At 61.0% G+C, this 52133-nt stretch carries 45 protein-coding genes and 1 tRNA gene; 26 read left to right on the forward strand and 20 right to left on the reverse strand.

What is annotated here, in order from left to right; all coding sequences use genetic code 11:
* Nucleotides 1-466 precede the first annotated feature (466 nt).
* Nucleotides 467-542, reverse strand: a tRNA-Arg gene (locus tag GJA_RS23915).
* Nucleotides 543-754: 212 nt separating this feature from the next.
* On the opposite strand from GJA_RS23915, the gene GJA_RS23920 reads away from it, so the two are divergent.
* A complete protein-coding gene (locus GJA_RS23920; protein WP_038497466.1) occupies nt 755-1360 on the forward strand; it encodes a c-type cytochrome in 606 nt (201 codons plus the stop codon).
* Between the two features lie 174 nt (nt 1361-1534).
* Here the strand turns inward: GJA_RS23920 and GJA_RS23925 are convergent, their stop codons facing one another.
* The 4 genes from GJA_RS23925 to GJA_RS23940 all read right to left on the reverse strand — a co-directional run bounded on the left by GJA_RS23925 (nt 1535) and on the right by GJA_RS23940 (nt 8954).
* A complete protein-coding gene (locus GJA_RS23925; protein ID WP_038497469.1) occupies nt 1535-3610 on the reverse strand; it encodes a M13 family metallopeptidase in 2076 nt (691 codons plus the stop codon).
* A 174-nt stretch (nt 3611-3784) separates the two neighbouring features.
* The gene (locus tag GJA_RS23930; protein WP_038497472.1) at nt 3785-5839 is read right to left on the reverse strand and encodes a M13 family metallopeptidase; all 2055 of its coding nucleotides are present in this window, start codon (nt 5837-5839) and stop codon (nt 3785-3787) included.
* Between the two features lie 118 nt (nt 5840-5957).
* Nucleotides 5958-8183 (reverse strand): TonB-dependent receptor plug domain-containing protein, encoded by a 2226-nt coding sequence (locus tag GJA_RS23935; RefSeq protein WP_038497475.1) that lies wholly within the window; start codon nt 8181-8183, stop codon nt 5958-5960.
* 174 nt (nt 8184-8357) lie between these two features.
* Complete coding sequence (locus GJA_RS23940) at nt 8358-8954, reverse strand: hypothetical protein (protein ID WP_038497478.1); 597 nt, start codon at nt 8952-8954, stop codon at nt 8358-8360.
* Between the two features lie 323 nt (nt 8955-9277).
* On the opposite strand from GJA_RS23940, the gene GJA_RS23945 reads away from it, so the two are divergent.
* The 3 genes from GJA_RS23945 to GJA_RS23955 all read left to right on the forward strand — a co-directional run bounded on the left by GJA_RS23945 (nt 9278) and on the right by GJA_RS23955 (nt 14159).
* Nucleotides 9278-10741 carry a S41 family peptidase gene (locus GJA_RS23945; RefSeq protein WP_038497480.1) on the forward strand — a complete coding sequence of 488 codons (1464 nt, stop codon included), beginning with the start codon at nt 9278-9280 and terminating at the stop codon, nt 10739-10741.
* A gap of 194 nt (nt 10742-10935) precedes the next feature.
* On the forward strand, nt 10936-12057 hold the full coding sequence (locus tag GJA_RS23950) for a beta-ketoacyl-ACP synthase III (protein WP_038497483.1): 1122 nt from the start codon (nt 10936-10938) through the stop codon (nt 12055-12057).
* 392 nt (nt 12058-12449) lie between these two features.
* Entirely contained in the window at nt 12450-14159 is a 1710-nt protein-coding gene (locus tag GJA_RS23955) for a cation:proton antiporter domain-containing protein (RefSeq protein WP_038497486.1), read from the forward strand.
* Between the two features lie 99 nt (nt 14160-14258).
* On the opposite strand, the gene GJA_RS26925 is transcribed toward GJA_RS23955, so the two are convergent.
* Nucleotides 14259-14843, reverse strand: coding sequence for an oxidoreductase (locus GJA_RS26925; RefSeq protein WP_439951408.1), 585 nt, complete (start codon nt 14841-14843; stop codon nt 14259-14261).
* Nucleotides 14771-15064: a beta/alpha barrel domain-containing protein gene (locus GJA_RS28795; RefSeq protein WP_038497492.1), complete on the reverse strand. Its 294-nt coding sequence runs from the start codon at nt 15062-15064 to the stop codon at nt 14771-14773. Before GJA_RS28795 ends, GJA_RS26925 begins: the two co-directional genes overlap by 73 nt.
* Nucleotides 15065-15363: 299 nt before the next feature.
* Between GJA_RS28795 and GJA_RS23970 the strand changes: the two genes are divergently transcribed.
* Together GJA_RS23970 and GJA_RS23975 are read left to right on the forward strand one after the other, a co-directional pair.
* Nucleotides 15364-15861, forward strand: a complete 498-nt coding sequence (locus GJA_RS23970; RefSeq protein ID WP_081905677.1) for an SRPBCC family protein — start codon at nt 15364-15366, stop codon at nt 15859-15861.
* A gap of 49 nt (nt 15862-15910) precedes the next feature.
* A complete protein-coding gene (locus GJA_RS23975) occupies nt 15911-16912 on the forward strand; it encodes a 2-hydroxyacid dehydrogenase (RefSeq protein WP_038497498.1) in 1002 nt (333 codons plus the stop codon).
* 21 nt (nt 16913-16933) lie between these two features.
* On the opposite strand, the gene GJA_RS23980 is transcribed toward GJA_RS23975, so the two are convergent.
* The 3 genes from GJA_RS23980 to GJA_RS23990 all read right to left on the reverse strand — a co-directional run bounded on the left by GJA_RS23980 (nt 16934) and on the right by GJA_RS23990 (nt 18948).
* Nucleotides 16934-17389 (reverse strand): hypothetical protein, encoded by a 456-nt coding sequence (locus tag GJA_RS23980; protein WP_038497500.1) that lies wholly within the window; start codon nt 17387-17389, stop codon nt 16934-16936.
* Between the two features lie 51 nt (nt 17390-17440).
* Nucleotides 17441-18397 carry a prolyl aminopeptidase gene (gene pip / locus GJA_RS23985; protein ID WP_038497503.1) on the reverse strand — a complete coding sequence of 319 codons (957 nt, stop codon included), beginning with the start codon at nt 18395-18397 and terminating at the stop codon, nt 17441-17443.
* Nucleotides 18398-18471: 74 nt separating this feature from the next.
* On the reverse strand, nt 18472-18948 hold the full coding sequence (locus GJA_RS23990) for an Lrp/AsnC family transcriptional regulator (RefSeq protein WP_038497505.1): 477 nt from the start codon (nt 18946-18948) through the stop codon (nt 18472-18474).
* A gap of 126 nt (nt 18949-19074) precedes the next feature.
* Here GJA_RS23990 and GJA_RS23995 point away from each other — a divergent pair, with 126 nt between their 5' ends.
* Nucleotides 19075-19695, forward strand: coding sequence for a LysE family translocator (locus GJA_RS23995; protein ID WP_038497507.1), 621 nt, complete (start codon nt 19075-19077; stop codon nt 19693-19695).
* An 80-nt stretch (nt 19696-19775) separates the two neighbouring features.
* Here the strand turns inward: GJA_RS23995 and phbB are convergent, their stop codons facing one another.
* From phbB to GJA_RS24020, 5 genes are all read right to left on the reverse strand, one after another.
* Nucleotides 19776-20516, reverse strand: coding sequence for an acetoacetyl-CoA reductase (gene phbB / locus GJA_RS24000; protein ID WP_038497509.1), 741 nt, complete (start codon nt 20514-20516; stop codon nt 19776-19778).
* Between the two features lie 89 nt (nt 20517-20605).
* Complete coding sequence (locus GJA_RS24005; protein ID WP_038497512.1) at nt 20606-21784, reverse strand: acetyl-CoA C-acetyltransferase; 1179 nt, start codon at nt 21782-21784, stop codon at nt 20606-20608.
* A 167-nt stretch (nt 21785-21951) separates the two neighbouring features.
* Entirely contained in the window at nt 21952-22425 is a 474-nt protein-coding gene (locus GJA_RS24010) for a phasin family protein (protein ID WP_038497514.1), read from the reverse strand.
* Nucleotides 22426-22556: 131 nt separating this feature from the next.
* Nucleotides 22557-23465: a LysR family transcriptional regulator gene (locus tag GJA_RS24015; RefSeq protein ID WP_038497516.1), complete on the reverse strand. Its 909-nt coding sequence runs from the start codon at nt 23463-23465 to the stop codon at nt 22557-22559.
* Between the two features lie 395 nt (nt 23466-23860).
* Nucleotides 23861-25153 (reverse strand): epoxide hydrolase family protein, encoded by a 1293-nt coding sequence (locus GJA_RS24020; RefSeq protein WP_051781292.1) that lies wholly within the window; start codon nt 25151-25153, stop codon nt 23861-23863.
* Nucleotides 25154-25491: 338 nt separating this feature from the next.
* Between GJA_RS24020 and minC the strand changes: the two genes are divergently transcribed.
* The 3 genes from minC to minE are packed head-to-tail and all read left to right on the forward strand — an operon-like array spanning nt 25492 to nt 27339.
* The gene (gene minC / locus GJA_RS24025; protein ID WP_038497517.1) at nt 25492-26244 is read left to right on the forward strand and encodes a septum site-determining protein MinC; all 753 of its coding nucleotides are present in this window, start codon (nt 25492-25494) and stop codon (nt 26242-26244) included.
* Between the two features lie 26 nt (nt 26245-26270).
* Nucleotides 26271-27086, forward strand: coding sequence for a septum site-determining protein MinD (minD, locus tag GJA_RS24030; RefSeq protein WP_038497520.1), 816 nt, complete (start codon nt 26271-26273; stop codon nt 27084-27086).
* A 1-nt stretch (nt 27087) separates the two neighbouring features.
* Nucleotides 27088-27339, forward strand: coding sequence for a cell division topological specificity factor MinE (minE, locus tag GJA_RS24035; RefSeq protein ID WP_038497522.1), 252 nt, complete (start codon nt 27088-27090; stop codon nt 27337-27339).
* Between the two features lie 51 nt (nt 27340-27390).
* On the opposite strand, the gene GJA_RS24040 is transcribed toward minE, so the two are convergent.
* Nucleotides 27391-27894, reverse strand: coding sequence for a hypothetical protein (locus GJA_RS24040; RefSeq protein WP_038497525.1), 504 nt, complete (start codon nt 27892-27894; stop codon nt 27391-27393).
* A 280-nt stretch (nt 27895-28174) separates the two neighbouring features.
* Between GJA_RS24040 and GJA_RS24045 the strand changes: the two genes are divergently transcribed.
* From GJA_RS24045 to GJA_RS24075, 7 genes are all read left to right on the forward strand, one after another.
* On the forward strand, nt 28175-28867 hold the full coding sequence (locus GJA_RS24045) for a response regulator transcription factor (RefSeq protein ID WP_038497527.1): 693 nt from the start codon (nt 28175-28177) through the stop codon (nt 28865-28867).
* A gap of 100 nt (nt 28868-28967) precedes the next feature.
* The gene (gene hemA / locus GJA_RS24050; RefSeq protein WP_038497529.1) at nt 28968-30242 is read left to right on the forward strand and encodes a glutamyl-tRNA reductase; all 1275 of its coding nucleotides are present in this window, start codon (nt 28968-28970) and stop codon (nt 30240-30242) included.
* Nucleotides 30243-30320: 78 nt separating this feature from the next.
* Nucleotides 30321-31397: a peptide chain release factor 1 gene (gene prfA, locus GJA_RS24055; protein WP_038497531.1), complete on the forward strand. Its 1077-nt coding sequence runs from the start codon at nt 30321-30323 to the stop codon at nt 31395-31397.
* Between the two features lie 115 nt (nt 31398-31512).
* Nucleotides 31513-31980, forward strand: a complete 468-nt coding sequence (locus GJA_RS24060; RefSeq protein ID WP_038497533.1) for a disulfide bond formation protein B — start codon at nt 31513-31515, stop codon at nt 31978-31980.
* Nucleotides 31980-32819: a peptide chain release factor N(5)-glutamine methyltransferase gene (gene prmC / locus GJA_RS24065; protein ID WP_038497535.1), complete on the forward strand. Its 840-nt coding sequence runs from the start codon at nt 31980-31982 to the stop codon at nt 32817-32819. The genes GJA_RS24060 and prmC overlap by 1 nt, the downstream gene beginning before the upstream one ends.
* A 194-nt stretch (nt 32820-33013) precedes the next feature.
* The gene (gshA, locus tag GJA_RS24070; protein WP_038497537.1) at nt 33014-34618 is read left to right on the forward strand and encodes a glutamate--cysteine ligase; all 1605 of its coding nucleotides are present in this window, start codon (nt 33014-33016) and stop codon (nt 34616-34618) included.
* Between the two features lie 48 nt (nt 34619-34666).
* Nucleotides 34667-35710, forward strand: coding sequence for a histone deacetylase family protein (locus GJA_RS24075; RefSeq protein ID WP_038497539.1), 1044 nt, complete (start codon nt 34667-34669; stop codon nt 35708-35710).
* Between the two features lie 6 nt (nt 35711-35716).
* Here GJA_RS24075 and GJA_RS24080 read toward each other — a convergent pair whose 3' ends face one another.
* Entirely contained in the window at nt 35717-39235 is a 3519-nt protein-coding gene (locus tag GJA_RS24080) for a Dyp-type peroxidase (RefSeq protein ID WP_038497542.1), read from the reverse strand.
* Nucleotides 39236-39585: 350 nt separating this feature from the next.
* Here GJA_RS24080 and GJA_RS24085 point away from each other — a divergent pair, with 350 nt between their 5' ends.
* The 4 genes from GJA_RS24085 (at nt 39586) to GJA_RS24100 (ending at nt 43502) form a co-directional block, all read left to right on the forward strand.
* On the forward strand, nt 39586-40011 hold the full coding sequence (locus GJA_RS24085) for an organic hydroperoxide resistance protein (protein WP_038497544.1): 426 nt from the start codon (nt 39586-39588) through the stop codon (nt 40009-40011).
* A gap of 108 nt (nt 40012-40119) precedes the next feature.
* Nucleotides 40120-40572 (forward strand): GNAT family N-acetyltransferase, encoded by a 453-nt coding sequence (locus GJA_RS24090; RefSeq protein WP_038497546.1) that lies wholly within the window; start codon nt 40120-40122, stop codon nt 40570-40572.
* A 148-nt stretch (nt 40573-40720) separates the two neighbouring features.
* A complete protein-coding gene (locus tag GJA_RS26365; RefSeq protein WP_081905553.1) occupies nt 40721-42964 on the forward strand; it encodes a serine/threonine-protein kinase in 2244 nt (747 codons plus the stop codon).
* Nucleotides 42951-43502 (forward strand): hypothetical protein, encoded by a 552-nt coding sequence (locus tag GJA_RS24100; protein ID WP_038497548.1) that lies wholly within the window; start codon nt 42951-42953, stop codon nt 43500-43502. Before GJA_RS26365 ends, GJA_RS24100 begins: the two co-directional genes overlap by 14 nt.
* Nucleotides 43503-43509: 7 nt before the next feature.
* Here GJA_RS24100 and GJA_RS24105 read toward each other — a convergent pair whose 3' ends face one another.
* Together GJA_RS24105 and GJA_RS24110 are read right to left on the reverse strand one after the other, a co-directional pair.
* Nucleotides 43510-44856, reverse strand: a complete 1347-nt coding sequence (locus GJA_RS24105; protein WP_197539811.1) for a M20 family metallopeptidase — start codon at nt 44854-44856, stop codon at nt 43510-43512.
* A 348-nt stretch (nt 44857-45204) separates the two neighbouring features.
* Nucleotides 45205-45651 carry a winged helix-turn-helix transcriptional regulator gene (locus tag GJA_RS24110; RefSeq protein ID WP_038497552.1) on the reverse strand — a complete coding sequence of 149 codons (447 nt, stop codon included), beginning with the start codon at nt 45649-45651 and terminating at the stop codon, nt 45205-45207.
* A 259-nt stretch (nt 45652-45910) separates the two neighbouring features.
* Between GJA_RS24110 and GJA_RS24115 the strand changes: the two genes are divergently transcribed.
* The 4 genes from GJA_RS24115 to GJA_RS24130 all read left to right on the forward strand — a co-directional run bounded on the left by GJA_RS24115 (nt 45911) and on the right by GJA_RS24130 (nt 49665).
* On the forward strand, nt 45911-46690 hold the full coding sequence (locus GJA_RS24115) for an SDR family NAD(P)-dependent oxidoreductase (protein ID WP_422567922.1): 780 nt from the start codon (nt 45911-45913) through the stop codon (nt 46688-46690).
* Nucleotides 46691-46805: 115 nt separating this feature from the next.
* The gene (locus GJA_RS24120; RefSeq protein ID WP_038497554.1) at nt 46806-47948 is read left to right on the forward strand and encodes an NAD(P) transhydrogenase subunit alpha; all 1143 of its coding nucleotides are present in this window, start codon (nt 46806-46808) and stop codon (nt 47946-47948) included.
* Nucleotides 47945-48283: an NAD(P) transhydrogenase subunit alpha part 2 gene (locus tag GJA_RS24125; RefSeq protein WP_038497556.1), complete on the forward strand. Its 339-nt coding sequence runs from the start codon at nt 47945-47947 to the stop codon at nt 48281-48283. Before GJA_RS24120 ends, GJA_RS24125 begins: the two co-directional genes overlap by 4 nt.
* A complete protein-coding gene (locus GJA_RS24130) occupies nt 48280-49665 on the forward strand; it encodes an NAD(P)(+) transhydrogenase (Re/Si-specific) subunit beta (protein ID WP_038497559.1) in 1386 nt (461 codons plus the stop codon). The genes GJA_RS24125 and GJA_RS24130 overlap by 4 nt, the downstream gene beginning before the upstream one ends.
* A gap of 116 nt (nt 49666-49781) precedes the next feature.
* Here the strand turns inward: GJA_RS24130 and GJA_RS24135 are convergent, their stop codons facing one another.
* Nucleotides 49782-50714, reverse strand: a complete 933-nt coding sequence (locus GJA_RS24135; protein ID WP_038497561.1) for a LysR family transcriptional regulator — start codon at nt 50712-50714, stop codon at nt 49782-49784.
* A 106-nt stretch (nt 50715-50820) separates the two neighbouring features.
* On the opposite strand from GJA_RS24135, the gene GJA_RS24140 reads away from it, so the two are divergent.
* Nucleotides 50821-51543, forward strand: a complete 723-nt coding sequence (locus tag GJA_RS24140; protein ID WP_061301658.1) for a type 1 glutamine amidotransferase domain-containing protein — start codon at nt 50821-50823, stop codon at nt 51541-51543.
* Nucleotides 51544-52133: the final 590 nt, after the last annotated feature.

Raw genomic sequence — 52133 nt, forward strand, 5'->3', positions numbered from 1 at the left:
CAAACACGTCCACTAGCTTTACAGCAGGTGGGGCATGATAGGTGAATGGATAAGCATAAATAGGCCCTACTTGGGCCGGTACCGCTAAGGGCGCCGGTACCGGCGCCCCTTGGTTGGCATCTTGGCTATCCAAGAACGCCTGCCGACGCTGGCGAGCCCAGCGCATACTCTCATCCCAAGTGGAGAAAGTATTCGAATCCTTTTGATGCGAAACAGTGACCTTGGCACGGTAAGCGCCGTTGCGCTCTTCAATGTGAATGTACTTCTCAGAACGATGTTGTCGTTTTTTTGGCACGGGTAACTCCATAGTGTTGGAATTACCGTATAGGGATAAGTGCACCAATTCTGACGCTGGTCGGGACACAATTCAGAAAATATTTTTGGGAATATTTTCCCAAAAACTTTCCCAAAACTTGACCAAGCGATCTTCATATTCCCAAAACTGCCTGATAACCTGCAGTTTTACTGGTGCGGCTGACTGGGATCGAACCAGTGACCCTTGGCTTCGGAGGCCAATACTCTATCCACTGAGCTACAGCCGCACGGGGGGAGATACTTGAAGTGATGCGTAGGATACCGTTTTTCTTGAATCCCGTCCATGGAAAGTGTCGTATCTGGGGGGGATTTGATTCCAAAGAGGATTTTTTGAGTCTATAATCGCAAATTCGGCGAACGTTTACATCCTGACATGCAAAAAAGATACGCCGCACAGCCAGAAGCCTTCAGCCACCAGCTAGATAATTGTAAGGAAATCATGAGCGACGCACACAACGAGCACGAATCCGCAATCAGAACGCCGAAGCAGCTGGTTGCTGCGGTTGTAGGCTTTTTCTTAGTCACCGTGATCGGGATTATCCTGCTGGTGCAGTTTGTGACGACGCAAAAATTGACGGGCCGCGGCTCCGACAGCCAGGCTCCCGAAGTCATCGCCGAACGCCTGAAACCGGTGGCCGATGTCGGTTTCACGCTGAAAGACGCCAACGCGCCCAAAGTATTCCAGACCGGTGAAGCGATTTATAACAGTACCTGCGTCGCCTGCCATGGTGCCGGCGTTGCCGGTGCGCCGAAATTCGGCGATGCCGGCGCGTGGGCGGCGCGCATCGCCCATGGTTACGATACCGTCCTCAAGCATGCTTTGCTGGGCTTGAACGCGATGCCGGCCAAAGGCGGCAATCCCGACCTCGACGATTTTGAAATAGCCCGCGCGGTGGTCTACATCGCCAATGCGAGCGGCGCCAAGTTCAAGGAACCGGAAGCGCCTGCGCCAGCAGCAGCGGCCGCGCCTGCCGATGGCGCCGCGCCTGCCGCCGCGCCGGATGCGGCAGCCGCTTCCGCCCCCGCTGCGGACGCCAGGAAGTAATCGCCTGGCTGTTGAGAAGCCTGATGTCCGCATCAGATTTCTGAGGTTGGAAAACCGCTCCATGATGGGCGGTTTTTTTACGCCTGCGTCATCTGTGATGCCGGCCGCCCCCATGAAAAATGCCGCCAGGCTTGCGCCGGGCGGCATCGTCTTTTCAACGCCAGTTGAAACTGGTTACCACATGATCACGCGGTCTTTTGGCGCCAGGTACATCTGGTCGCCCGGTTTCACGCCGAAGGCGTCGTAAAAGCCAGGCTGATTGCGCACGGTGCCGTTGACGCGGAATGGGGCTGGCGAATGCGGGTCCGATTTCAGATACACCAACTGCTGCGCTTCACGCATTTTCATGCGCCAGACTTGTGCCCAGCCGCTGTAGAAACGTTGCTCGCCGGTCAGGCCATCGATCAGCGGCGCTTTTTTACCGTTCAGCGACAATTTGTACGCTTTATACGCAATCGCCAGGCCGGAGTTGTCGGCGATGTTTTCGCCGAGCGTCAGTTCACCGTTGACGAAATACCCCTTGACCGGGCTGAAGCCATTGTATTGGGCAACCAGTTGCTTGGTCTTGGCGGTAAAGTTCTTATGGTCGGCCTTGCTCCACCAGTCGCGCAGATTGCCGTCGCCGTCATATTGCGCACCCTGGTCGTCGAAGCCATGGCTGATTTCGTGGCCGATCACCGCGCCGATGGCGCCGTAGTTGACCGCGTCGTCAGCGTTGGCGTCAAAGAACGGCGCTTGCAGTATCGAGGCCGGGAACACGATTTCATTGAGTTCCTGGCTATAGTAAGCATTCACTGTCTGCGGCGTCATGCCCCATTCATCACGGTCGATCGGCTTGCCCAGCTTGTTCAGTTCACGCTCATGCGCGACCGCGTTGGCGCGCTGCACGTTACCGAGCAAGTCGTCTTTCGACACCGTCAGCGCCGAATAATCGCGCCATTTGTTCGGATAGCCGATCTTGGTGGTGAACTTGGCCAGTTTGATTTGCGCCTGCTTCTTGGTCGCAGGGCTCATCCAGTCGAGCTTGTCGATGCTTTGCTTGTAGGCGGTCAGCAAGTTCTTGACCAGCGCTTCCATGCGTGCTTTGCGGTCAGCCGGAAAATATTGCTCGACGTACAGTTTACCGAGCGCTTCGCCTATCGCGCCTTCCACCGTGCCGACGCCGCGTTTCCAGCGTGGCCGCATTTCGGTGACGCCGGTCAGCGTGCTGCCGTAGAAGGCGAAGTTTTCATCGACAAAGGCTTTTGACAGGTAGGCCGCATGGGCGTGCAGCACATGCCATTGGCAATAGGCTTGCCAGCTCGACAGCGGGGTTTTGTCGAGTACCGCGCTCAAGCCCTTCAGGTAGCTCGGCTGGCTGACGATGACGTAGCTGACCTTGCCGGCGATGCCGGTTTCCGCCAGGTAGGCATTCCAGTCGTAGCCCGGGATCAATGCGGCCAGTTTGGCGATCTCGACCTTGTTATAGGTTTTGACCGGGTCGCGGTTTTCGACCTTGCTCCACTGTACCTTGGCCAGTGCGGTTTCCACTTCCAGCACGGCCTTGGCATTGGCCGCGGCATTGCCGTCGCCGGACAAGGCCAGCATTTTTTCGACATGGGCCAGGTATTTGGCGCGGATGTCGGCTTTGCTCGCTTCCAGGTAATAATCGCGGTCGGGCAAGCCGAGGCCGCGCTGGACAAAATCGACCACGTACTTGGTCGAATCCCTGGCGTCCTGGCTGACGCCGAAGTCATATGGCGCGTTGACGCCCAGCCTGCTGTAATGGCCGAACAAGGCAGGCAATTCTTTTTTGTCCTTCAATGCGGCAATCCTGGCCAGTTCCGCATTCAGCGGGGTCAGGCCGAGTTCTTCCAGCTTTTTCTCGTCCATGAAGCTATTGTAGAAATCGCCGATCTTTTGCTGGTCCGACCCGGCGACCCGGCTGGCATTGCTGGCGGCCGCTTCGATGATGCCGCGCAATTGCAGCTGGGTATCGTCGTCCAGCTTGGCGAAACTGCCCCAGCTCGATTTATCGGCCGGAATTTCGGTGCTTTGCAACCATTTACCATTCAAGTGAGTAAAGAAATCGTCCTGGACGCGCACGGCCGGGTCGATGTACTGGATATCGATGCCGGACACCAGTCCGGCCGGCGCGGCGGCTGTAGCCGCCACTGGCGCGGTTGTTTTAGCGGCATCGGCCGCTCCAGCCGTTCCGGCGACGCCGGCCAGCAAGCTCAAGGTGAGTGCGCTTAGCAAATATCGTTTCACTTGTATCCTTTATTGATGTGTTGAATAAAGGGGTCGGAACGCTCTAGGCTTCCGGCCCGGATTTTGACTGTAGCACAGCGCCGGCGCTACCGATAGTTTTTCCATATTAATACAAAAAAGGCCATGTCCAATGGCCTTCTTTTATTCATTATTGACAAAATACTTGCCGAGAAATCACCAGATAATCACGCGCTGATCGGGCGCCAGGTACATCTTGTCGCCCTCCTTGATGCCAAACGCATCATAAAAGGCAGGCTGGTTCACCATGACGCCATTGACGCGGAACTGGGCCGGCGCATGCGGATCGCTCTTGATTTGCACGATTTGCTGTTCTTCACGCATCTTGCTGCGCCATACCTGGGCCCAGCCGGCATAAAAACGCTGGTCGCCGGTCAAGCCGTCGATCACCGGCGCAGGCTTGCCGCCCAGCGACAGCTGGTACGCCTTGTAGGCGATCGCCAGGCCGGAATTGTCGGCGATGTTTTCGCCCAGCGTCAGCGCGCCGTTGACGTGGTAGCCCGGCAGCGGGCTGTAGCCGTCGTATTGTTTGCTCAGCGCATCGGCCTTGGCGCCGAAGTTCTTGCGGTCTTCCTTGGTCCACCAGTCGCGCAAATTGCCGTCGCCGTCGGACTGGCTGCCCTTGTCGTCGAAGCCGTGACTGATTTCATGGCCGATCACGGCGCCGATCGCGCCATAGTTGACCGCATCGTCGGCATTGGCGTCGAAGAATGGCGCTTGCAAGATCGCCGCCGGGAACACGATTTCATTCTTCGTCGAGTTGTAAAAAGCGTTGACGGTTTGCGGCGTCGTGCTCCACTCTTCGCGGTCGATCGGCTTGCCCAGCTTGCTGAGCTGGCGCTTGGCCGAAAAATCGGCGGCGCGTATCATATTGCCGACCAGGTCGCTGGCGGCGATGCTCAGCGTCGAATAATCGCGCCATTTGTTCGGGTAGGCGATTTTCGGCGTGAACTTGGCCAGCTTGGCTTGCGCTTCCTTCCTGGTTTCAGGCCCCATCCAGTCGAGCGTATCGATACTTTGCTGGTAAGCGGCCAGCAAGTTCTTGACCAGTTGTTCCATGCGGACCTTGCGTTCGGCCGGGAAGTATTGCTCAACATACAGTTTGCCGACCGCTTCGCCCAGCGCGCTTTCGACCGTGCCGACGCCGCGTTTCCAGCGCGGCTGGTTTTCCTTGACGCCGCTGATGGTGGTGCCATAGAAGTCGAAGCTGGCGTCGACGAAATCTTTCGACAAGTAATTCGCGTAACTGCGCACCAATTGCCATTCAAAATAAGCTTTCCAGGTATCCAGGCCGGTTTTTTCAACGATCTGGTCGAAGCCGGTGAAGTAGCTCGGCTGGCTGACGATGACGTAATCGACCTTGGTCGCGATGCCGGACGCGGCCAGGCCCGATTTCAAGTCGTAGCCCGGGGTCAGCTCGCCCAGCCTGGCGATCTCGGTCTTGTTGTAGCGCTTGACCGGATCGCGGTTTTCGACCTTGCTCCATTGTATCCGGGCCAGCGCGGTTTCCAGCGCCACCACGGCCCTGGCGCTGGCGGCCGGGTCCTTGGCGCCCGCCATGTTCAGCATTTTTTCAACGTGCAATTGGTACTTCGCCTTGACCGGGGCCAGCTTGGCGTCGAGGTAATAATCGCGGTCCGGCATGCCCAGTCCGCCCTGCCCGACATAGGCCGCATATTTGGTCGATTCACGCGCATCCTGGCCGACATAGGTGCCATAGGGCGTGGCGACGCCGATCTGGTTCAGGTGGCTGATCAGCGTCGGGATGGCCTTCTTGTCGCGCACCGCGCGGATGCGGCCCAGTTCGCCAGCCAGCGGCTTGATGCCCAGCGCATCGAGTTTTTTCTCGTCCATGTAGCTGGTATACAGGTCGCCGATCTTTTTCACTTCGGAACCGGCTTTTACCGCCTGGTTTTTTTGCGCCGCTTCGATGATGCCGCGCAATTGTGGCTGGGTGTCGTCACGCAATTTGGCGAACGAGCCCCAGCTCGATTTGTCGGCAGGAATGTCGGTCGTTTTCAGCCACTGGCCATTCAGATGGGTGAAAAAGTCGTCTTGCGCGCGCATGCTGTTATCGATGTATTGCACCTCGATGCCCGAAACCGGCGCTGCCGCCGGAGCGGCGTCGACGGCAGGGGCGGCAGGGGCGGCGGGCGCGGCATTCGCGAAGGCAGCCAACAGGGTCAGGCTGCTCAAAAGATATCGTTTCACGTAGAGTCCTCGGGTACATGGAAAATTACTGCGGCCAGGAAACCTGGCGGCAGTAATTCAGCAATGTAGCACGAGAAGCAACACATGACCACTGCATGCTAAAGTTGGTTTTGAACAATTAAAACTTGGTTTCCAGCCTGACATTCAGCACGCGATAAGTGTCGGCCATGGTCTGCGCGGTTTGCGCCAGGCCGTTGCTGTCGACCAGGCGGCCGCTGTGGTAGTCGTCGGCCAGCAGGTTGCTGGCTGAAATACGTAGCTGGGTGCGCGCATTGAATTTCCACAAACCATATACATCCAGCACGCGCTTGGCGCCGCCGCTGACGGTTTCCGTCAAACTGGTTTGCACCGTGGTGGCCGGGGTCCAGTTGAAACTGCCGCCCAGCGTCAGCGGCACATCTTTCAGGCGGTAATCCAGGCCCAGGTTGGCGGTCTGTCTGGCTTGCTGGTCGAGCCGGTTATTCGGCCCGGGAATACCGTCGACATTCGACCAGAAGCGGCTGTAATTGCTGCGCAAATCGATCGCAGGCGCATGCTCCATCAATTCCACGAGCTGGAATTTGGCTTCCAGTTCGATGCCGCTGGTGCGCGCATTGCCGATATTGGCCGGCGCCGACACCCAGCGCGGTCCGGTGCCGGTATTTTGCAAGCTGATGTCGCGCCGCATCAGCTTGTCGATGTTGCGCGTAAACCCGCCGATGCTGATGATGCCGCTGCGGCCCAGGTAATGTTCATAGGCCAGGTCGATGCCGGTCGCCAGTTCCGGCTTCAGGTTCGGATTGCCGATGCGGTCGGGCCGGGTCGCGCTGTTCAGCCGCGACAGCGATGGCAAGGCGATCAAGTCGTTCAGCGCCGGTGCCCGGTAGCTGCGCGTCAGGCTCATGCGCACCTGGTCTTTTTCATGGCCGGGAATGCGCCATACGCCATGCAGCAAGGGACTCCAGACACTGCTCTGGTTGACGATATCGTTACCGGCCAGCTGGCTGGTGGTGCGGATGCCTTCCCAGCGCACGCCGAAATACGCGCCCCATTGCGGCGTGATATCCCATTCATCCTGCACAAAACCGGCAAAGCGGCGCGTGTCGGCGCTCAGGTTGTCGCCCGAATCGGCGAACGACGGCGCGCCGTTGTCGAGCGACACGCGGGTTTGCCGGCGCTGGTTCCATTCGGCATCCCAGCCGGCCGCCAGCAAATGGTTCTTGCCCAGCGGCACCGTATATTTACCGCCGCTATTGGCGCTGCGGTCGCGGGTGGTGTCGCTATCGATGAACTGGTCGAGCAAGCCGCCAGTGGCGTTGTATTGATTGCGCCGTGCATCGCTGTCGCTGCGGCCGTTGCCGAAACCGAACTTGACGTCCAGCTTGGCCGCGCCCTGCATTTTATGGAGCCAGTTGCCGAAGCCGCGCAAGAACGTGCTGCTGGCGTGCGTGGCGCCGTCGGCGCTGGCATATTCCGCAGGGGCCGATCCACTGTCCTGGTCCAGCAAGCTGCTGATGCTGCCGTCGCTGCGGCTGCTCATTAAAAACGGCTGGAAATTGAGCGTGTCGCCGCCGTCGAATTTATACGACAGGCGCGGCGTCAAATGGATGCCGCGCGAACGGCGCGCGGCGCCATCGCGCACCAGTTGCTCTTTCTGGATCTCGCCATCGCTGTCGCTATCCAGGTTATGGGTGGTGCTGAAATCTTGCTGGCGACTTTGAAATACCGACGCCGACAACAGATACGTCAGCGCGCCCTCCTTGCCCGGCACCGTCAGCGACAGATTCGGCCCATGCCGGCCTTGCTCGATACTGTCGCTCAGTTTCAGTTGCCTGTCGCGCTGCTGGTAACCGTCGCGCAACACGATATTGATGGTGCCGGCGATCGCCCGCGTGCTGTGTTCGGCCACCGGGCCGCGCATCACTTCGATCCGTTCGACCTGGTCGGGCGACAGGGCATCCATCGAAAAGCCGGCCGGCGGACGCTCGCCGTTCAGCAGCACCTGGGTATAACCACTGCCCAGGCCGCGCATGCGGATTTCGCCGCCGCGTCCCGGCCGGCCGCCCATCGTCACGCCCGGCAAGCGCTTCAGGATATCGCCCAGGCTGGTGTCGCCATTGCGGTCCAGTTCTTCGCGGCCATAGACTTGCTTGGCCGCCGTCGACTGGCGCCGTTCATCCATGTCGCTGGCGCGGCTGCCGTTGACGTTAATCTGCGGCAAGCTCTTACCATCGCGCTTGCCGAGCGTGTCATCCTGGCTGGCCGGAATAGTGGCTGGATCAGGATTTTCTTGAGGCGCGGCAGACAATTGACCGGCGCCGCCGCTGAGGAAAACCAGGCACGCGGCAGGAAGCAATTTACTCATAGGATCGCACAGGGTAGGGATGGCGCTGTGGCTGGCAATACAGCGTGGCTTCAGCAAGAACTTGTCAGCTTCATATTTTATGCGCCGCGCCACGGCTGCGGATGCCTCCGCGGCCGTTTTTTACTTTACGATACACATGCGCCCGTTTCACGCAACACTGGCGCTGCCGTGGTATCAGGATCCCGGTACGCCCACGCCGCCCGCGCCGCCCATACCACCCATACCACCCATACCACCCATGCCGCCCATGCCGCCGCGGCCGCCTTTGCGCCCGCCGCCGCCATCGCTCTTCGGACGCGCCGGCGCATCATGCCGGGGCGCGCCATCCATCACGCGCGCCAATTGTCCGCTCAGGAATTGGGCGACTTGCTGGCGCTGATGTTCATCGAGCGCATCGTTGACGGTCAGCCACCATTCGCGCAACTGTTTTTCTTCGGCGGCGCTGGCCGCCGTTTCCGCGTCCAGCGCCGGCGCCATGTCGCGCAATTCCAGTGTCGGCGCCAGCAAACCTTGCTGCAGCGCGGATTGCAGATGTTCGCGGCGCGCCGCCCGTTCGCGCAGCAATTGGCGGGTCTTGCTTTCCACTTGCTGCCACAGGATTTGCTGGTTGGCGTTCAAGTTCAACTCTTGCTTGAAATCTTGCGCCATCGGCAACAAGTCCTCCAGATGCATGTCCATCACGGGCAGCGCGTACGACGCGGCGGCGCTACCGGCAAGCACCATGGCCAGGCTCACACGGCGCAGCGCAGAACGGAGAGAAAATGAAGGCATGTGAATGCTCCAGACAAAAAAACGCCTGCGTTTTAAGGCGCAGGCAAAAAACCACTTCGGGTAAGAACTGAGCGGACTATAGGCCCCGGTTTTACCTTCCCACGCAACTCTTACAATTACTTACTGTCGTAAATAAAAGGGATACACAGCATACAAACAGGCTACTTTAACGCCCCTTTTTGGGGCAGCCAAAACCGCATGGCAAGCGTAGGGCAGGCATTTAATCGATGGTTAAGACGCGCCCTGGAAAACGGGGCTATACTTTGATCGAAGCGCCGCTCCTTCCGGGCCGGTGTGTGCTTTTCAGTATCAACAGGTGAAACATGGGCAAACTTAAAAATACCGGCTTGATCGGCCTCGGCGTGGTCGCCGGCGTCGCCGTCTCGCTGCAATTTTCGGCGATGGCGCAAAAACCGGTCGAACCGGCGCTGCCGCTGGAGCAATTGCGCCAGTTGGCCGACGTATTCGGCCTGATCAAGTCGGATTATGTGGAACCGGTCGAAGACAAGAAATTGCTGACCGACGCCATCAGCGGCATGGTCGCCTCGCTCGACCCGCATTCGGCCTACCTCGACAAACAGGCCTACGCCGAATTGCGCGAAGGTTCGGAAGGCAAGTTCGTCGGCCTCGGCATTGAAATCGGCCAGAGCGAAGACGGTTATATCAAGATTGTCGCGCCGATCGAGGATTCGCCGGCCTACCGCGCCGGCATCAAGCCGGGCGACCTGATCACCCGGCTCGACGCGACGCCGGTCAAGGGCATGAGCCTCGACGACTCGGTCAAGAAAATGCGCGGCGAACCAGGCAGCAAGGTGACGCTGACGATTGCCCGCAAGGATGCACCGCAGCCGCTGGTGTTTGTCATCACGCGCGAAGAAATCCACCAGAAAAGCGTCAAGTCGAAACTGATCGAACCGGGCTACGCCTGGGTGCGCGTATCGCAATTCCAGGAACCGACGGTCGACGACATGGCGGCCCAGATCAGCGCGCTCTATCAGCAAGACCCGCACATCAAAGGCTTGATCCTGGACTTGCGCAACGATCCGGGCGGCGTGCTGCAAGGCGCGATCGGCGTCTCGGCGGCCTTCCTGCCGAAGAATGCGGCGATCGTCTCGACCAATGGCCAGTTGCCGGACTCCAAGCAAGTGTTTTACGGCAGCCCGCAATACTATGCCTTGCGCAGCGAACCGGATGCGCTGGCAAAATTGCCGGCCGCACTGAAAACCGTGCCGATGGTGGTGCTGGTCAATACCGGCTCGGCGTCGGCATCGGAAATCGTCGCCGGCGCCTTGCAGGATTACAAGCGCGCGATCATTCTCGGCAGCCAGACCTTCGGCAAGGGCTCGGTGCAAACCATCCGCCAGCTGACCGCCGACACCGCGGTGAAACTGACCACCGCCCGTTATTACACGCCGAACGGCCGCTCGATCCAGGCCAAGGGCATCGTGCCCGATTTGATGGTCGATGAAAACGCCGATGGCGACGGCTTGAACAGCTTGCGCATGCGCGAAGCGGACTTGAGCAAGCATTTGAGCAACGACCGCGACAAGGATACCCAGGACAAGCTGAAAGGCGGCGAGCAAGCCGGTGTCCACGATGAACTGGAAGAACAGTTGCGCGCCGTGGCGCTGGAAAAAACCCACAAGCCGCTGGAATACGGCGCCAGGGACGACTTCCAGCTGGCCCAGGCGCTGAACCATTTAAAAGGTTTGCCGGTGCAACTGGCCAAGGCGGAATCGGCGATCGTGCAAGCCGATACCGCGAAAAAAACGATGAATCAAAAATAAATCCGCCTTACAGCAAAACACCGCGAAACAACGGCGCCAATCAAGGCGCCGTTTTTTTTCGGAGCTAAACTAATAATTTTTATGACAAAAAAATATTACCAAGATAGCACCAATCTCTCTAATGTTGATTCCGTTTGTGTAGAATTTGGGAAATTATCGGCATTAAGCCGATTGCCCAATTTGAAAGCTTAATCATGAGACAAGCCGTTATCAGCGGTACCGGACTGTATACGCCGCCATTTTCGATCTCCAACCAAGAGTTGGTCACGTGCTTTAACGCTTACGCCGAACAGTTCAATGCCGGGCATGCGGCGGCCATCGCCGACGGCACGGTCACCGCGCTGGAAGGATCGAGCGTCGCCTTCATCGAAAAGGCGTCCGGCATCAAGGCGCGCTACGTGATGGAAAAGGACGGTATCCTCGACCCGGCGCGGATGGTGTCGCGCATCCCCGAACGGGGCGACGATGAATTGTCGATCCAGGCCGACATGGCGGTCGCCGCCGCCCGCGCCGCGCTGCAGCAGGCCGGCCGCAGCGCCGCCGATATCGACATGGTGCTGGTGGCGTGCAGCAATATGCAGCGCGCCTACCCGGCGCTGGCGGTCGAAGTGCAGCAAGCGCTGGACATCGACGGCTATGGTTTCGACATGAACGTAGCGTGCTCGTCGGCCACCTTCGGCATCCAGACCGCCGTTGCCGCCGTGCAAAGCGGCCAGGCACGCGCGGTACTGGTGCTGAATCCGGAAATCACCAGCGGCCATTTGAACTGGCGCGACCGCGACAGCCATTTCATCTTTGGCGACGCCTGCACCGCGATCATCGTCGAAGCGAAAGACACGGCGACGTCAAAGCACCAGTTCGAAATCCTCGAAACCCAGCTGAAAACCAGTTTTTCCAACAATATCCGCAACAATTTCGGTTTCCTGAACCGTTTTGATGAAACCGGCGAAGGCAAAGCCGACAAACTGTTTCGCCAGCAAGGCCGCAAAGTGTTCAAGGAAGTGTGCCCGATGGCCGCCGAGATGATCAAGGCGACCATCGCCAAGGCCGGCCTGGAAGTGCCGCAAGTGAGCCGCTACTGGTTGCACCAGGCTAACCTGAACATGAACTTGCTGATCACCCGCATGATCCTCGGCCGCGACGCCGAGCCGCAGGAAGCGCCGGTGATCCTCGACGAATACGCGAATACCTCGTCGGCCGGTTCCATCATCGCCTTCCATAAATACCAGGACGACATGCCGGCCGGCGCGCTGGGCGTGATCTGCTCCTTCGGCGCCGGTTACTCGATCGGCTGCGTGGTGGTGCGCAAGCTGTAAGCACGGCGCCAAACAACATGTAAAGCAGCAGCTCTGGTTCTTCTGTCAATGGAGCGGCGTGCCAATCGCCGCTCCGGCCTGTCCTTTTCCCTTGCCTGGTTTTCCATTCATTTGCCTATTTCTCGGCAATTCACAACAAAAACGATGAAATATCGTTTAATCTACCGTTAATTCGGCAAGATTAGGGATTTTCTAACTTTCCTACGCGTAACATACCGCAACGGCGCTTCGATGCGTTTATACTAAGAGCCTATCCCAGTAGATGAATACGTCCTCTTCTGGTGCTTCTCAGTAGCGGGATAGGCTCCAAGCCGCGATACAGGCGATGCTACGCACTTCCATTTTTTACCCATTTATTGGCCGACAGCTCCCTCATAAGGAACCCATAACGCATGCCCCATAACATCAGCCTGATCACCACCATCGCCGCCGCCCTAGGGTTCGGCCTCGTCTTTGGCTTTATCGCCACACGTTTGAAACTGCCGGCCCTGGTCGGTTATCTGGCCGCCGGCATCATGATAGGACCGGCCACGCCGGGTTTTGTCGCCGATGCGGAATTGGCCGGACAGTTGGCCGAGATCGGGGTGATGCTGATGATGTTCGGCGTCGGCCTGCATTTTTCCATCGAGGACTTATGGGACGTGCGGCGCATCGCACTGCCCGGTGCGATCCTGCAAATCGCCGTCGCCACGGCGATGGGCATGGGCCTGGCCCATGTGTGGGGCTGGAGCATAGGCGGCGGGCTGATCTTCGGCCTGGCGCTGTCGGTCGCCAGTACCGTGGTGCTGCTGCGCGCACTGGAAGAACGGGGCATCCTCGATTCGCTGAACGGCCGCATCGCGGTCGGCTGGCTGGTGGTCGAAGACCTGGTCACCGTGCTGGTGCTGGTGCTGCTGCCGCCGTTCGCCGGTTCGCTGGGCGGCACGGTCGCACCGGGCGCCGCCGAAGTCAGCCTGCTGCGCACGCTGGCCATCACCTTCGGCCAGGTGGCCGGGTTCATCGTCTTCATGCTGGTGGTCGGCCGCAAGCTGTTCCCGTGGATCTTGTGGCAAGTGGCGCGCACCGGTTCGCGTGAGCTGTTCACGCTGTGCACCATCGCCGCCGCGGTCGGCATCGCCTACGCATCGACCCAGTTGTTCGGCGTATCGTTCGCGCTGGGCGCCTTCTTCGCCGGCATGGTGCTGCGCGAATCGGAACTGAGCCACCGCGCCGCCGAAGAATCGCTGCCGCTGCGCGACGCGTTCGCGGTGCTGTTCTTCGTCTCGGTCGGCATGCTGTTCGAGCCGAACATCCTGGTCGACAAGCCGCTGCAAGTACTGGCCGTGTGCGCCATCATCATCTTCGGCAAATCGGCTGCCGCCTTCCTGCTGGTGATCGCGCTGCGCTACCCGCCGAAGACGGCGCTGATCGTGTCGGCCAGCCTGGCGCAGATCGGTGAATTCTCGTTCATCCTGGCCGCGCTGGGCCTGTCGCTGGGCTTGATGCCGCAAGAAGGCCAAAGCCTGATCCTGGCCGGCGCGATCCTGTCGATCGCGCTCAACCCGCTGGTCTTCACGATGGCCAAGCCGCTGGTGAACTGGATGGGCAATAGCGACTTCGCCCGCAAGTTCGAGCGTCCGGCCGATCCGCTGGCCGAACTGCCGGTCAGCGTGGCGCAGGAAAAACTGTCGGGACAAGTGGTGCTGGTCGGCTACGGCCGGGTCGGACGGCGCATCGCCGCCGCGATGACCGAGCGCGGCATCCACTTCGTGGTGGCCGAACAAAACCGCGAAATCGTCGACCAGCTGCGCAAGCAGGGCATCCCGGCGGTGGCCGGCAACGCCGGCGAGCCGGCGGTGCTGATCCAGGCCCACATCACCCATGCGACGATGCTGGTGATCGCCACGCCGGACACCTTCCACGTGCGCGCGATGATCGAAACGGCGCGCACGCTCAATCCGAACATCCTGAGCGTGGTGCGTACCCATAGCGAGGAAGAAGCCGATCTGCTGCGCGCCGAAAACGCCGGCAAGGTCTTCATCGGCGAACACGAACTGGCCAACGGCATGGCCCAGCACGTGCTCGACAGCTTCGACAAGAAGGCCGGCCACGGCGGACATTAAGCTGGACCGGCGCCGCCTATCTGTGGAAGCGCGGCCCGCCCTGTGCCTTTTCAGCTTCGGCCGGCATCAATTCGGCCAGGCTGTCCTGGCCGACGCAAATCACCACGTTATCGACCGCCAGTATCCGCTGCCGGCCACCGACGGTAATGTGCAATCCTTCACCGTCGATCTTGTCGTAGCGGACGCCGGCCAGCATGCCGACGCCGTTCCTGGCCAGCGCGGCGCGGTGCACCCAGCCCCGCTCCCACTTTCGACGCCTTGCGCTGCAACAGGAAGATCTGGCGCAGCGGCGTCGCCGCTGGCGCCGGCACCGACCACGGCCACCTTGCGCGCCGCGGATTGTCTGGCGTACACCAGCGTCGTTTCGTGGCAGGCGCGCGGGTTGACCAGGCAACTGGCGCGTCGATTGGCGAAGGTATGGCCGAGGCAAGCCTGGTTGCAGCCGATGCAGGTATTGATTTCATCGGTCCGGCCGCTGGCCGCCTTGTTGACCAATTCCGGATCGGCCAGGAACGGCCGCGCCATCGACACCAGGTCGGCGTCGCCGCGTTCGATGATGTGATTCGCCTCGAACGGCATGTTGATGCGGTTCGAGGCCACCACCGGGATGTTCACTTCGCGCCTGAGGCGGCCGGCCACGCTGGCGAAGGCGCCGCGCGGCACCGACGTGACGATGGCCGGCACGCGCGCGTCACGCGGCGGTGGTTGAGCACGTCGCCGAGAAAATTCAGCGTGCCGCCGAACGGCAGCAGCCAGCCGGAGCGGTTCGGCGCAATGCCGCCGGTGACGATCAGGCCGGCGCCGCCGCGGGCCCGTGTGCGGTAAAACGCCGCCAGTTTGCCGTAGTGGTAAAAGCGGTCTTCCAGGCCGCTATGCATCGAGCCCATGATGACGCGGTTGCGCAAGGTGGTGAAACCCAGGTCGAGGGGGCCAGCAAGTGGGGATAGTCGTTCATGGTGTGTCGGGTCTCATTGATCAGGATTGTCGGCGCATGCCGCGCCCGTGCATTAACGCGTACTTTTCTAGATAATGGATGCTAAAAACCATATTGCCGCCATGGGAAGGCGGAACAGCGCTCACGACAGCGTGCGCGGCCCTTGTGTTCTGCCATTCTTTCCCGTAGTCTGAGCGGATGAAGCCACTAATCCTTAGCCTGCTGATGCTGTGCGCTGGATCGGCCGTGGCTCAGGCGCCCAAATTGGAGATGCCCAAGCTGGAGGTCGCGGTCAAGCGCGTCGACATCGATGCGGAACGCATGTATGAAGTCAACGCGACAGGCAGCGTGGCGGCGTCGCTGCCGACCGTCTGGCGTATCCTGACCACCTACGAGCGTATGCAGGAATTCGTGCCCGACTTGTCGTCGTGCCGGGTGGTCTCGCGCAATGGCAACGAGGTGATCGTCGAGCAGTTCGGCACGGCGCATTTCCTGTTCATATCGAAAGCGATCCACCTGGTGGTGCGCGTCAACGAGACGCCGCTGTCGGCGATCGACATCTCGCTCATTTCCGGCGACATGAAGCACTATGAAGCGCGCTGGGAACTGACCCCGATACCGGAAACCGGCGGCACCCGCATCAGCTACCATGGCAAGCTGCTGCCCAGCTTTTATGTGCCGGGCATGTTCGGCAACCAGATGATACGCGGCGATATCGAGCGCATGATGAGCGCGGTACTGGCCCGCATCGACAGCAAGAAAGAATAAACGCCGCCGCCGTCCCAAGCTCATTCCACCATGTTTGCAGGAAGTCCGCATGAAAATCGCCCTGTTCAGCAGCCAGCCGTATGACCGGCGCTTCTTCGACGAAGCGCTGCACCGGCAGCCCGACCCGACCCGCATCGAGCTGATTTATCATCAGTCGATGCTGTCGCAAGAGACCGCGCCGCTGGCGCAGGGCAGCGACGCGGTGTGCGTGTTCGTCAACGACCAGCTCGACAGCCCCGTGCTGCACGCGCTGTGGCAATCCGGCGTGCGCGCCATCCTGCTGCGCTGCGCCGGGTATAACAATGTCGATGTCGCGACCGCCGCGCGGCTGGGATTTTTCATCGCCCGGGTGCCGGCCTATTCGCCGGAAGCGGTGGCCGAACACGCGCTGGCGCTGGTGATGACGCTGAACCGCCAGACGCACCGCGCCTATGCCCGCGTCCGGGAAGGCAATTTTGCGCTGGATGGTTTACTGGGCATGACCTTGCACGGCAAGACGGTCGGCATCGTCGGCACCGGCAAGATCGGCCTGGCGACGGCGCGCATCTTCAAGGGCCTCGGTTGCCGGGTGCTGGGACATGACCCGTTTCCCTCGCCGCTATTCGGCGCCATCGGCGAGATGACCGGCCTGGATGGCTTGCTGCAGCAATCGGATATCGTGTCGCTGCACTGCCCGCTGACCGAACAGACCCATCACCTGATCGACAGCGCCACGCTGGCGCGCATGAAGCCGGGCGCGATGCTGGTCAACACCTCGCGCGGCGCGCTGATCGACACCGGCGCCGTGATCGCCGCGCTGAAGGCGCGCCGGCTCGGCTACCTGGCGATCGACGTGTATGAACAGGAAAGCGCGCTGTTTTTCCAGGACCGCTCGTCCGACATCATCGACGACGACGTGTTCCAGCGCCTGATGACGTTCCCGAACGTGCTGGTCACCGGCCACCAGGGCTTTTTCACCATCGAGGCGCTGCGCGAAATCGCCGCGATCACCTTCGACAACCTGGCCTGCCACATGGCGGGCCGGGCGTGTCCCAACCGCGTCAGCCTGTAACGCCTACGCGCATCCCGCGAATCAGGCCAGGTAGGTGTCGCGGTCGCGCAATTCGGCGAAGTTTTCCAGGCTGCCGATCTTGACCGTCACCGGGTTCAGGCTGGCCTGGCTTTGCATCGAGCGCCAGGCGAACAGCCATTCCTGTTCCGGCGCTTCCTGCGCGGTCTTGCTGAACGCCGCGCCCAGCGCGGCGCGCACGCCGTATTCGACCAGGCCGTCGATGCCGGCCCAGCTCGGCAAGGTGCGCTGCACCGCGCGGTGCAGCCGTTCGCCGAATTCTTCCGTGTTGTGGATGATCAGGCAGCTGTCGGCCGGGGTGAACAGGTCGAACAGTTTTTTATCCCACGCTTGCGAAAAGCTCAGCGTCAGGCAATTGCCGGCCGGGGTCAACCGGAACTGGCCGTGCGTCAGCGCCAGTTCAAGTTCGCTGCGCTGGCCGTAGCGGTGCAGGGTCGGAGGGCGTTGGTAGTCATGCATGCTGTACTCGATATAAATAAATGATGGTAGTGATGGCGGCCGCACGCAGATTCAGTCGAACTGGCGGCCCCTTTTGAATTGTTCGGTGGCGGCCACCAGCGCCGTGGCAATGCCGGTTTCCAGCGCGCCATGACCGGCGTCGGGTATCATTTTGAGGCGCGAACCGGGCCAGGCCTGGTGCAGGCGGTAGGCCGACAGCGGCGGGCAGATGGCATCGTAGCGCCCTTGCACGATGACGGCCGGCAAATGGGCGATCGCCGGCATGTCGCGGATCAGTTGGTCTTCGCTGAGAAATCCCAGGTTGGCCATGTAATGCGATTCCAGCCGGCCCAGGCCAAGGTCGAGCGCATCGTTCGGCGCGTCTTCCGCTTGCGGCATCAAATACACGCGGCGGCCTTCGAAACGGCTCCACGCGCGCACCGCCGGCCAGTACACGGCCGGGTCGTCGCTGAGGATGCGCCTGGCGTAGGCGGCCAGCAAGTCGCCACGTTCCTGTTGCGGGATCGGCGCGGCGAATTCTTCATACAGGTCCGGATAAAACCAGCGCACGCCATTGATGAACCAGTCGATTTCGGCGCTGGTGCACAGGAAGATACCGCGCAGCACAAAGCCGAGACACGCTTGCGGATGGGCCTGGCCATATGCCAGCGCCAGCGTGGAGCCCCAGGAGCCGCCGAACACCAGCCATTGCTCTATGCCGAACTGGGCGCGCAGCTTTTCGATGTCGTCGATCAGCAACTGGGTCGTATTGTTGCGCCATTCGCCCAGCGGAGTCGACTTGCCGGCGCCGCGCTGGTCGAACAAGATCACGCGGTAATGTCGCGGGTCAAAAAAACGCCGGTGCTGCGGCGACACGCCGGCGCCGGGACCGCCATGCAGGAACAGCACCGGCACGCCATCCGGGTTGCCGCATTCTTCCCAATAAATCGTGTGCAGCTCGTCGACGGCCAGCACGCCATGGCGATGCGGCGCCAACGAGGGGAATAACGGCGACAGTGCGTCGGGCATGGTGCTTCCTTTCTGGGCAGTGTTACTGGACGGTGTGTGCGGGCGATAATCGATTATAGATGGCCGGCCGCGATTCAGGGGATCGGCAGCTTGTTCGACGACTTGACTTCACGCAGCGACAGGCTGGAATGGATCTCGGCCACGCCCGGCAATTTGCGCAACACCTTGGCGACGAAGTTGCCGTAGGCTTCCAGGTCGCGCGCCACTACTTGCAGGAAATAATCGGATTCGCCGGTAACATTATGGCAAGACAGGATTTCCGGAATCGACGCGATCGCCAGTTCGAATTGCTCGGGCTGTTCACCGGCATGGTTGGCAAACACGATGCGCACAAACGCGGTCAGGCCGATGCCCAGTTTCTTGCCGTCGACCAAAGCCTGGTAACCGCAGATATAGCCCTCTTCTTCCAGCCGGCGCAAGCGGCGCCAGACCGGGGTTTCGCTGAGTTTCAATTGCTCGGCCAGGCGCGCGTTCGACATGCGGCCTTCGTCTTGTAACAGGCGCAAAATGTGCAGATCTGTTTCATCCAAGCCAACATGTGAAATTTTCATATACTTATTCGGTTTTTGCGAGAAGAATCTGCTCGCAACTATGCCATGGCGCGAGGAAATAGCAAGCACATTTCAACGCTGGAAGACCATAATTTCATCTTCATCCAGCCACTCCGGTCACGCGCCATGCTTACCTCCACCTTCATCATGTATCTGCTTGCACTGGTCGGCGCCTTCCTGCTGCCCGGGCCCGATATGGCGCTGGTGCTGGCCACCGGCGCGTCGCGCGGCGCCACCCCGGCGATCATCACGGCGCTCGGCATCGCCACCGCGCGCAGCATGCACGTGTTGCTGTCCGGACTGGGCCTGGCGGCGCTGATGGCGGCCCACCCGCAATCGCTGATCCTCGTCAAATGGGCCGGCGCAGCCTACCTGTGCTACATGGCCTACCGCTTGCTGCGCAGCGACGGCGCGGCGGCGGCCAGCCCGGCCGGCCAGCCGGCCCGGAGTGCCGGCAATTCCTACGTGCGCGGTTTCCTGACCAATCTGCTGAATCCCAAAGCGCTGTTGTTTTGCAGCATGCTGATGCCGCAATTCGTTTCGGCGCATGCCGGCATGTCGGTCAGCGTGCAATACCTGTGGCTGGGCGTGGCGCTGGTGGTGATGGGCTTCTTGTTCGACGTGCTGTATGCGGTGCTGGCGGCGCGGCTGGCGCGGCGCATGCGCGGCAGCAAGCCGTCCAGCATGGGTAAATTCGTGCTGCCGACCGTGTTTGTCTTGCTGGCGGGACGGCTGATGACCAGTTGAAGCATCCCGGCTTGTGACGCATAAAAAAAGGACACATGCCATGTGTCCTTTTTTATTGGTTGCGTCAAACCAGCGACGGCTTAGGACATATGCTGTCCGCCGTTGATCGAGATATTGGCGCCGGTCACGAACGCGGCTTCATCGGATGCCAGGTAAGCGACCAGGCCGGCCACTTCTTCCGGCTTGCCGAGGCGCGCCATCGGGATTTGCGGGATGATCTTGCTGTCCAGCACTTCCTGCGGGATCGCCATCACCATCTTGGTGCCGATGTAGCCTGGCGAAATGGTATTGACGGTGACATTTTTACGCGCCACTTCCAGCGCCAGCGATTTCGTGAAACCATGCATGCCGGCCTTGGCGGCCGAATAGTTAGTTTGGCCGAAAGCGCCCTTCTGGCCGTTGACGGACGAGATGTTGATGATGCGGCCCCAGCCGCGCTCGACCATGCCGTCGCACACCGGCTTGGTCATGTTGAACACGGAATCCAGGTTGGTGCCCATGACGGCGTCCCAGTTCGGCTTGTCCATCTTCTTGAAGGTCATGTCGCGGGTGATGCCGGCGTTATTGACCAGCACGTCGACCGGGCCGATTTCCTTTTCGACCGCCGCCACGCACGCCTGCGCCGACTCGTAGTCGGCCACGTCGCAAGGGTATGCCTTGAAGTCGTAACCCATGTCGCGGGTGGTGGCCAGCCATTCATTCACTTTCGGATTGCCCGGTGAATAGGTGGTGACCACACGGTAGCCCAGCGCGGCCAGTTTGAAACAGACCGCTTCGCCAAGACCACCCATGCCGCCGGTTACCAGTGCAACTCTTGCCATTTTCGTCCCCTCAGTTTCGTTCTGCTAAAAAAATCGTTGATGTGTGTATTCGATCGATTCCCGGCGCGGGCCGGGAATCAGCATGCGACTCAGTCGCGTTCGATCGCCAGCGCCACGCCCATGCCGCCGCCGATGCACAGCGACGCCAGGCCTTTCTTGGCGTCGCGGCGTATCATTTCGTGGACCAGCGTCACCAGGATGCGCGCGCCGGAGGCGCCGATCGGATGGCCGATCGCGATCGCGCCGCCGTTGACGTTGATCTTGCTGGTATCCCAGCCCATTTCCTTGTTGACGGCGATCGCTTGCGCGGCGAACGCTTCATTGATTTCCATCAAGTCCAGTTCTTCGTGGGTCCAGCCGGCCTTTTTCAGGCACAGGCGCGACGCCGATACCGGGCCCATGCCCATCAGCGCCGGGTCCAGGCCGGACGAAGCGTAGGCCTTGATGCGCGCCAGCGGCTTCAAGCCCAGTTCCTTGGCAACCTTGGCCGACATCATGATGACGGCGGCGGCGCCGTCGTTCAGGCCGGACGCGTTGCCGGCGGTGACGCTGCCTTCCTTGTTGAACGCGGGGCGCAGGCCGGCCAGCGATTCCAGCGTCGAACCCGGCTTGATGTATTCATCGCTGTCGAACACCACGGTGCCTTTTTTATTGGCGATTTCCAGCGGCAGGATTTCATCCTTGAACTTGCCGGCCTTTTGCGCGGCTTCCGCCTTCAGTTGCGATTGCAGCGCGAATTCATCTTGCTCGGCGCGGGTGATTTCGTATTTCCTGGCGACGTTTTCCGCCGTGATGCCCATGTGGTACTGGTTGTAGACGTCCCACAGGCCGTCGACGATCATGGTGTCGACCATCTTGAAATCGCCCATGCGGAAACCGTCGCGCGAGCCGTTCATCGCATGCGGCGCGGCGCTCATGTTTTCCTGGCCGCCGGCGATGATGATGCTGGCGTCGCCGCACTTGATCGATTGCGCCGCCAGGTGGGTGGCTTTCAAGCCGCTGCCGCACACCTTGTTGATGGTGTAGGCCGGAACCGAGGTGGGCAAGCCGGCCTTGATGACTGCCTGGCGCGCCGGGTTCTGGCCCACCGCCGCGGTCAGTACCTGGCCCAGGATCGCTTCGCCGATCAGGTTCGGATCGATGCCGGTTTGCGCCAGCAAACCTTTGATTACATGCGCGCCCAGCTCGGACGCGGGGATCTTGGCCAGGCTGCCGCCGAATTTGCCGACTGCGGTACGGCCAGCGGCCACGATAACGACATCATCCATTTATTTCTCCGATTTACTGGCCGACAGGCCAGGTTGGTTAGCTAATTAAATAAACCTTGGAGGATGGGAAAAACGGCCGCAAAACGACCGGAAATTACTTCCCTATCGGCTCCGCGAGACGCGTTACAGACGTCCCGTTCCAGCGGCGTATCACAGACCGCCGCAGCTCATTTTCCAGTACGCGTGCTTTTATCATACCCCTCATGCGCGCCGCTCGACGCGGTTTTGTAAAAATTATTTATCGGCAACATCACCGAATCCGGCGCCTGTTTCGCAACCTGAAGTAACTCGCCGATTTTTTGATGCGACGCAGCAAACTCGCTTTTGGCCACCTCGGCAAATTTGCTGTGGCTTCCCTGCGCAATTTCATGCGCCTCGCGGCCATACGAGCGTATGCGGTCGATCGCCAGTTTCGACTGGCCCTGGCCGAAGCTGAACAGCTCGCGCGGGTCTTTCACCGCCAGCAACTGCTTCGCCGCAACCGTCGTGGCTGCCAGCGATGTGCGGACTGCCTCGAGGTTCAATTCGAACACGCTGCTGCCGCTGTCGACGGCGGCGTGGACAAATGCGTTGACGCTCGCAAGCTGCGCTTCAATGACTGCTTTACTGGCCAGGGAAAATTGCTCGGCGATAGTAAACATGGGGTTTCCTTGTTTGTTGAAAAGCGGTGCCCTGCTGCGCCGCACAGTGCACCACTTTAATCGCCAGCAACATTAGAAACCTTGATTAATATCAAATCCAACTGTTGTCATGTCTTCAATTTGCCACGAATTCAAGACAATAACTTGATACCGTCCAAGGTGCGTGCACATTGTTCCCGTATCACACTGACAAAATCGCGCACATACGCCTTGTCTTTCAAATTGTCCGGCACCGACACGAACAAGTCGCTCCACAAGCCCTGTTCGCCGATCGGCTTGGCGATCACATAGTCGTAATCGACGTAATTCTTGATGGCCCAGTTGGGCAAGGCGGCGATGCCGCGCCGGCTGGCCACCAGTTGCAGCACGGCCACCGTCAGCTCGGCGCTGCGGCGCTCGAAATGGATCTGCGCCGGGCGCAGCACTTCGCGGATCAGGTCGATGCGGCTTTCCGGCACCGGATAGGTGATCAGGGTTTCACCCTCGAAATCGCTGGCGGCCAGCCGGCGCTGCGCCTGCAAGCGGTGCTTTTGCGCCATCACCACCAGGATTTCAAAGCGGAATAGCGGGAACGTGGCGAAAGCGGGGCCGTACGGCGCGCCGATCACCAGGTCGGCTTCGCCGGAACGCAGCAATTCGGCCGGTTCGCCATGAAAACCGGAAACCAGGTCGATTTCCACTTCCGGCCAGCGCTGGCGGAATTCATCCATCACCGGCATCAGCCAGTCGAAGCAGGTATGGCATTCCAGCGCCACCCGCAACTGGCCCTTGTCGCCTTGCGACAGGCGCGCCACGTCGCGTTCGGCCTGTTCGATTTCAGGCAGCAGCAAGTCGGCCAGCGCCAGCAGGCGGCTGCCGGTGGCGGTAAAACCGATCGGTATCGACTTGCGCTCGAACAGCGGCGAGTTATAGCGCTCTTCCAATAAGCGGATTTGATGCGACAGCGCGGATTGGGTCAGGTTCAGCAATTGCGCGGCGCGCACCAGGCTGCCGGCGGAACGCAGCGCACTCAAGGTGCGCAGATGACGGATTTCCAACATGAGTTACTTAGCCCGTACGTGAATTATTTTCATACAAAACCATAAAATGTTTCGTTTTGATTATAAATTAAATTTCCGCACACTCTAGCCTATCCACATTAAATCTCGATGACATCATGACCAACTCGATGCCCCCTATTCCAGGCTTGCCGCGCACCGGCGCGCAACGCGAGCTGAAATTCGTGCCTGAGCGCCATGAGCGCCGAGGGCCTGGCCCCGCGCAACGCGGCCGGGCCCGCGTCCGTTTTCAGTCACATCACAACGCCGCCACCCATTTCCGCACATCCTGGACATACAGTTGCGGCGACTCCATCGCGGCAAAATGGCCGCCGTGTTCGACTTCGCTCCAATAAGAGCCTATCCCAGTAGATGAATACGTCCCCTGCTGGCGCCCCTCAGCAGCGGGGACTGCGTTGATCGTCGTCGCGTGGCCCGCCACGCTTCCTCCTCACGCCTGGTCCGCGCTGCTGATGCGCTGCCAGCAGAAGACGCTCACTAAGGCTCCTCGGCGGATTCGGCGAACGCGCGTCGCCGCTGTAGACCGCATAGCCGGTTGGCACTTGCACCCGTTTCCCGGCCGGTATGCGGGTAACGCCTTCTTCATGACAGCCGGTATAAAACCAGGTGGACGTTTGAAAAGCATCGTTCATGATGTAAATCATGACGTTGGTCAGCAACTGGTCTTTGGAAAAAACCTGCTCGAACGGACGCGTGCGCTTGTCCGACCACGCATAAAAACGCTCGATCAGCCAGGCCGCCTGGCCAACCGGGTGATCCACCATGCCATACGCCAGCGATTGCGGATGCGTCGCCTGTAAATGGTAATACCCGCCCAGGCGCGCTTCATGCTCGGCGCCGTCCTGGTAGAACTTCCTTTCAGCATCATTAGTTGCTGACAATTGTGTTGCGGCGATCATCAAGTTCAAATGCATCGCCCGCAACGATTGCGGATGATCGATGCCCAGCCAGCCGGTGACGCCGGCGCCCCAGTCGCCGCCCTGCGCGAAATAGCGCTGGTAGCCAAGGTTTTCCCGCATCAGCTTGTCGAACAGGCGCGCCGTGGTGCGCGCGCCGATCGGCGCGGCCGGCTTGCTCGATGGGCCGAATCCCGGCAGCGACGGGATGATCAAGTCGAAGGCGTCTTCCGGCTTGCCGCCAAAACGCGAGGGGAAGGCCAGCGCTTCGATCGCTTGCCAGAATTCGAAAGTCGAGCCGGGCCAGCCATGCGTCAACAATAAGGGCCGGCGCGGTTTGGCGCCGCGATCCTCGCCGATGACGCGCACAACATGCAGCGTGAAATCTTCCACTTCAGTGGTAAATTGCGGAAAGCGGTTCAAGTTATCCACGGCGGCGGCCATATCAAAGCCATCGACCCAGTAATCGCACAGCTCGCGCAAGAAGCGCGTATCACAGCCATATTTCCAGCCGGCGCCCAGCGCTTCCTGGGGGAAACGGTAGGCGGTGATTTTCTTTTTCAGGCTGGCAATCTGTTCGGCCGGCCACACCACCTGATAGGGGCGCAGTAGCGGATTGGCCGCTTGCGCCGCGGCGTATGCGGCAGGCAAGACGCCGAGGGCGTAGCCGACCGCCGCCGCCGCCCCCGTTTTCATTAACAGGCGGCGCTGGCCGCTGTCAGGATGATATGCCGGCATGCCCGGCGCTGAATCGATGGAACAATGGTGTGACATGGCTATTTCCTGTATGGATGGCTCGGTGAGCCAGTAATGCCGGCATCATCGGTTCGCGATTCTTGTTTGATAATCCATGTCAATTCAAATTCATCTTTTGATTTTTCTTAATAATGCAGGCCGCAGCAAAATTAGTCATCCAGTGTGTGGCGCCTTTTTGCACATGCGGCCCTTATCCTGTTCGACAGGCACACTTTTTCCAATTTTTTTCAAGTAAAATGCAGGAAATTCGCTGCTTTCAGGGGTTTGACAGCAGGCAAGATACATAGCTGGCAACAGGCGGTGCAGCACCGGCTGGTCCAGGCACTCTTTTAGCAGGCCCTCTTTTATAATCGTTTATGTCCAAAAGCCCGTCGCACAAGCCCGTCGAAATCAAGATTTCCACTGTTGTCGCTGTCTCCGCCATCTTGCGCAGCCCGGATATCCGGGCGCTGGATGCGGCCCTGAAACAAATGACCGGCGGCGTCGCGGACTTTTTCGAGGATGACCTGGCGGTGATCGACATGGCCGATATCCAGGCCGGCTGCGCGCCGGTCGACTGGACCGGCCTGACCTCGCTACTGAAGAAGTACCGTCTGAATCCGGTCGCCGTGCGCAATGCGCCGCAAGAATTGCACCCGGCGATACTGGCCCACGGCCTGAGCCTGGACAGCGGCAAGACCCATGAAGAAGCCCAGCCGGCCGCTAGCAATGCGGCGGCGATCCCGGCCGCGATGCAGCAGGCGCAGGCCGCGCCGGTGCAGGCCGGCGTGATGATCATCGATACGCCGGTGCGCGCCGGCCAGCGCATTTACGCGCGCGGCTGCGACCTGATCATCACTGCGGTGGTCAACAATGGCGCGGAAATCATCGCCGACGGCAGCATCCACGTTTACAACACCTTGAACGGACGCGCGCTGGCTGGCGCATCCGGCAATCCCGAAGCACGCATCTTTGCCCTGTCGATGGAACCGGAGCTGGTATCCATTGCCGGGGTGTACCGTACGTTTGAAGACGGTTTTCCCGCTGAACTGGCACGCAAGCCGGCGCAAATCCGCTTGGCCGGTGACAGAATCGATATACTAGCTGTCAATCCCGCAACCCGCTCTTAAGCTTAGACATCAAAAAAGGATCTTTTGTGGCAAGAATTATTGTTGTGACGTCCGGCAAGGGCGGTGTCGGTAAAACGACTTCCAGCGCCAGTTTTTCAACCGGCCTGGCGATGCGCGGTCACAAGACCGCCGTGCTCGACTTCGACGTGGGCCTGCGCAATCTCGACCTGATCATGGGTTGCGAACGCCGCGTGGTCTACGATCTGATCAACGTCATCAATGGCGAAGCGTCGCTGAACCAGGCCCTGATCAAGGATAAGCACTGCGACAACCTGTTCATCCTGCCCGCCTCGCAAACCCGCGACAAGGATGCGCTGACCGAAGACGGCGTCGAGCGCGTGTTGAACGACCTGATCAACATGGGCTTCGAATTCATCATCTGCGATTCGCCGGCCGGCATCGAGCATGGCGCGCTGATGGCGCTGACCTTCGCCGACGAAGCGATCATCGTGACCAATCCGGAAGTGTCGTCGGTGCGCGATTCGGACCGCATCCTCGGCATCCTGCAAGCCAAGTCGCGCCGCGCGCAGACGGGCGGCGAGCCGGTCAAGGAACATTTATTGATCACCCGCTATTCGCCGAAACGGGTCGAGTCCGATGAAATGCTGTCCTACCAGGACGTGCAGGAAATCCTGCGCATCCCGCTGGTCGGCATCATTCCGGAATCGGAACAAGTGCTGGCGGCGTCGAACCAGGGTAACCCGGCGATCCATTTCAAGGGCAGCGACGTGGCCGAAGCGTATGAGGACGTGGTCTCGCGCTTCCTCGGCGAAGAGGTGCCACTGCGCTTTACCAACTACGAAAAGCCAGGTCTGTTGCAGCGCATCTTTGGGGCGAAGTGATATGGCATTACTCTCTTTCCTGTTTCCATCCAAGCCCAAGACCGCCACCGCGGCCAAGGAACGCCTGCAAATCATCATCGCGCGCGAACGCAGTGGTCGCGGCGGCCCGGATTTCTTGCCTGCGTTGCATAAAGAGTTGATCGAAGTCATTTCGAAGTACACCAAGGTCAACCCCGACGACATCAAGATCTCGCTCGACCGCCAGGGCAACCTGGAAGTGCTCGACGTGAACGTGGTGCTGCCGGATTCCTGATCCTCAGCAAGCACCCGATAGTCCCAAGGGCCGGCCGCAAGCCGGCCCTTGTCATTGCGGCCGCACCGGCAATAATTCCTGCGCCACCACCGCGCACGCGTCCACATGATGGTAGCCAATCTGGCGGAACACCGCATAACCGATGGCCGCCGCCGCCACTTGCCCGGCCAGCGGCACGAAGCGCGTGGCCTGCTTGGCCAATATCTTCACGCCGCTGCGCTTGAGCAGGCTCAAAATCAATTCGCGCGTCACCAGCTTGCCAACCAGCACGCCGCCCATGCCGACCGCCGCCTTGTACGCCATCAGCTTGAATTGGGGATTCAACCGCTCGATCTGTTCCGGCGTCAGGCCGAATTCCTGGTTGATCTCATCGATCAGCACGGTGAACAGGCCGACATCGGACACCACGTCGATGCCCGGCAGCGGCATCGCCGACACGCCGGCCGACATGGTGGCGCGGCGGCGCACCATGCGGCGGCAGCGCTCACGCACTTGCTCGATTTCATGCTTGCTGCCGGGGATCAGGGTCCAGTCGGTAGTTTTACTTGTACTCATCTTTTGCCTCGCTTGCATCACAGCCGGGCATGACGCCCCTATATGACGTCCATACATGCACCCCATATGGCGTCGCCAGCCGGTTTATCCAGTTCCAGTGTAGCGTGATCCTGGCCAGGATGCCGCACCGCTCCGGCCACGGGGCCGGCCCGGATCGTATTCGTATTTATACTCATGGACGTATAAATGCAGGTTATCTCTGTTATATTTCATCCAAGCATTCCTTTACATTACGATAATCGGCAATCGTCATTACCCATCGCTTCCAACACTCCACATCATGAGAATTGTCGTACTTGATAGCGACCGTAGCCAGGCAGAGCTGATCTGCCAGGTACTTACCTCTGCAGGCCACGCCTGCCACCATTACCAGAGCGGCAAAGAGTTACTGTCCCACGTGCGCAAGGACAGCGCCGACATGCTGGTCCTGGAATGGCAGGTCAGCGACCTGGACGCCGCAGAAGTGGTGCGCCGGGTGCGCGAAAAGCTCCCGCCCAAGGCGCCCGTGTTGTTTCTAACCAACAATTCTGGCGAGGATGACATTATTTCCGGCATCACCGCCGGCGCCGACGATTACATGATCAAGCCGCTGCGCCGCAACGAACTGGTATTGCGCGTGCAAGCGCTGCTGCGGCTCGCTTACCCGGCCCAGAATGGCGCCGAACAGCTGCAGTTTGGCCAGTACATCTTTGAAACCCGGCCCGGCCGCCTGCTGCGCGATGGCGACTTGCTGGATGTAACCCACAAGGAGTTCTCGCTGGCCTTGCTGTTCTTCCGTAATATCGGCCGGCCGTTGTCGCGCGCCTACATCCATGAAGCCGTGTGGCTGCGCGAAACGGTGGTGCCGTCGCGCACCATGGATACCCATGTCTCGCGGGTGCGCAATAAATTGCAATTGAAGCCGGAAAACGGTTACCGGCTGGTGCCGGTGTATAGCTATGGTTACCGGTTGGAAAAATTAGGCAACCATTAAGCTGATTTTATTGATCAATCTGGCATGCCAAACTGGCGCCGCCTGAGCAGAAATGCATGGCGCGGTATAATGTCCGCATACGATGTCATCCTAGCCCGAAATGCAACTGCTCGCCGTCGGCCTCAACCACAATACCGCACCAGTGTCGCTGCGCGAACAACTGGCGTTTGCTCCTGAGCAATTAAGCCAGGCGGTGGTGGCTGCGCGCGCGTGGTTCGAGCGCATCGATCCGCGCGGCAACGATGAAGCGGCGATCTTGTCGACCTGTAACCGTACCGAGCTGTACGCGGCCAGCCATGTGCCGAATCCGCTCGACGCCGGCGCGCATTTCCTGGCCGACTTTCATAAACTGAATTACGCCGAACTGCGTCCGCACCTGTATATGTTGCCGCAGCACGAGGCGGTGCGCCACACCTTCCGGGTCGCGTCCGGCCTCGATTCGATGGTGCTGGGCGAAACCCAGATCCTCGGCCAGATCAAGGATGCGATCCGCACCGCCGACGAAGCTGGCGGCCTCGGCACCTATCTGCACCAGTTATTCCAGCGCAGCTTTTCAGTCGCCAAGGAAGTGCGCAGCACCACCGAGATCGGCGCCCACAGCGTGTCGATGGCGGCGGCGGCCGTGCGGCTGTCGCAACGCATCTTCGACAAGATTTCCGAGCAAAACGTGCTATTCATCGGCGCCGGCGAAATGATCGAGCTGTGCGCCACCCATTTTGCGGCGCAAAACCCGCACAGCATCACCATCGCCAACCGCACCATGGAGCGCGGCGAATTGCTGGCGCACCGCTTTAACGGCAACGCGGTGCGGCTGGCCGACCTGCCTGAAAAACTGGCGCAATTCGATATCGTGATTTCCTGCACCGCCTCGTCGCTGCCGCTGATCGGCCTCGGCCTGGTCGAGCGCGCCATCAAGGCGCGCCGCCACAAGCCGATGTTCATGGTCGACCTGGCCGTGCCGCGCGATATCGAGCCGGAAGTCGCCCGCCTGAACGACGTGTTCCTGTACACGGTGGACGACCTCGGCAAAGTGGTGCAGAGCGGCCTCGAAAGCCGCCAGGCGGCGGTGGCGCAAGCCGAATCGATCATCGAAACCCGGGTCCAGTCGTACATGAGCTGGGTCGACGACCGTGCCATGGTGCCGGTGATCCAGGACATGCATGAAACCAGCGAATCGATGCGCCTGATGGAAGTCGAACGGGCCCGCAAGATGCTGGCCAAGGGCGCCGACATCGACGCCGTGCTGGAAGCGCTGTCGAAGGGCTTGACCGCCAAATTCCTGCACGGCCCGCAACAAGCCTTGCACCGCGCACAGGGCGACGAACGCGCGCACCTGGCCACGCTGCTGCCGAAACTGTTCCGCGGCCGCCGTTAGCTGCGGCGCCGCGGCGCCCCTCTGCATGCCGGTCGCGGACCGGCGCTCTCTTTCACCCTTTGTTTGCACCGAATGCCCATGAAACCATCAATGCTGGCCAAGCTGGATCAACTGGCGAACCGCCTGGTCGAACTCGACGAATTGCTGATGCACCAGGAAGCGACGTCGAATATGGACAATTACCGCAAGATGACCCGCGAGCATGCCGAACTCGGCCCGCTGGTCGCCTTGTACCATTCCTTCCAGGAAGCCGGCAACGACATCGCCACCGCGCAAGACATGCTGGCCGACCCGGACATGAAGGATTTCGCGCAAGAAGAAATCGAGGCGGCGAAAGTCACCATGGCCCGGCTGGAGCGCGAATTGCAAACCATGCTGCTGCCGAAGGATGCGAATGACGAGCGCAACATCTTCCTCGAAATCCGCGCCGGCACCGGCGGCGACGAATCGGCGCTGTTCGCCGGCGACTTGCTGCGCATGTACACCCGTTTTGCCGAGCGCAACCGCTGGCAGGTGGAACTGGTGTCGGCTTCCGAATCCGACCTGGGTGGCTACCGGGAAGTGATCGTGCGGCTGGTCGGCAATGGCGCCTATTCCAAGCTGAAATTCGAATCCGGCGGCCACCGCGTGCAGCGCGTGCCGGCCACCGAAACCCAGGGCCGCATCCACACGTCGGCCTGCACCGTGGCGGTGATGCCGGAAGCGGACGAAGTCGAAGACGTCAACATCAACCCGGCCGACTTGCGCATCGACACCTACCGCGCGTCCGGCGCCGGCGGCCAGCACATCAACAAGACCGACTCGGCGGTGCGCATCACCCATTTGCCGACTGGTATCGTGGTCGAATGCCAGGACGACCGCAGCCAGCACAAGAACAAGGCATCGGCAATGAAAGTATTGGCGGCGCGCATCAAGGACGTGCAATTGCGCGAACAGCAATCGCAGGAAGCGGCGACCCGCAAGAGCCTGATCGGTTCCGGCGACCGCAGCGAGCGCATCCGCACCTACAACTTCCCGCAAGGCCGCATGACCGACCACCGCATCAACCTGACCCTGTACAAGCTGGACTTCATCATGGACGGCGACCTGAGCGAGCTGACCAATGCGCTGGCGGCGGAACACCAGGCGGAACTGCTGGCCGCGCTGGGCGATTAAGAGCGAGCGCCTGGCGTTTTTTTAAGTGGCACCTAAGCAATAATTTTCTGGCTTTATGCGAAAATGATCCGCTTGCGGCATCGCCGCCGCCTATCCTAACCTTACCGGATATTTCATGAAAAGTTCGCGCAACCTGCTGTTATTGATCGCCGCCGCCTGTATCGGCTTGCTCGGCGTGGCCATGTATTTGCAGCATGTGGTCGATATGCTGCCCTGCCCGCTATGCGTGATCCAGCGTTATATTTTCCTCGGCATCGCCATCGTGTGCCTGATCGGCGCCGCCAGGCAGCCTCAAGTCGGCGCCGGCCTCGGCTTCCTCGGCGCGCTCGGCGGGCTCGGCGTTTCTGGCAAGCATTTATACATCCTGGCCCATCCAGGTTTGTCGTGCGGTATCGATCCGCTGGAAACCTCGCTCAACAAGATTTTCACCGCCCAGTACCTGCCCTTCATCTTCAAGGCCGACGGCCTGTGCGAAGACGCCACCGCGCCATTCTTCGGCCTGTCGATCCCGCAATGGGCCTTCGTCTGGTTCGCGATTTTCGCCATCGGCACGCTGTGGCTGCTGTTGCGCCGCAAGAAATAATGCAGGCATCGGGTATCGTCCAGGCCGGTACGTCGGTCGCCGCGCTGCAAATCCGTCCGGCGCTCGATGCGGTGGATAACCGCATCTTGCTGTGCCACGCGCTGGGCCTGTCGCGGGTCGGCCTGATCACGCAGTCCGAACGGCTGCTGACGGAACCGGAAGCCAGCCACTTGTCGGCACTGATCCAACGCCGCCTGGCCGGCGAACCGGTCGCGTACATCGTCGGCCAGCGCGAATTCTTCGGCTTGCCGTTTGAAGTCAGCGACGCGGTGCTGATTCCCCGCCCGGACACCGAATTGCTGGTCGAGCTGGCGCTGGAGCGCCTGCCGCGGCAAGCCCGCTTGCTCGACATGGGCACCGGCAGCGGCGCGATCGCCGTGGCGCTGGCGCACAGCCGTCCGGACGCGTCGGTCAGCGCGCTCGACGTCAGCAGCGCGGCGCTGGCGGTGGCGCGCCGCAACGCCAGCGCCAACGGCGTCAACATCACCTTCATGCACAGCGACTGGTATGCCGCGCTGGGCACCGAGCGCTTCGATGTGATCGTCTCCAATCCGCCGTATATCGCCAGCGGCGACCGCCATCTGTCGCAAGGCGACTTGCGCTTCGAGCCGGCCGGCGCGCTGACCGACCACGCCGACGGCCTGTCGGCGCTGCGCATCATCGTGGCCGGCGCGGCGCGCCACCTGGCGCCGCAAGGCTGGCTGCTGATGGAACATGGCTACGACCAGTCCGGCGCCGTGCGCGCGCTGCTGGACGCCGCCGGCTACCGCGACGTGCAAAGCTGGTGCGACCTGGCCGGCATCGAGCGGGTCAGCGGCGGCCGCCTTTTCCCTTCCTGAGCGGCGCCCTGGCGCGCCGCGATTTGCTAAAATAGCAAGCGCGCTTTTGATCACTCTCGGCACGCGCTGCGCCTTGCCGGCCCCGTCTTTCCCGGGCGTCCAGGGGCTTTTTGGCGGGTCGGCAACGCGTCTGTCGATTTTCGGTTAATCTCAGCACCAATTATTTATTTGCTGCACAAGAAAGGAAGCTCAAATTGCCCAACCTATTGACTCGCCGCCTGGCCTTGCTGACTGACGATGCCAACCGCGCGCTGCTGGGCGGCTTGCGCGGCATCGAAAGAGAAACCTTGCGTGTCGACGGCGCCGGCAGCCTGGCGCGCACGCCGCATCCGGCCGCCATGGGCTCGGCATTGACGCATCCGCAAGTGACCACCGACTACGCCGAGGCGCTGCTGGAATTCATCACGCCGGCCGAAGCCGATATCGGCACGACACTCGACCAGCTCGACCTGATCCACCGCTATGCCTATACCCAATTGGGAAGCGAGCTGTTGTGGAGCCAGTCGATGCCTAGCACCTTGCCGCCGGAACCCGACATCGAGATCGCCAACTACGGCACGTCGAATCTCGGCACCTTGAAGCACGTCTACCGGCGCGGCTTGGCTTTGCGCTATGGCAAGGCGATGCAATGCATCGCCGGCATCCATTACAACTATTCGCTCGACGATGGGCTGTGGGCCCTGCTGGCCGCCGACAGCGCCACCGCAAGCGGGGGCGCAAGCGGGGGCGCCGGCACGGCCAGGGATATCCAGTCGGCCGCCTACCTGGCGCAAATCCGCAACTTCCGCCGCTACAGCTGGCTGCTGATGTATCTGTTCGGCGCATCGCCGGCCGTGTCGCGCTGCTTCCTGCACGGCCGCGACCACAAGCTCGAGAGCCTGTCCGGCGACACGCTGTTCCTGCCGTATGCGACCAGCCTGCGCATGAGCGACCTGGGTTACCAGAACGATGCGCAATCGGGCTTGCGTCCGCATGAAAACAGCCTCGACGATTACGTCGACGCGCTGACCAGGGCGGTCAACCAGCCGTATCCGCCGTACGCCGAACTGGGCACCAAGAAGGATGGCGCATGGATACAGCTGAGCACCAACGTGCTGCAAATCGAAAATGAATATTATTCGACGATACGCCCGAAGCGCGTGATCCGCACCGGCGAGCGGCCGATCCAGGCGCTGTGCCTGCGCGGCGTGCAATACATCGAAGTGCGCTGCATGGATGTCGACCCGTTCGAACCGGTCGGCATCAGCCTCGAAACCGGCCGCTTCCTCGACGCCTTCCTGCTGTTTTGCGCGCTCGACGACAGCCCAGCCATCGATGCCCGGCACAGCGCGGCCTACACGGAAAACTTTGCCCGCACCGTCAAGGAAGGACGCCGTCCCGGCCTGACGCTGCATAACGGCGACCAGGAAGTCACGCTGCAGGCCTGGGGCCAGGAATTGCTGCAAAAGATAGCCCCGGTGGCGGCCTTGCTGGACGCCCGCAACGGCGGCAGCGCGCATGCCGACAGCCTGGCGGCGCAAGCGGCCAAGCTGCTCGACCCGGACCGCACGCCATCGGCCAGGGTACTGGCCGAGCTGCGGGCCAACGGCGGCTCGTTCGCCGCGTTCGGCCTGCGCCAAAGCGAGCGCCACGCGGCCTACTTCCGCGCCCATCCGCCGACCGGCGCGGAACAGGCGGCGTTCGCCGAACTGGCCGCCACTTCACTGGAGGAACAGCGCGCCATCGAGCAAACGCCGGCCGGCACCTTCGACGATTATGTCGCCGCCTACCGCGCCAGCACCTTGTGCTCGCAAAACTGAAGCTGACAACGTAGCCTTCACCATCTCGCCACCATCGCGGAGCGCCCCTTGCTGACCTTCTACAATGAATTGCACGGCCAGCACCGGGGCCGCTACGAAATCTTTCGCGGCGAAATGGTGCCGTGCTTCGAAAAACCGGAACGGGCCGACATCGTCGTCGCCGAACTGGGGCGACGCAACCTGGGCCGCATCGTCACGCCGCACGGCGTGCCGTTGACTTCGCTGGAACGTATCCACACGCCGCGCTACCTGCATTTCTTGCGCCACGCATGGGCCGACTGGCTGGCGCTCGACCCGGCCAATGCCGAAAAAGATGCGTTCCCGGCCGTGTGGCCGGTACGCACGCTGCGCGACGATATCGAGCCGGAAAATTTTTGCGCCCGGCTCGGCCTGTATTCGATGGACAGCGGCACGCCGCTGACGTCGGGCACCTGGATCGCCGCCAAGACCGGCGCCGATTGCGCGGTCAACGCGGCGCATGCGCTGCGCCTCGGCGAACGCTCCGCCTTTGCGCTGACGCGGCCGCCCGGCCACCATGCCGGCGCCGATTTTTTCGGCGGCTACTGCTTCCTCAACAATGCCGCGCTGGCGGCCCAGCATTTGCTGGACGACGGCGCGCGCAAGGTCGCCATCCTCGACCTCGACTACCATCACGGCAACGGCACCCAAAGCATTTTCTACCAGCGCAGCGACGTGCTGTTCCTGTCGCTGCACGCCGACCCGCGCCATGAATATCCGTTTTACCTGGGCCACGCCGATGAAACGGGCGCCGGTCCCGGCGCCGGCTTCAACATGAACCTGCCGCTGCCGGCCGGCACCGGCAGCGCCAGCTGGTTCGCGGCGCTGGAAACGGCCTGCCTCCGCATCGCCGGCTATGCACCGGACGCGCTGGTGGTGTCGCTCGGCGTCGACACCTTCGCCGGCGATCCGCTGTCGCAATTCAAGCTGCAAAGCGCCGACTTCCTGCGCATCGGCGAACGGCTCGCCTTCCTCGGCTTGCCGACCGCCTTCATGCTCGAAGGCGGTTATGCGGTCAAGGAAATCGGCATCAACGTGGTCAATGTACTGGAAGGTTTCGAGACCGCCGAGTAGCCGGCTTCATAACCTCCCTTCCTCTCCAGGCGTAAAATATTGCCGGCGCTGGTGCTGGCCCTGGTGCACCGGGAACATGGTCGCGTAAAACTCGGTCCAGCCGCCCATCCGCACCCGCACCAGGTTGTAGCGCTCCGGATCGTTGACCGCCGCCTGGTACGTGGCCAGGTCGGCGCAGGTCAGCGTGATCAGGTTGGAGCCGGTTTCGCCGCGCGCATACGCCTTGACGAAGGCCTGCAATTGCTCAAGAGGGAACGCTTCGGCGATATTCATGTCGACCGGCGACGCGTTCGACAAGCCATACTCGACCGCATCGCCGCGCCAGCTTTGCAGCGCCTGATAGATGTTGCGGAACGCCGGCGCGGGCGGCAAGTCCTGCGGCGCCGGCGCCGGCGACAGGTCGGACGCGATCGGCATGCCGTTGCGCCGTCCATCGGCCGACGCGCCGCAGCCGAGGCCATCGCCGACATACCCTTCGAAGGTGCCGATGCCCGGCGTGACGACGAAATCGGCGACATTGAAGTTCTTGGCGACGCCGTCCAGCACCGGCTGGAACGCCGGCGCCGGCTGGCGTATCGTATCGACGCAGATGCGCACCAGATTCTCAAGCAGCCAATTGCCCAGCGCATCGACGTCGGCATGGCCGCTGCCCCACTTCGGCAAGGCCAGCGCGATGGCCCGCAATTCGCGGTAGCGCCGGCCGCGCTCACCGGCGTCGGCCGGCCCCAGCAACTCGCTCTGGTACGGTTCGATCATGTCGTGGCCCCAGTCGTTGATCAGGCAATCGACCAGTTCCGGCAAGGTGGTCACGGCGCTGGCCGGATCGAATACCAGCGCCCGTATCGCATACAGCGCATCGATGGTGTTCGAGACGCCGACGCACAGCGGCGCGATCATGTTAAAGCGCGCGCCGCCGTCGGTCAGGTCGCGCCCCGCGTCGAGGCAGCCGTCGATGACGGCCGACAGCAAGGGACTCGGACAGACCCCGGCCAGCTTGCCGAGCCCGCTCAATATGGTGCTGTAGCTTTGCGCCGTCAGCCACTCCAGCTGCCGCAGGAAGATGTCCTGCAACTGCCCGAAGCTGGTAATCGCGCCGGCCGGCGGCGAGCGGAAGGTTTGTTTCAGGCCGCGCAGATAGACCGGGCCGGCCTGGCCGTAGCAGGCGCCCTGGTTCAGGGTCTGTTCCAGCGCCGTCATCGGCGTCACATTATTGAAGGCAAACGCCGTGGCGCCGGCCAGCATCGGTTCATAACAGCCGTCGGCCGCGTAGTTGCGCGACCATGCCGGCGTCACGGTCGGACCGGAATCCTGCAGCGCCTGGCACAGCCGGTCGTCCTGGTACAGGATCGGATGGGCGCCGCCGGCCAGCAGGCAGCGCGCGGCCTCGTCCATGATGTCGTCGGGGATGCCGTCGTACACGCGCAGCGACAGCGTCGGCGCATTGACGGGAATCCGCCGCGCCGCCTTCAGGCACAGCATCGTCACCGCATTGGCGCCGCCGGTCGGCGCCGCGTCGCCATTGGCGACATAACCGCCGACGGTGATTTGCTGGACCCACTGATTGATGCCGCCGCCCTGCGGAAAATTGCCGCCGTAGCCACACACCGCGGTGGTGCCGTAGGTTACGTAATCGGTCACCGCGCCGCGGTTGACGAAGGCGTTCTCGCCGATCTTGAGCCACAGGCAATCGATGATTTCCTGGGCCCGCCCGGTATCGATCTGGTCTTGCTCCAGCAGCGGCCACAGGATCTGGTCGAGCCGGCCGAACGAGGTCAGTTCGCCGACCAGGTGCAGGCAGCAGTGGAAGGAAAACACCAGTTGCACGCCATCCTGGAAGCTGGCCGGCGCTGCGCTGGACAAACGCCGCAAGCGCGCCGCCACATCCTGCATATTGGCCGCGTCGTCCGGATCCGCGGCACTGGCGGCGGCCGTATCGGACAACAGCGCCCAGTTTTCCAGGTAGCCCTGCACGCCCTGCAGCGACCATAGCGCGGCGGTATAAAAATCGGCCTGCGCGCCCGCCGCATCCGGTCCCAGCGCATCCAGTTTCGCTTGCACCCGGGCGATCAGGCCGCCCAGCCCCAGCGTGACCAGGGTCTGGTAATCCGGCACCACATGGCCCATCGCCGACCATTCGTTCAACTGGCCGTTCAGCCAGGCGCTCATGGTTTCATCCTCGCTCAGATAGGGCACCACTTCCTTGCCGCGTCCCAGCGTGAAATCGGGGATGATGCCAACAATCAATTCTTCGGGATAAATCCGCAGCAAGCCGTTGTGGCGCGCGATCTCCGACTCCGGATGCGACAGCAGGCCGGCCAGCGTCTTTTGGTTGGCCAGCCCCTTGCGCAGCGCGACCGGCTGGGCCAGTTCGGCCGCACTGGCCAGCGTCGACAAATGCGGCAGGCGCGGAAATGGCGAGCGGCTCAGCCAGCCATCGCTCCAGTGCGAAAACGCCCGTCCCAGCAAGGACAGCAGGCGCGCGCCGGGCGGGTCGCCGGCGCTATATTTGCCTTCGCTCATCTGGTGCAGATAGTCTTGCGAGTTGTAGAACATATAGCCGTTCCTGCTGCGCACATCCCAGTGCGCATCTTCCGTCACGTCGTCGACGGTGGCGGCCGGCACGCCCAATTCGCTGGCGCTCGGCACATACCAGTAACTGCCCGCCACGCCCTGCACCACGCCCATCAGGCGGTCGGCGGGACGGTCGGGACGCTCGCCCATCATGTGCTGGATGACGCTTTCAAAACGCGGCTGGCGGTTGCAGAAGGCGACGAACATCAAGCCTTTTTCGCGCGCCGCGCTGCCGGCGTGCTCGCCGAACGGCAGCGCCTGGCGCAGGAATTTCAAGTTGTCGCCATTGGCGTCCTTGACATGCACCCGGTGGATATGGGCGTTGCGGTCATGCTGCGGCAAGATGGCGCCGTCGGGATTGCGGCCCAGCATGGCGTCCTGCGCATCGGGCAGCATGGCGCCGATGGTGCTCCATTCGAACAGGAATTTTTGCGTGAACGCATAACACGCGCCGGGGAACTCGCCATCGACCAGGATGTCGCTGGCCATGCTGACCGGGTCGTTGGGATTGGTAATGCCGTCGAGATAACGGCCGCCCATCACCTTGCCGTCGCTGCGCTTGCCGGCGGCGACGATGTCGATCTGCGCGGCCAGCGCATACAGCCGCTCGCGCACCGACTGCATCAGCGCCTCGGCGGTGGCGGCGCTGGCCGCCTTCACGTACAGCAGCACGTCGCCACCGGTGTCGCGCAACTTCGGCGAGTTGTTCAGCACCGTGCGTTCGACCGGGATGTCGCGCTGGCGCCACCGTCCCCACAGCGCCGGATCGAAGGCCGCCACCAGGCCGGCGGCGTCCTGCGACGCCTTGGCGGCGTTGGCCAGCTCGGCGATCACATCGAGCAGCGCCTGTTCCGTAGCGGCGCTCTGGTCGCGCAAGGTCAGCGTGGCGATCTGGCCGAACACGGCATGGGTCAGCAATCCTTGCTGGGCATATTGGATAACATCGAGCGGCATAGCATCTCCTTTGGTATAGTTTTCAGGCCAACCGTGCACCTGCGGGGAGACCACGCATGACGCCATCCTCATTGCAGGTTCGGCAATACTATAGGATAGGATTTGCGGCAATCTCTCGTATTCTCACCGCTTGATATGTAGCAACTATCTGCGCTCGTAAAACAATACAATTAAATAGCTTGCTATTTAATTGTGAGTTATGTATAGTGTGGACATGGGCGCTGCAGCGGCAAGTCAGGCAGGTGGAACCGCTGGCAGCCAGCCCATGCAATAGAATACCAGTCATCTTTATAGTGCACTATTTAATAGCATTCGATGCATTGCATCCCACTCACTGAAAAGGAAACATCATGTCGATCGAAAAAGTCTTGTACCGCGCTCAAGCAACCGCAACCGGTGGCCGCGAAGGCCGCGCCATCTCGTCCGATAATGTGCTGGACGTGCAACTGACGACGCCGAAAGAACTGGGCGGCAACGGTGCAGCCGGCACCAATCCTGAGCAATTGTTTGCCGCCGGCTACTCGGCTTGCTTCCTGGGCGCGATGAAATTCGTCGCCGGCCGCGACAAGATCGCGCTGCCGGCAGGCTTGCAAATCGAAGGCCATGTCGGCATCGGTGCGATTCCTACCGGTTTCGGCATCGAAGTCGAATTGAAAATCTCGCTGCCGGGCATGGAGCGGGCCGCCGCCGAAGCGCTGGTCGCCGCCGCCCACATCGTGTGCCCCTACTCGAACGCGACCCGCGGCAATATCGACGTCACGCTGACCATCGTGTAATTACGCCGTCGCCGCACCGAACCGCCAGCGCATCCTGCAAGGGATGCGCTGGCGGTTTTTTGTATGCGCCCCTAGAATAGGGATTACTCGACAATACAGGGAACACCGATGACCGATTGGGCGTGGCTATCATTTGAGCAACTCAGTACAGCCGAGCTGTACCAAATCCTTGCTCTTCGGCAAGATGTTTTTATCCTGGAACAGCAATGCCTGTACCCGGATATCGACGGCTGCGACCAGGCCGCCTGGCATTTGCTGGGCTGGCAAACGGTTGACGGCCAGCGCCGGCTGGCCGCCTATCTGCGCTGCCTGGCGCCGGGCGCCAAATTCCCGGAAATGGCGCTGGGCCGGGTACTGACCGCACCGGCCGCGCGCGGCGGCGGACTCGGCAAGCAATTGTTACAACAGGGCATAGCCTGCGCCGAACAGCAGTTTCCCGGCCACCCGATCCGCATCGGCGCCCAGCACCACCTGGAGCGTTTTTACCAAGGTTTCGGTTTTAACACCATCAGCGCGCCCTACGATGAAGACGGGATTATGCATATCGATATGCGGCGTTGAACCATCCTGACAAGCTGCAGCAATTTTCTGTTGTCGGCTGCGCAAAATGTATTGGTTTTAAGAATCGTGGCTGATATGCTATCCAAGTTGCAAAGCAAGCACGTCCATTCCTTAACGCCCCCTCTTCCTTGGTATAAAGCAGCGAGATATGGAGAACGTCACGGAGCACGCTCCGCACCCAGCCCCCAGATCCAGCCGCGCCGAGGTGCTGTCGGGCCAGTACCAGATCCGCCGCCGTCTCGGCGAAGGCGGTTTTGGCGAGGTGTTCGAAGCGTGGGACACCCAGTTGCGCCGCAACGTCGCGCTGAAGCAGTTAAAACCGATGACGGCCGCGTCCGGCGCCGACCTGCTGCTGGCGGAAGCGCGGCTGGCCGCTTCGCTCAAGCATAGCGCCTTCGTCAAGATTTTCGCGATCGACGATGTCGGCGACGATGGCGCCCAGTCGATCATCATGGAACTGGTCGAAGGCGACACGCTGGGCCAGTTCGGCGCGATCCGCGCGGTGAGCCACGCACAGGCGCTGGACATCGCCGCCCAGGTGGCCGAGGCGATGTACCAAGCGCACCAGGCCAAGCTGGTGCACGGCGATATCAAACCCTCCAATTTGATGCTGGAAGCGTCCGGCAAGGTGCGCATCCTCGACTTTGGGCTGGCCCGCCAGATCGACCGCCAATCCGCCGAAACCGTGCTGCTGGGCGGCGCCGATACCCATGGCACGGTGGCGTACCTGGCGCCGGAACGCTTGCTGGGCAAGCCCAGCAGCCCGCTCAGCGATATTTATTCGCTCGGCGCGGTGCTGTATGAATTGCTGGCCGGGGAACGGCCGTTTGCCGAATTGAACGGCCTGGCGCTGGCCGCCGCGCACTTGAATTCCTCCTCCGCATCCTGGCCGGTGCCGGATGGCGGCGATGCCGCCGTCATCGCGCTGGTGCGCAGCATGACCGCCAAGGACCCCGACCTGCGCCCGCCGTCGATGCAGGCGGTCGGCAAGGCGATCCGCGCCATCACGCATCCGGACGCCAGCGTGCGGATCGAACTGGCGCCGGACAGCATCGCCGCTGCCGCCGCCCTCCCTGCCGCACGCCGCTTTGGCCTGCGCACCGTCTGGCTCGGCCTGGCGCTGGTCGTGCCGCTGCTGACGCTGGGCGCATGGCAGGCCGGCTTGCCGGCGCAGATCGGCCAACCGGCGCAGCCGCCGTACTCGGAAGCGGCGGCCATGCGCGACGGCCTGGAAGCGCTGCGGGTATCCGACCGCGACGGCAGCCTGGACCAGGCCATCGCCGCCTTCGACAGCATCCTGGCGCGGCAGCCGGCGCACGCGGCGGCGGCGGCCGGCCTGTCGCTGGCCTACAGCCTGCGTTATTACGGCGACCGGCTCGATGAAACCTGGCTGCAGCGCGCCGACGCCAGCGCCCAGCAGGCGCTGTTGTACGACGACCAGCTGGCGCTGGCCTATGTGGCGCAAGCGTGGGTGCGCGAATCCCAGGGCAGCTACGACGAAGCGCTGGCGATCACCGAGAAAGCGCTGGCGCTCGATCCGCTGAACTTGTTCGCGCTGTTCGGCAAGGTCGATTTGCTGACCCGCATGCGCCGCTACGACGCGGCCGAACAATCGATCGCGCAAGCGATGCGCGCCTATCCGAAGGAGCGCCAATTCTCGGATTCGCTGGGCAAGCTGCGCTACCTGCAAAACAATTATGCCGCCGCCGAGCAGGCATTTCGCCGCAGCATCGCGCTGGAACCGGATGCGGTGTACGCCTACGCCAATTTGAACCAGGCCCTGCTGCGCCAGGACCGCAGCGACGAAGCGCTGCAAGTACTGCAGCAAGGTTTGCAAATCCGCCCCAACAGCCGTTTGTACGGCAACCTGGGCACCGCGTTGTTTGCGCGCGGCAATTACCACGGCGCGGCGGAAGCGTTCGAACACGCGGTATCGGCCAGCCAGGGCAATCCGAACCTGTACCTGAACTGGGCCAACCTGGCCGACACGCTGCGCTGGATACCGGGCCGCGAAGCGGCGTCGCGCCACGCCTACCAGCAAGCCGCCGATTTGCTGGAGCCCAGGCTGCGGCGCGCGCCGTCCGACATCACCTTCAAGTCGCGCATGGGGCTGTACCGCGCCAAACTGGGCCAGCGCAAGGCCGCGCTGGCGTGGACCCTGGATGCGCTGCACAGCGATGCGGCCAGCGCCGACGTGCGTTTCCGCGCCGCGGTCGCCTACGCGGTCTCGAACGAGCTTGAAAAAGCGGTGACGCAACTGATACAGGCGCGCAAGCTCGGCTATCCGGCCAACCTGATCGACAGCGAGCCGGACTTGATGACGGTCCGGCGCGACGCCCGCTACCACCTCCCCCCTCCACCACCAAAGAAAGCGCAAGATGAGCAAACCTAAGGATGTCACCCTGATCGTCGGCTTCGATGCGGACCAGGTCAGCGACCAGTTGGCGTATCAATTCATTTCGGCCGACGGCGGCCAGCCGGTGCATCCGACCGGCTTGTTCAAGGGTGAAATCTTCTTCAACGAAGGCGAAATCTTCCACCTGCAAGTACGCGGCGGCGGCAAGCGCAGCACCTTCACGTCGTTCCAGGTCATCGATTGCGCCATCGTGACCTTGCCGAAGATCGTCTCGGCCGGCGAGCAGCGGCCGACCCGCTACGCGGCGCCGTCGCCGTTCCTGCAAGCGACCGGCGCGTGTTATCCGCTGGCCCTCGATTTCGCATCGGACACGGTGCTCGACGAACTGCGCGGCTACCGCTTGATCAAGCAGGACTGGAAACATACGCTGGACGTCAGCAATACCCCGGGCCGCTGGGAAATCTCGGTGGTGATCACGGTGCGGATTTTCCGCAATGTCGACCAGCAGCCGGAAATCCGTGTGTTTTCCTTCGATCCGGAAGGCCAGGTCGGCCCCGGGCGCGGCTCGGACTGATCGCCGGCTATTTGGTGGCGCCGCCTGAGATTTGTCGTGCCAGGAAAAGTGCGGCGCGCGTGGTGGCCACCTCCAGGGAGTCGAGGTCCAGCGTCTCTTGTTCGCCATGCGCGCCCGCGCCCCACGGTCCCAGGCCATCCAGGCTGGCGGCAACATACTGGGCAATATAAGAAATGTCCGCCCCGCCCCGCGTTTCCGGCGCGATCGCCCGCAAGGGCGGCCCGCCCAGATTCTCGCTGACCGCACTATATTCAGCCAGCAATTGCTGGTTTGCCGACGTTGCCGCCATCACCGGCATAATGCGCCGAAACTCCACGCTGCTCGCCGTGCCAGGCAAGGCATGGCTGCTGATGGCAAGCATTGCCTGTTCCGCGCTATCGCGCTGGTCATCGCTGGAAAAACGCAGGTCCCCACGCACCAGCGCCTGGCCGGCGACGATGGTCTTTTTGCCGCTGGCGACGCCGCGCTCTCCGCCCTCCTCTTCGCGCACCTTTTGCCCGCCCAGCAACAGGCCGGGATTGATCGTCAGGCCAGGCGTTCGGGATAGCTCGCCACGCAGCTCGTTCAACACGCGGGAGACTTCAAACGCGGCGCCAAATCCCACCGCCGGCTGAAAAATGGTCGACGAGTGCTGCGCTGCGCCAGTCGACCTCAACAGCCATTCGCTCAAGCCACGGCGGCCGACGACCAGTTCATCCGGCGACAGGCCAAACTCGAAACCGAGCGCCATATCGCTGTTCTTTGCGGCGTCGGCCAAGGCCTTGCGCGATACCTCGGTCGGTTGTGCCGCCAGCTCTTCATCCCCCACCAGCACCACCGTGAGGTTGGCGTTTTTCAATCCTCCGGTTTGGTGCAAGGCTTGCAGTGCAAAAAGAATCGTGACCAGGCCGCCTTTGTCGTCGATGACGCCCGGTCCACTTGCCTTCCTGCCATCCTCGGAAACGGTAAAACGCTGAAACGGGCTGTCACGCGAAAATACCGTGTCCAGGTGGCCAATCAGCAGCATGCGCTTGCCGGGATGAGCACCCAGCGTGGCGACCAGGCTGCCGGCATGCCGCATGTTTTCAGGCAAGTCATGCCACTGAACATCAAAGCCCAGCGCTTCAAACTGCGGTTTCAGCCGCTCGCCCACCTGCCGGACGCCGTCGGCATTGCTGGTGCCGCTATTCAGGTTGACCAGTTGCTCCAGCAACTGAATTTGTTGCCCGCGATGGTCGTGCACAAATTGCACCATGGCGGATTGAGCCGCACTGAGCTGTGCCGCGGCGCAAAGCGGGAGCAGCATCCCGCACAGCATGGGTATCAAGAAACGCACACGGCGGTGTGTGCGGCCAGCAATGTTCGGGGGGCTCAAGCAGGTCGGTCCTTTGGTCGGCAATGGCAGGAATGTCGCTGGAATTATGCCGCAAGAATGCCGCGCCATCAGCGAACATCGAGCTTTCCCACGATGTTCAGAGAGTGTATCGGAGCTGCCAATAGATGATTTTCAATCCTGCTAGCAAGGGAACAAGCGATGATAGCTGGCGGCCATGAAATGGGACTTAGAGCCTATCCCAGTAGTGAGCGTCGTCTGCTGGCCGCGCATCAGCAGCGCGGACCAGGCGTGAGGAGCAAGCGTGGCGGGCCACGCGACGACGATCAACGCAGTCCCCGCTGCTGAGGGGCGCCAGAACAGGGCGTATTCATCTACTGGGATAGGCTCTTAATCCAGGCCAGAAAGCCATTGAATGTCGCTGTCTTGCAAGACTCGTCCATCTGATGCTTTCATTTCAATCGGTTTTAGCGGGCGCTTATTTTTCTTATCGACGAATGTGGATGCAGCGTCTCCAGGCTCGAATGCATAGGATGCGCCCCATTGCGCCAAGCCGATGAGCGCGGGAGCCAGCGCACGCCCTTTCATCGTCAGGGCATATTCCTGATACGCCGTTCCATCTGATGCGGGACGCACCTCGAGGATTTCTTGGTCCACCAGAGCCTTGATTCTTGTGCTGAGGCTGCTCTTTGCCGCACCAAGGCTGCGTCCAAAGTCATTGAATCTGGTTACGCCGGCCAAAGCATCGCGAATGATTAAAAGCGTCCACCAGTCACCGATGATGTCAAGGCTGCGGGCAACTGGGCATCTATCCTGGCTCAAACTTTTGCGCTTCACTTGGTCGTCTCCTTAACGGCTCAGTGGTACGAATTTTTGTTGCACTATGCGCAATCCTCAATTTGCAATTTTTTTCGGCACAAAATCAGTCCATTCATTATACCACTAATTCGCATCCGGCCGGATCGATCTTCCGCCCCCTGGCTGAAGTACGGCGCGCGATAAACCGGTTGCATAATCAGACTGGATGACCTAGAATTGGTTCGATAATTGGACTGGACGTCCAATGATCTCTAGAGCTATCGAGTTCTAGAAAACCATGTGCTCAGATAACGAGCTGGAGGAAGAAATGGCAAAACTTGACGGGAAGATCGCAGTCATCACGGGCGGAAGCTCTGGGATCGGTTTGGCTACAGCCAAAGTCTTTGTGGACGCCGGCGCGCGCGTCTACATAACCGGCCGCAGAAAAGCTGAACTCGATGCAGCAGTGGCCTTTCTTGGGCCAAATGCAACGCCCGTTCAGGGCGATGTCGCCAAAGCGGCCGATGTTGATCGGCTCTATGAGCAAATTCGAAATGAAGTAGGACGCCTTGACATCGTTTTTGCCAATGCTGGCGGTGTCATCCCGTCTCCGTTGGGGAGCTTGACGGACGAACACATCGACTATCACCTGGACACGCTCGTGAAGGGTGTGATCTGGACTGTGCAAAAGGCATTGCCTCTGATGGGGCCTGGTGGCTCAATTATCCTCAGCGCATCGATTGTCGCCTCTAAAGGGTGGGCTAACTGGAGTGTCTACAGCGCCGCCAAGGCGGCGGTCCGCAGCTTCGCCCGGACTTGGTCATCCGATTTGCGGGACCGTGGAATCCGGGTCAACGCGGTCAGTCCTGGCGTGATTCCGACACCGGCACATACAAACGCCGCCGAAAGCCCTGAGGCGATGAACACCTTCATGGATTATATGGCAAGCATAACGCCCCTTGCCCGAACCGGAACAGTTGAGGAAGTGGCGCGGGCAGTCGCCTTCCTGGCCTCCGACGACAGCAGCTTCATCGCAGCCAGCGAGATCTTTGTCGATGGCGGCATAGCCCAAATCTGACGAAGCCCTGCCCGCTCTCGCCCCTATCGGCGGCGCCGATGCCTCGAGATTGTCTGGGCTGCCGGGGCCGCCTCAGGGGCGCCCGGCGGGCATGGCGCCAACTTAGGAATACATCATGACTACTGTATCTTCGGCCCGTGTATCGATCGGGCTGCTACGCGAAAAGCTCCTTGGAGAACGCCGCGTTGCTTTAACGCCCGCTGATGTGAAGCGGCTTTCCGCAAAGGCGATTGTGACTGTTGAGATTGGCGCGGGGCTGGCGGCCGGTTTCCCCGATGACGCGTACGCGAATGCTGGAGCTCGCCTAGCAGAATTGCAACAAGTCCTCGATGGCTCAGCGATCATCGTCAAAGTCCGGGCTCCGAACGCGAACCAAGCGCCGCGCGCCGGCGGCGTTCTTGTTTCTCTCGGGACCCGCGATGCTACGTTAGCGAAACGGCTTCAAGAGCGGCAAGTTTCGCATCTCGCTCTTGAACGTGTTCCGCGTATCAGCAGGGCACAAGCGATGGACGTGCTTTCCTCGCAAGCGTCCGTCGCTGGCTACGCCTCCGTGCTTGAGGGAGCCCGCCTGCTCGACATCCTGCTGCCGATGCTGACGACGGCTGCCGGCATCATCAAACCGGCCAAGATGATCGCGATCGGTGCAGGGGTCGCGGGTTTGCAGGCAATTGCAACCGCGCGCCGGCTGGGCGCGGTCACGCACGGGTTCGACGTGCGGGAGGCGGCCCGAGAGCAGGTCGAAAGCCTAGGCGCGAAATTTGTGCCGGTGGATCTGGCAATGCTGGCAGCGGAAGCCGCCGGCGGCTACGCCGGACAGCAATCCGCAGAACAGCAGGAGCGGCTCCGCCGGGCGCTTGCGCCGCATCTGGCCTCAATGAACCTCGTCATCACCACGGCCCAGATTCCCGGCCGACCGGCACCGTTATTGATCGACGAGGCGGCCATTGCGCAGATGCCGCCGGGCTCCGTGATCGTTGACCTCGCGGCTGAGACCGGCGGCAATTGCGCGCTCACGCGACCGGATGAGTTGGTCACCGTTGGCGGCGTCCGGATTCTCGGTCCGACAAACCTTGCCAGCACCGCGGCGACAACCGCAAGCCAGCTCTTCAGTGGAAACATCCGATCGCTGCTCGATCACCTCATCGACGATACCGGCCACCTCAGACTGGACCCTGCCGATCCCATTACCGGTCCGCTGCTTGGCGGCGAACCGCCCGTCCCAGTTCATCAGCGACAGCTTAAGGAGGCCAACGCATGAGTGCGACCACCACCATTCAGTTTTTTGTCTTTCTACTCGCCGGCTTTGTCGGGATGCAGACGATCACCCGCATCCCTCCCTTGCTGCACACGCCCCTCATGGCCGCCACCAACGCGATTTCCGGCATTTCGCTGGTCGCATCGTTGGTCTTGGCCGGAAGCGCTGAGGGAGTTCTTGCGACAACACTGGGAACCATCGCAGTGGCTTGCGCCGTCGCCAATATTGTCGGCGGCTTCCTGATTACGGACCGCATGCTCGCGATGTTCAAGCGCGCGCCAACCGCCACGGAAAAGCAACCAGCAAAGGAGGGCGCGTCGAGCGTCACGACATCATGAACGACACATTGATCCAACTCGCCTACCTCCTCGCGGCGTTTCTCTTCATCATGGCGCTGCGCGCTCTGGGACGCCCGGACACCGCCCGCCGCGGCATGCAGTTCGCCGCCTTCGGGATGGCGGCCGCCGTATTGGCCACGCTGCTTCATGCCCGCATCGTCAACTATGAGTGGCTCGCCGTCGGCGCCATCATCGGCGCGGTGGCGGGCTACCCGCTCGGCATGTGGGTGCCGATGACCGCGATGCCGCAGCGGATCGCTCTCAGCCACGCGTTCGGTGCGTTGGCCGCCACCTTGGTGGGCGTTGGCGAATACACCCACAGTGTGGCGACCGGGTCGCTTTCTCATGGGCAGGTTCTGGCACTGGGACTGGAGGTCTTGTTCGGCGGGCTGACTGTCGCTGGAAGCCTCATGGCATTCGGCAAGCTGCAGGAAATTCTGCCCGGCCGCCCCCTGACTTTCCGCGGGCAAAATGCCTTGAACCTGATGTTGCTCGCCGCCGCCGTCATCGGCTTGGCTTGGCTGACCGTGTCGCCCAATGAAGCGTGGGTTTTCGCCGCGATGCTCGTGATCGCTGTGCTCGTCGGAATCCTCTTTGTCCTGCCGATCGGCGGCGCAGACATGCCGGTGGTTGTATCGCTGCTGAATTCCTATGCCGGCCTCGCTGCCGTCGCCACGGGATTTGCAATCGACAACAATATTCTGATCATCGTTGGCGCGCTCGATGGCCTTAGCGGCTTGATCCTCTCGCTTGCGATGAGCAAGGCCATGAATCGCTCCTTCGCCAATGTGCTCTTTGGCGCCTTCGGCTCGGCTGCCCCGGGGGGAGTCGAGTCAGCCGTCACCGGAAACGAGATGTCCGCCACCAATGCGGAAGACGCCGCGCTGCGTCTGGCATATGCCGATCGCGTAATCATGGTACCCGGGTATGGCTTGGCCGTATCACAGGCTCAGCACCAGATTCGGGAGCTTGGCGACCTCATCGAGAAGCACGGAGCAGACCTCCGCTATGCCATCCATCCGGTCGCAGGCCGTATGCCTGGCCATATGAATGTACTTCTCGCCGAGGCCGGGATTCCTTATGACAAGCTAATCGATATGGACGAAATCAATGATCGTTTCCCGGAAACGGACGTCGCGATTGTCGTGGGCGCCAATGATGTCGTCAACCCGGCCGCCCGCACCAACCCAGCCTCGCCGATCTTCGGTATGCCGATCCTCAAGGTGTCCGAGGCCAAGAGTGTTCTTGTCCTCAAACGCGGCAAAGGCAAGGGTTTTTCCGGTGTCGAAAACGATCTCTTCGTCGATCCGAAAACATCGATGCTATTTGGAGATGCACGTCAGTCGCTGCTGGACCTTGGACTGCAGGTCAAGCAGGCCTGAGGCATCGCGCATCCGGCGTTTTTTATAACGCCCATCGAAATCACGGTCACTCCGGGTCCGCTGACCGCCCGGAGTGACCGCGAGCCGCAGCCCGTCTCTCTGGAAATGCGCGGGCACTATGCTTTGACAGCACCGGAAACTGGCGCAGACAGATGAAGTTGACAACGCCCTTTCAGGAAACGAATGAGCGCATAGACTGCTGGCGTCAGCAAAGAGCGATGGACGACGCACATGGAAAGCGGAGCCGGTTCTCCCAGAATGTCCGGCAGCACATGAATTAGTCTCCCTGCTTGCAAATCTTCGGCGACATCGAGCCGGGATTTGTATGCGATCCCCAATCCTGCGACCGCCCAGCGCCGAACCAACTCCGCATCATCCGTCACGCGGTTGCCCTCCACCACCATGGGGATACTCTCTGGTCCAGATCCGAAATTCCATCGGCTGTGCACCACGCCATCCAGTTTAAATCTTAAACAATTATGCTGGACGAGTTGCTCCAGCCGGGTAATCGAACCGTTGCTGTTGAGATACGCTGGAGATGCGCACAGTATCCGCCGATTTTCGGACGCGATCGGCAAGACTATCAAGCTGCTGTCTTTCGCCACGCCATAACGGATGGTCAAATCCACCGGCCTGGAATGTAGATCGAACAAGGTGTCGCCGATGGAGATGTTCATTTCAAGTCGGCCAATATCTTCCAGATGTTCTTCGATCCAGCCGAGCAGATGATTCCGGCCAAAATCGGACGGCAACGCCAATCGCAAACTGCCACCGAACGATTTTTTTGACGCGGACATCGCCGCTGTGCCGTCCTTCATTGAACGAAGTGCCGCCTGCGCATAGACAGCGTATTGAATGCCATGCTCGGTGACGCGCAGACTTCTTGTGGTTCGCTCGAACAGGCGTGTGCCCAACGACTCTTCCAGACGTTTTACCGCATTGCTTGCAACCACCGGAGAGATGTCCAGTATGCGGGCAGCACCGGAAAAGCTGCGTGAATTCAAGGCGTGGACAAAAATTTCCAGGTCTTCAAATCTGATGGGTTTCATATCGTAACCACTTTTAATTGAAAATTAAAACTGCATATACCGCCGCCTACTGTTTCTCACCCATGGAAAGTCTCATCCTGTGGAAGTTACTTTTTAGGAGAAAACCATGAACAATATTTCCATTGGCCTTAACGCGTTACTGGGTACCGAAACTTCAGCGGCCATTCCACGCATTTCCGCCGCTGAAATGTTCAATGCGCCAGAGAATCGTCCGCTGTATGATCTATGGACGCAAGCGCCCACGGATCCGAAGATTTACAACAACCGTCGCGTTGCGGTGATCGCGACTGATGGGGTGGAAGAAATTGAACTGACGACAGTTCTGCATTTTTTCCGCTCACGCGGAGCCACCGTCGATCTGATCGCGCCGAAAAAGCCCTCTTATCCGCCGATGTTTGGGTTGCAGATTCCCGCGATTCGTGAAACCCACATCCTGACCATTCACTATATCGAGACGGCTGGCTGGATCGCGTTTGACAAAGTGCTGGATGACGCCGAGCCGGAAATCTACGACGCCGTCGTCATTCCAGGCGGAGCATGGAATCCTGATACATTGCGAGCCGATCCCAAGGTACTGGCCTTCGTCCGTGCCGTCGCGCAGAACGAGAAAATCGTCGCATCCATTTGTCACGGCCCTTGGATACTGGCGGACGCCGGCTTACTGGTGGGGCGGCGCGCCACAGCCTGGTGGGCCATGAAAAACGACCTGACAAATGCGGGAGCGATCTTTGTCGATGAACCGGTTGTGGTCGACGGAAAAATAATAAGCTCGCGTGCCCCCACTGATCTCGTTGCGTTTGTGAATGCGATCGGCGTGCAGCTGGCCTGAATGGCACCCGGCATTTCATGCCGTAGCCTGTTGATTCATGAATCTGGTTTTGGCATGGCGGCAATCTGAGCGGTCAATTAAGCCGTCAATTGTTGGGGGAATTCCTCTCTAGTGACAATGTAATTTTTCTGATTGCACGTTCAGATTTATTCACTTTACCGTATCGCCGCGCATCCTTATTCTTTGGCCGCGTGGTTCTTACCGAAACACCTATTAAAAGGAGAACTGCATGCCGTTTATTCGCATAACGGCTTTTGGCGTAGACCTAAGTAACCCTCGGAAAAAGTGTGAAGTTATGAAAAACAGAACCGGATGCGCTGCAAGGCGCCCGTTGCGACGCAGTGCGAGCACTGCTAGCAGCGGGCAACACCGCAGAGCGCCGCTTATGAAAGTCAGAAATCACCATAATTTATTGGGGGTTACTTAGAGCCTATCCCAGTAGATGAATACGCCCTCTTCTGGCGCTCCTCAGGAACGGGGACTGCGTTGATCGTCGTCGCGTGGCCCGCCACGCGTCCTCCTCACGCCTGGTCCGCGCTCCCGATGCGCGGCCAGCAGAAGACGCTCACTACTGGGATAGGCTCTTAGCA

Origin of the sequence: Janthinobacterium agaricidamnosum NBRC 102515 = DSM 9628, from assembly GCF_000723165.1 — a bacterium.
GTDB lineage: Bacteria > Pseudomonadota > Gammaproteobacteria > Burkholderiales > Burkholderiaceae_D > Janthinobacterium > Janthinobacterium agaricidamnosum.

Coding starts and splice junctions, on each gene's coding strand:
- GJA_RS23920 (WP_038497466.1), top strand. CDS start 755: ATGAGCGACGCACACAACGAGCACGAATCCGCAATCAGAACGCCGAAG.
- GJA_RS23935 (WP_038497475.1), bottom strand. CDS start 8,183: ATGAGTAAATTGCTTCCTGCCGCGTGCCTGGTTTTCCTCAGCGGCGGC.
- GJA_RS23940 (WP_038497478.1), bottom strand. CDS start 8,954: ATGCCTTCATTTTCTCTCCGTTCTGCGCTGCGCCGTGTGAGCCTGGCC.
- GJA_RS23945 (WP_038497480.1), top strand. CDS start 9,278: ATGGGCAAACTTAAAAATACCGGCTTGATCGGCCTCGGCGTGGTCGCC.
- GJA_RS23950 (WP_038497483.1), top strand. CDS start 10,936: ATGAGACAAGCCGTTATCAGCGGTACCGGACTGTATACGCCGCCATTT.
- GJA_RS23955 (WP_038497486.1), top strand. CDS start 12,450: ATGCCCCATAACATCAGCCTGATCACCACCATCGCCGCCGCCCTAGGG.
- GJA_RS23970 (WP_081905677.1), top strand. CDS start 15,364: ATGCCCAAGCTGGAGGTCGCGGTCAAGCGCGTCGACATCGATGCGGAA.
- GJA_RS23975 (WP_038497498.1), top strand. CDS start 15,911: ATGAAAATCGCCCTGTTCAGCAGCCAGCCGTATGACCGGCGCTTCTTC.
- GJA_RS23980 (WP_038497500.1), bottom strand. CDS start 17,389: ATGCATGACTACCAACGCCCTCCGACCCTGCACCGCTACGGCCAGCGC.
- pip (WP_038497503.1), bottom strand. CDS start 18,397: ATGCCCGACGCACTGTCGCCGTTATTCCCCTCGTTGGCGCCGCATCGC.
- GJA_RS23990 (WP_038497505.1), bottom strand. CDS start 18,948: ATGAAAATTTCACATGTTGGCTTGGATGAAACAGATCTGCACATTTTG.
- GJA_RS23995 (WP_038497507.1), top strand. CDS start 19,075: ATGCTTACCTCCACCTTCATCATGTATCTGCTTGCACTGGTCGGCGCC.
- phbB (WP_038497509.1), bottom strand. CDS start 20,516: ATGGCAAGAGTTGCACTGGTAACCGGCGGCATGGGTGGTCTTGGCGAA.
- GJA_RS24005 (WP_038497512.1), bottom strand. CDS start 21,784: ATGGATGATGTCGTTATCGTGGCCGCTGGCCGTACCGCAGTCGGCAAA.
- GJA_RS24010 (WP_038497514.1), bottom strand. CDS start 22,425: ATGTTTACTATCGCCGAGCAATTTTCCCTGGCCAGTAAAGCAGTCATT.
- GJA_RS24015 (WP_038497516.1), bottom strand. CDS start 23,465: ATGTTGGAAATCCGTCATCTGCGCACCTTGAGTGCGCTGCGTTCCGCC.
- GJA_RS24020 (WP_051781292.1), bottom strand. CDS start 25,153: ATGTCACACCATTGTTCCATCGATTCAGCGCCGGGCATGCCGGCATAT.
- minC (WP_038497517.1), top strand. CDS start 25,492: ATGTCCAAAAGCCCGTCGCACAAGCCCGTCGAAATCAAGATTTCCACT.
- minE (WP_038497522.1), top strand. CDS start 27,088: ATGGCATTACTCTCTTTCCTGTTTCCATCCAAGCCCAAGACCGCCACC.
- GJA_RS24040 (WP_038497525.1), bottom strand. CDS start 27,894: ATGAGTACAAGTAAAACTACCGACTGGACCCTGATCCCCGGCAGCAAG.
- GJA_RS24045 (WP_038497527.1), top strand. CDS start 28,175: ATGAGAATTGTCGTACTTGATAGCGACCGTAGCCAGGCAGAGCTGATC.
- hemA (WP_038497529.1), top strand. CDS start 28,968: ATGCAACTGCTCGCCGTCGGCCTCAACCACAATACCGCACCAGTGTCG.
- prfA (WP_038497531.1), top strand. CDS start 30,321: ATGAAACCATCAATGCTGGCCAAGCTGGATCAACTGGCGAACCGCCTG.
- GJA_RS24060 (WP_038497533.1), top strand. CDS start 31,513: ATGAAAAGTTCGCGCAACCTGCTGTTATTGATCGCCGCCGCCTGTATC.
- prmC (WP_038497535.1), top strand. CDS start 31,980: ATGCAGGCATCGGGTATCGTCCAGGCCGGTACGTCGGTCGCCGCGCTG.
- GJA_RS24080 (WP_038497542.1), bottom strand. CDS start 39,235: ATGCCGCTCGATGTTATCCAATATGCCCAGCAAGGATTGCTGACCCAT.
- GJA_RS24085 (WP_038497544.1), top strand. CDS start 39,586: ATGTCGATCGAAAAAGTCTTGTACCGCGCTCAAGCAACCGCAACCGGT.
- GJA_RS24090 (WP_038497546.1), top strand. CDS start 40,120: ATGACCGATTGGGCGTGGCTATCATTTGAGCAACTCAGTACAGCCGAG.
- GJA_RS26365 (WP_081905553.1), top strand. CDS start 40,721: ATGGAGAACGTCACGGAGCACGCTCCGCACCCAGCCCCCAGATCCAGC.
- GJA_RS24100 (WP_038497548.1), top strand. CDS start 42,951: ATGAGCAAACCTAAGGATGTCACCCTGATCGTCGGCTTCGATGCGGAC.
- GJA_RS24115 (WP_422567922.1), top strand. CDS start 45,911: ATGTGCTCAGATAACGAGCTGGAGGAAGAAATGGCAAAACTTGACGGG.
- GJA_RS24120 (WP_038497554.1), top strand. CDS start 46,806: ATGACTACTGTATCTTCGGCCCGTGTATCGATCGGGCTGCTACGCGAA.
- GJA_RS24125 (WP_038497556.1), top strand. CDS start 47,945: ATGAGTGCGACCACCACCATTCAGTTTTTTGTCTTTCTACTCGCCGGC.
- GJA_RS24130 (WP_038497559.1), top strand. CDS start 48,280: ATGAACGACACATTGATCCAACTCGCCTACCTCCTCGCGGCGTTTCTC.
- GJA_RS24135 (WP_038497561.1), bottom strand. CDS start 50,714: ATGAAACCCATCAGATTTGAAGACCTGGAAATTTTTGTCCACGCCTTG.
- GJA_RS24140 (WP_061301658.1), top strand. CDS start 50,821: ATGAACAATATTTCCATTGGCCTTAACGCGTTACTGGGTACCGAAACT.